48 protein-coding genes (1 of these 48 cut by a window edge) are annotated in these 57409 nt (G+C 57.1%); 20 read left to right on the forward strand and 28 right to left on the reverse strand.

All coding sequences use genetic code 11. From position 1 onward, the window contains the following. Nucleotides 1-165 precede the first annotated feature (165 nt). A complete protein-coding gene (locus Q9R35_RS00005; protein ID WP_086061174.1) occupies nucleotides 166-1026 on the reverse strand; it encodes a DMT family transporter in 861 nt (286 codons plus the stop codon). 674 nt (nucleotides 1027-1700) lie between these two features. Between Q9R35_RS00005 and Q9R35_RS00010 the strand changes: the two genes are divergently transcribed. From Q9R35_RS00010 to Q9R35_RS00025, 4 genes are all read left to right on the forward strand, one after another. After that, a complete protein-coding gene (locus tag Q9R35_RS00010) occupies nucleotides 1701-2183 on the forward strand; it encodes an AmiS/UreI family transporter (protein WP_086061173.1) in 483 nt (160 codons plus the stop codon). Nucleotides 2184-2294: 111 nt separating this feature from the next. Continuing rightward, on the forward strand, nucleotides 2295-3470 hold the full coding sequence (locus Q9R35_RS00015) for a transporter substrate-binding domain-containing protein (RefSeq protein ID WP_045930344.1): 1176 nt from the start codon (nucleotides 2295-2297) through the stop codon (nucleotides 3468-3470). A gap of 3 nt (nucleotides 3471-3473) precedes the next feature. Then, nucleotides 3474-4163, forward strand: coding sequence for an ANTAR domain-containing response regulator (locus Q9R35_RS00020; protein ID WP_081251454.1), 690 nt, complete (start codon nucleotides 3474-3476; stop codon nucleotides 4161-4163). Between the two features lie 180 nt (nucleotides 4164-4343). After that, a complete protein-coding gene (locus Q9R35_RS00025; protein WP_311219138.1) occupies nucleotides 4344-4763 on the forward strand; it encodes a hypothetical protein in 420 nt (139 codons plus the stop codon). 2 nt (nucleotides 4764-4765) lie between these two features. On the opposite strand, the gene Q9R35_RS00030 is transcribed toward Q9R35_RS00025, so the two are convergent. Genes Q9R35_RS00030 through Q9R35_RS00040 form a run of 3 tightly spaced genes read right to left on the reverse strand, consistent with a single transcriptional unit; the run spans nucleotide 4766 to nucleotide 10382 of the window. After that, on the reverse strand, nucleotides 4766-6199 hold the full coding sequence (locus Q9R35_RS00030) for a TolC family protein (RefSeq protein WP_311219139.1): 1434 nt from the start codon (nucleotides 6197-6199) through the stop codon (nucleotides 4766-4768). After that, nucleotides 6196-9312, reverse strand: a complete 3117-nt coding sequence (locus tag Q9R35_RS00035) for a MexW/MexI family multidrug efflux RND transporter permease subunit (RefSeq protein ID WP_311219140.1) — start codon at nucleotides 9310-9312, stop codon at nucleotides 6196-6198. Before Q9R35_RS00035 ends, Q9R35_RS00030 begins: the two co-directional genes overlap by 4 nt. Further along, nucleotides 9309-10382, reverse strand: a complete 1074-nt coding sequence (locus Q9R35_RS00040) for an efflux RND transporter periplasmic adaptor subunit (RefSeq protein ID WP_063691129.1) — start codon at nucleotides 10380-10382, stop codon at nucleotides 9309-9311. Before Q9R35_RS00040 ends, Q9R35_RS00035 begins: the two co-directional genes overlap by 4 nt. Before the next feature lie 281 nt (nucleotides 10383-10663). Between Q9R35_RS00040 and soxR the strand changes: the two genes are divergently transcribed. Then, the gene (soxR, locus tag Q9R35_RS00045) at nucleotides 10664-11140 is read left to right on the forward strand and encodes a redox-sensitive transcriptional activator SoxR (RefSeq protein WP_026484650.1); all 477 of its coding nucleotides are present in this window, start codon (nucleotides 10664-10666) and stop codon (nucleotides 11138-11140) included. Here the strand turns inward: soxR and Q9R35_RS00050 are convergent. The 5 genes from Q9R35_RS00050 to Q9R35_RS00070 all read right to left on the reverse strand — a co-directional run bounded on the left by Q9R35_RS00050 (nucleotide 11137) and on the right by Q9R35_RS00070 (nucleotide 16834). Further along, nucleotides 11137-13128 (reverse strand): choline BCCT transporter BetT, encoded by a 1992-nt coding sequence (locus Q9R35_RS00050; RefSeq protein ID WP_063691134.1) that lies wholly within the window; start codon nucleotides 13126-13128, stop codon nucleotides 11137-11139. The two genes, soxR and Q9R35_RS00050, sit on opposite strands and share 4 nt — an antisense overlap. Nucleotides 13129-13213: 85 nt before the next feature. Beyond that, on the reverse strand, nucleotides 13214-14080 hold the full coding sequence (gene pdxK / locus Q9R35_RS00055) for a pyridoxine/pyridoxal/pyridoxamine kinase (RefSeq protein ID WP_311219141.1): 867 nt from the start codon (nucleotides 14078-14080) through the stop codon (nucleotides 13214-13216). After that, nucleotides 14077-14799, reverse strand: coding sequence for a glutamine amidotransferase (locus Q9R35_RS00060; RefSeq protein ID WP_026484647.1), 723 nt, complete (start codon nucleotides 14797-14799; stop codon nucleotides 14077-14079). The genes pdxK and Q9R35_RS00060 overlap by 4 nt, the downstream gene beginning before the upstream one ends. Before the next feature lie 32 nt (nucleotides 14800-14831). Further along, complete coding sequence (locus Q9R35_RS00065) at nucleotides 14832-15884, reverse strand: 2Fe-2S iron-sulfur cluster-binding protein (RefSeq protein ID WP_042487151.1); 1053 nt, start codon at nucleotides 15882-15884, stop codon at nucleotides 14832-14834. Then, nucleotides 15881-16834, reverse strand: a complete 954-nt coding sequence (locus tag Q9R35_RS00070; protein ID WP_042487153.1) for a diiron oxygenase — start codon at nucleotides 16832-16834, stop codon at nucleotides 15881-15883. Before Q9R35_RS00070 ends, Q9R35_RS00065 begins: the two co-directional genes overlap by 4 nt. A 666-nt stretch (nucleotides 16835-17500) precedes the next feature. On the opposite strand from Q9R35_RS00070, the gene glyA (Q9R35_RS00075) reads away from it, so the two are divergent. Beyond that, on the forward strand, nucleotides 17501-18796 hold the full coding sequence (gene glyA, locus Q9R35_RS00075) for a serine hydroxymethyltransferase (protein WP_311219142.1): 1296 nt from the start codon (nucleotides 17501-17503) through the stop codon (nucleotides 18794-18796). Between the two features lie 11 nt (nucleotides 18797-18807). Here glyA (Q9R35_RS00075) and Q9R35_RS00080 read toward each other — a convergent pair whose 3' ends face one another. Further along, entirely contained in the window at nucleotides 18808-20313 is a 1506-nt protein-coding gene (locus tag Q9R35_RS00080; protein WP_042487158.1) for a PLP-dependent aminotransferase family protein, read from the reverse strand. Nucleotides 20314-20438: 125 nt separating this feature from the next. On the opposite strand from Q9R35_RS00080, the gene serC reads away from it, so the two are divergent. Together serC and glyA (Q9R35_RS00090) are read left to right on the forward strand one after the other, a co-directional pair. Then, nucleotides 20439-21521: a 3-phosphoserine/phosphohydroxythreonine transaminase gene (gene serC, locus Q9R35_RS00085; protein ID WP_042487159.1), complete on the forward strand. Its 1083-nt coding sequence runs from the start codon at nucleotides 20439-20441 to the stop codon at nucleotides 21519-21521. A 73-nt stretch (nucleotides 21522-21594) separates the two neighbouring features. Further along, nucleotides 21595-22884 (forward strand): serine hydroxymethyltransferase, encoded by a 1290-nt coding sequence (gene glyA, locus Q9R35_RS00090; protein WP_042487161.1) that lies wholly within the window; start codon nucleotides 21595-21597, stop codon nucleotides 22882-22884. Nucleotides 22885-22973: 89 nt separating this feature from the next. Here glyA (Q9R35_RS00090) and queC read toward each other — a convergent pair whose 3' ends face one another. The 3 genes from queC to Q9R35_RS00105 all read right to left on the reverse strand — a co-directional run bounded on the left by queC (nucleotide 22974) and on the right by Q9R35_RS00105 (nucleotide 25292). After that, the gene (queC, locus tag Q9R35_RS00095) at nucleotides 22974-23705 is read right to left on the reverse strand and encodes a 7-cyano-7-deazaguanine synthase QueC (protein ID WP_311219143.1); all 732 of its coding nucleotides are present in this window, start codon (nucleotides 23703-23705) and stop codon (nucleotides 22974-22976) included. Then, the gene (locus Q9R35_RS00100) at nucleotides 23702-24376 is read right to left on the reverse strand and encodes a 7-cyano-7-deazaguanine/7-aminomethyl-7-deazaguanine transporter (RefSeq protein ID WP_042487166.1); all 675 of its coding nucleotides are present in this window, start codon (nucleotides 24374-24376) and stop codon (nucleotides 23702-23704) included. The genes queC and Q9R35_RS00100 overlap by 4 nt, the downstream gene beginning before the upstream one ends. A gap of 250 nt (nucleotides 24377-24626) precedes the next feature. Beyond that, nucleotides 24627-25292, reverse strand: coding sequence for a TetR/AcrR family transcriptional regulator (locus tag Q9R35_RS00105; RefSeq protein WP_311219144.1), 666 nt, complete (start codon nucleotides 25290-25292; stop codon nucleotides 24627-24629). Nucleotides 25293-25760: 468 nt separating this feature from the next. On the opposite strand from Q9R35_RS00105, the gene Q9R35_RS00110 reads away from it, so the two are divergent. The 11 genes from Q9R35_RS00110 to Q9R35_RS00160 all read left to right on the forward strand — a co-directional run bounded on the left by Q9R35_RS00110 (nucleotide 25761) and on the right by Q9R35_RS00160 (nucleotide 40988). Then, nucleotides 25761-27515 (forward strand): alpha/beta fold hydrolase, encoded by a 1755-nt coding sequence (locus Q9R35_RS00110; RefSeq protein ID WP_311219145.1) that lies wholly within the window; start codon nucleotides 25761-25763, stop codon nucleotides 27513-27515. A gap of 136 nt (nucleotides 27516-27651) precedes the next feature. Further along, nucleotides 27652-29157 carry an efflux transporter outer membrane subunit gene (locus Q9R35_RS00115; protein WP_311219146.1) on the forward strand — a complete coding sequence of 502 codons (1506 nt, stop codon included), beginning with the start codon at nucleotides 27652-27654 and terminating at the stop codon, nucleotides 29155-29157. Further along, entirely contained in the window at nucleotides 29154-30233 is a 1080-nt protein-coding gene (locus Q9R35_RS00120) for an HlyD family secretion protein (protein ID WP_026484635.1), read from the forward strand. The genes Q9R35_RS00115 and Q9R35_RS00120 overlap by 4 nt, the downstream gene beginning before the upstream one ends. Before the next feature lie 3 nt (nucleotides 30234-30236). Next, the gene (gene rbbA, locus Q9R35_RS00125) at nucleotides 30237-32978 is read left to right on the forward strand and encodes a ribosome-associated ATPase/putative transporter RbbA (protein ID WP_109088164.1); all 2742 of its coding nucleotides are present in this window, start codon (nucleotides 30237-30239) and stop codon (nucleotides 32976-32978) included. A gap of 1 nt (nucleotide 32979) precedes the next feature. Beyond that, on the forward strand, nucleotides 32980-34104 hold the full coding sequence (locus Q9R35_RS00130; RefSeq protein ID WP_045930331.1) for an ABC transporter permease: 1125 nt from the start codon (nucleotides 32980-32982) through the stop codon (nucleotides 34102-34104). A 54-nt stretch (nucleotides 34105-34158) separates the two neighbouring features. Continuing rightward, nucleotides 34159-34599, forward strand: a complete 441-nt coding sequence (locus Q9R35_RS00135; RefSeq protein WP_404977930.1) for a phasin family protein — start codon at nucleotides 34159-34161, stop codon at nucleotides 34597-34599. Between the two features lie 5 nt (nucleotides 34600-34604). After that, nucleotides 34605-35351: an acetoacetyl-CoA reductase gene (gene phbB, locus Q9R35_RS00140; RefSeq protein ID WP_311219147.1), complete on the forward strand. Its 747-nt coding sequence runs from the start codon at nucleotides 34605-34607 to the stop codon at nucleotides 35349-35351. Nucleotides 35352-35421: 70 nt separating this feature from the next. Beyond that, nucleotides 35422-36606, forward strand: coding sequence for an acetyl-CoA C-acetyltransferase (locus Q9R35_RS00145; protein WP_199264895.1), 1185 nt, complete (start codon nucleotides 35422-35424; stop codon nucleotides 36604-36606). 25 nt (nucleotides 36607-36631) lie between these two features. Then, a complete protein-coding gene (locus tag Q9R35_RS00150) occupies nucleotides 36632-39334 on the forward strand; it encodes a DUF3141 domain-containing protein (protein ID WP_404977931.1) in 2703 nt (900 codons plus the stop codon). Between the two features lie 37 nt (nucleotides 39335-39371). Next, complete coding sequence (locus Q9R35_RS00155) at nucleotides 39372-40124, forward strand: SDR family NAD(P)-dependent oxidoreductase (protein WP_042487196.1); 753 nt, start codon at nucleotides 39372-39374, stop codon at nucleotides 40122-40124. 111 nt (nucleotides 40125-40235) lie between these two features. Further along, nucleotides 40236-40988, forward strand: coding sequence for an SDR family NAD(P)-dependent oxidoreductase (locus Q9R35_RS00160; protein WP_109088167.1), 753 nt, complete (start codon nucleotides 40236-40238; stop codon nucleotides 40986-40988). Nucleotides 40989-41139: 151 nt separating this feature from the next. On the opposite strand, the gene Q9R35_RS00165 is transcribed toward Q9R35_RS00160, so the two are convergent. Continuing rightward, on the reverse strand, nucleotides 41140-42336 hold the full coding sequence (locus Q9R35_RS00165; protein ID WP_311219148.1) for an MFS transporter: 1197 nt from the start codon (nucleotides 42334-42336) through the stop codon (nucleotides 41140-41142). 201 nt (nucleotides 42337-42537) lie between these two features. Between Q9R35_RS00165 and Q9R35_RS00170 the strand changes: the two genes are divergently transcribed. Next, a complete protein-coding gene (locus tag Q9R35_RS00170) occupies nucleotides 42538-43875 on the forward strand; it encodes a PLP-dependent aminotransferase family protein (protein ID WP_063691155.1) in 1338 nt (445 codons plus the stop codon). A 719-nt stretch (nucleotides 43876-44594) separates the two neighbouring features. Here the strand turns inward: Q9R35_RS00170 and Q9R35_RS00175 are convergent. The 14 genes from Q9R35_RS00175 to hcaE all read right to left on the reverse strand — a co-directional run. After that, on the reverse strand, nucleotides 44595-46007 hold the full coding sequence (locus Q9R35_RS00175; protein WP_222653557.1) for an amidase: 1413 nt from the start codon (nucleotides 46005-46007) through the stop codon (nucleotides 44595-44597). Beyond that, on the reverse strand, nucleotides 46000-46182 hold the full coding sequence (locus Q9R35_RS00180; protein ID WP_042487209.1) for a hypothetical protein: 183 nt from the start codon (nucleotides 46180-46182) through the stop codon (nucleotides 46000-46002). The genes Q9R35_RS00175 and Q9R35_RS00180 overlap by 8 nt, the downstream gene beginning before the upstream one ends. Before the next feature lie 505 nt (nucleotides 46183-46687). Further along, nucleotides 46688-47305: a hypothetical protein gene (locus Q9R35_RS00185; protein WP_311219149.1), complete on the reverse strand. Its 618-nt coding sequence runs from the start codon at nucleotides 47303-47305 to the stop codon at nucleotides 46688-46690. A 331-nt stretch (nucleotides 47306-47636) separates the two neighbouring features. Further along, nucleotides 47637-48881: a 3-(3-hydroxy-phenyl)propionate transporter MhpT gene (gene mhpT, locus Q9R35_RS00190; RefSeq protein ID WP_063691164.1), complete on the reverse strand. Its 1245-nt coding sequence runs from the start codon at nucleotides 48879-48881 to the stop codon at nucleotides 47637-47639. 140 nt (nucleotides 48882-49021) lie between these two features. Further along, on the reverse strand, nucleotides 49022-50056 hold the full coding sequence (gene dmpG, locus Q9R35_RS00195; RefSeq protein WP_311219150.1) for a 4-hydroxy-2-oxovalerate aldolase: 1035 nt from the start codon (nucleotides 50054-50056) through the stop codon (nucleotides 49022-49024). A gap of 17 nt (nucleotides 50057-50073) precedes the next feature. Then, nucleotides 50074-51021 (reverse strand): acetaldehyde dehydrogenase (acetylating), encoded by a 948-nt coding sequence (locus tag Q9R35_RS00200; RefSeq protein WP_311219151.1) that lies wholly within the window; start codon nucleotides 51019-51021, stop codon nucleotides 50074-50076. 25 nt (nucleotides 51022-51046) lie between these two features. After that, entirely contained in the window at nucleotides 51047-51844 is a 798-nt protein-coding gene (gene mhpD, locus Q9R35_RS00205; RefSeq protein WP_042487224.1) for a 2-keto-4-pentenoate hydratase, read from the reverse strand. 1 nt (nucleotide 51845) lies between these two features. Further along, nucleotides 51846-52700, reverse strand: coding sequence for an alpha/beta fold hydrolase (locus Q9R35_RS00210; RefSeq protein WP_063691170.1), 855 nt, complete (start codon nucleotides 52698-52700; stop codon nucleotides 51846-51848). A 32-nt stretch (nucleotides 52701-52732) separates the two neighbouring features. Beyond that, nucleotides 52733-53680, reverse strand: coding sequence for a 3-carboxyethylcatechol 2,3-dioxygenase (locus Q9R35_RS00215; RefSeq protein WP_063691172.1), 948 nt, complete (start codon nucleotides 53678-53680; stop codon nucleotides 52733-52735). Nucleotides 53681-53699: 19 nt separating this feature from the next. Then, a complete protein-coding gene (gene hcaD / locus Q9R35_RS00220) occupies nucleotides 53700-54989 on the reverse strand; it encodes a 3-phenylpropionate/cinnamic acid dioxygenase ferredoxin--NAD(+) reductase subunit (protein WP_311219152.1) in 1290 nt (429 codons plus the stop codon). Beyond that, the gene (gene hcaB, locus Q9R35_RS00225) at nucleotides 54989-55804 is read right to left on the reverse strand and encodes a 3-phenylpropionate-dihydrodiol/cinnamic acid-dihydrodiol dehydrogenase (protein WP_311219153.1); all 816 of its coding nucleotides are present in this window, start codon (nucleotides 55802-55804) and stop codon (nucleotides 54989-54991) included. Before hcaB ends, hcaD begins: the two co-directional genes overlap by 1 nt. Next, a complete protein-coding gene (gene hcaC / locus Q9R35_RS00230) occupies nucleotides 55801-56121 on the reverse strand; it encodes a 3-phenylpropionate/cinnamic acid dioxygenase ferredoxin subunit (protein ID WP_311219154.1) in 321 nt (106 codons plus the stop codon). Before hcaC ends, hcaB begins: the two co-directional genes overlap by 4 nt. 28 nt (nucleotides 56122-56149) lie before the next feature. Further along, entirely contained in the window at nucleotides 56150-56698 is a 549-nt protein-coding gene (hcaF, locus tag Q9R35_RS00235; RefSeq protein WP_042487236.1) for a 3-phenylpropionate/cinnamic acid dioxygenase subunit beta, read from the reverse strand. Continuing rightward, on the reverse strand, nucleotides 56695-57409 hold the 3' portion of the coding sequence (gene hcaE, locus Q9R35_RS00240) for a 3-phenylpropionate/cinnamic acid dioxygenase subunit alpha (protein WP_311219155.1). Its footprint extends 644 nt past the window's final position; the window shows 715 of its 1359 coding nt (coding positions 645-1359); its start codon lies beyond the right edge, outside the window; the stop codon is at nucleotides 56695-56697. Before hcaE ends, hcaF begins: the two co-directional genes overlap by 4 nt.

Genomic DNA, 57409 nt, shown 5'->3' on the forward strand with positions numbered 1-57409 from the left:
GGGTGCGCCCGTAGCTATCTCCTGACAAGGGCACCGGTGCGCAGCACCGGCAAGTTCTCAGCCCAATCCCTGCAGAGGGACCCAAGTGGTGGCTTCACGGAGACCGATCTCATCATTCAACGACCGATTTCACTCTCTATGAAACCCCACTTATAAAAAGCAGACTTACGCCGCCTTCTTCCGTAATGTCAGCCACAGACCCGCCAAGATAGCCACCAGTCCCAGCCCTGCGCGAGCTGCCAAGGTATTCCCCAGAATCAGGAAATCCAATCCCGCCGTCACCACAGGAACCAGATAAAACAGGCTAGTGACATTGACCAGATTCCCGCTGCGAATCATGCGATACAGCAGCAACTGGGCCAGCACGGAAATCACCAGGCCAAGCCATACCACCGGCCCCCAAAAGCCCAGCGTGTTCTCCCAGCGGATTTCCTGTCCCAAACCCAGGGACACCAGAATAAACAAGACCAGAGACAAGGAGTATTGCAAGGGCATGCCCTGCAACGCCCCCACAGGCTGACGCTTTTGAACAATCGTCCCGACGGTAATGCTTAACAAAGCAGCAATCGCAAACACCAGACCCATTACGGACAAGCGGCTGACGATCAGGCTTTGATACACCACCAGAATCAGTCCTGTCAGCGATAGTGCCAAACCGGCCACACGGGTTAGGGAAAAACGCCGCTCGGTCAAAGCCAAAGTCAGAATTGGCTGTACCCCCAGAATCGTGGCCAGCAGACCAGGCGTGATCCCTTGGGCCAGAGTTTCAAAATAGAAAAACGAATACAGCCCGATCATCAGCAAACCGCTGATAGCCGGCAGCAGACGTTGCCCTTTGGGCGGTAGCCAGCCGCCATTGAAGTGCCCCAGCATAATCACCATAGGCAGGGCAATGGCAAAACGCAGAATCAGCATGGCCATAACCGAGCCATGATCCAAACCGATACGAGTGAAAATACCCGCGCTGCCCCAAAGCAGCACGAACAGGGCAATAGCACCCCCTTGGGCGCGAGAAGAAGAAATCATGATGTTCTTTATCTGTCTAAATAAATTAGATTTGTCTGCAAAGACATTCCAGGCGCATCAATGGCGCAGGAGAAAAAGAGGTCTTAGGAGCAGACGCTGTAGACGCGTGTGTCGACGACGACGTCGGACACGACTGCGGCTTGATTGACGACGCCCGGGGCGACGACAGTCAACAGCAAGACAGATGGAGGGGAGCCCGCCCGCAGCGACGCGGCCCGCGACAGGGGCAGAGTGCTTAGCAAAGAGGATGCGGGGCGGTTCATGAAATAAGAATCAGATCGTTAAATCGATGGAGTACTGTAGCACAAAATATATTTAGGACACCAATAGTCAGCCGCTAGGGTAATCGCTAGTACAGACGATAGAGCAGGCTATGTAAGAATTGCACCGATCGCGATTTCAGATCGCTGCGACATTTCCAAATAGATACGACATCCGCTGCCAATGCTGCCAGCGCCGATGCCGGGCAAAAAGGCCCAGACCGGTTCAATGCTTGAACCGGTCTGGGCCTTTTTGTTTGCCTGAAAGGAATCCGACCTCGTAATTAGGTCGCGAACTATTCGGACCATGCCTCCCGGCAATACGCCATCGCGATACACAGAGCTCACGCAGCGCCAGGAGGGTTCTGACGCCAGCCAGGCCGAAATCGTCACCTTGTTTTGGAGGCTTATGCCATGTTGGGTGTTGCGCTTTTCTTTATTGGGGCTGTGCTGATTGTGAATGGCGTGGGTTTGACAGGACGTATTGAAAGTCGAGACCTGGCCCCCTTTAACTTGCTGGTGGGGCTGTTGGCCCTGTTCATCAATTTGCTGGGCTTGCAGCGCGGCGAGCAAATGGCGGATTACTTTGCCGTTGCTGGCGGGCTGCTGTTTGCCTTCACCTATCTGTACCTGGCTGTGGTGCAGTGGTATGGGCTGAAAGGAGTGGGCTTTGGCTGGTATTGCCTGTTTGTTGCCATCAGCGCACTGGCCTTTGCCGGGTCTGCCAGCGATCCGCGTTTGATCACCATGTGGCTCTTGTGGTCCAGCCTGTGGTTTCTGTTTTTCCTGGCCTTGGGACTGGGGCGGTCCTTGCGTATCTTGCCTGCGTATACCGTCTTGATCGGGGCCTTGACCTGCTGGTTGCCCGGCACCCTGATCATGATGGATGCCTGGTAGTTTTCATAGGAGTGCAAGCATGGTGGGGAGCCAGAGTAATGCCGTTTTTTGGAGTAACCTGATGCTCGCTCGTAGTGTTTACCGGCAGGTCTGTCGACCTGCGCCCCTACCATGCTAGACAGGAGATGGACTTTGGCTCACAACGAACCCGTACGCGTCGGCGTTCTTTATTCCGCAACCGGCATGACCTCTACCATTGGTCAGTCGCAATGGCAGGGCACCAAACTGGCGATTGAGGAAATCAACGAGGCCGGTGGCCTGCTCGGGCGCGAGCTGGTGGCGGTGTGCTATGACCCGGCTTCCAGGCCCGCTTGCTACGCTGAACAGGCCGAGCGGCTGATTGTGCAGGACCGCGTCAATGTAATCTTTGGCTGCTATATGTCCAGTAGCCGCAAGGCCGTGATCCCGATTGTGGAGAAGTGGAACAAGCTGTTGTTCTACCCCACCTTGTACGAGGGCTTCGAGTTTTCGGGCAATGTGATCTATACCGGCGCTGCACCCAATCAGAACAGTGTGCAGCTGGCCCATTTCATGACCAGCAATTTTGGCGCGCGGGTCTATATGATTGGCTCGGACTATATCTACCCCTACGAGTCCAACCGCATCATGCGCGAGCTGGTCATGCAGCATCCTGATAGCCAAGTGCTGGGCGAGCACTATCTGCCTCTGGATGCCAGCGAGAGCGATTACAGCCTGATCATGGAAGATATACGCCAGAAGCAGCCGGACTTTATCTTCTCCACCGTAGTGGGCGATTCCACCGCCAATCTGTATCGAGCCTATGCCAATGCGGGCTTTAATCCGCAGACCATGCCCATTGCCAGCCTGACGACCTCCGAGGCCGAGATCGCGCAGATGGGGGCCGATATTGCCTGTGGGCACTTCACCGCTGCACCGTATTTTCAATCCATCGAGTCGGAGGTCAATGCGCGTTGCCTGGCCAGTTTGCGCAAGCGTTTTGGGGCCGACTGCCACCCTAATCTGTGTTGGGAAGCGGCCTATTCACAGATGCATTTGTTCGCCAATGCGTATCGGCAGTCCGCCAGTGATGCGATCGGGGATTTGCTGCCCTACCTGCTAGGCAGTGAACTGGATGCGCCTCAGGGGCGGATCAAGATCGATCCCAATAATCACCACACTTGGCTTTATCCACGGATTGGCCGCATCAATGCCGACGGCGAATTTGCGATTGTGCGCCAGGCAACGCGTCCGGTCTCGCCCGACCCGTATCTGGTCACCCATTCCTTGGGTGACTGGACTGCCAAGCTGGATACTTTGGAGACATAAAGCGTGGCCAACTCCTCTTCCTACGGTGATGAGCCGGCAAACAAGCCCTTGCGAGCGCGGAATCGTTTTCCGCATGCCACCTCGCCGCAGCTCAAGGAACTGCGGCAATTGACGATGGTGGTCATGCATCCGGACGATAGCGATGGCCGCTTGCTGACCCAGCAACTGCAGCGTATCGGGTGTTCGGTCCAGACTATCTGGCCGCCCACGCAAAACCTGCCTTCAGGAACGGATCTGGTGTTTCTGGCTGTGCAGCCTGATCTTTTGCACCTGCGCCTGGATTGGGTCTGCGAGGAGGATGCCCCCACAGTGATTGCCGTGGTCAATTATGAAAACCCCACGATAGTTTCCGCTGTGCTGGATTTGAATATTCAGGCGATCCTGCCTGCACCGATTCGTTCTTTTGGTTTGTTGTCCACGGTGGTACTGGCACGCAAATACCATAAGGAACTACGCCAGCAGCGTCGCCTGATCAGCAAGCTGCAGACCAAGCTGATGGGGCAGCGGCATGTGGCTCAGGCCAAGACGATCTTGATGCGTGCCCATCAGGTGTCGGAGGATCAGGCCTATGATCTGATCCGCGAGCAGGCCATGAACAAACGCAGCACAATTGAAGATATTTCGATTGCCATTGTGAACGCCAGTGAGGTGCTGTCCCTGGGGCAGAAAGGTTCGTCCTTGCTGGGGAACTAGCCACGTTTTCTGGCTATTCTGATGGGCGGTGGGTAGCGAGAGCAGGCGTGGCATGGCGTGATGTGCTTGAAGTGATAGACAGAGGCTGGCTTGGTAAAGAAAAAGACAGGAATACTCCCCGTTTTCATTCCTCCTACAATAGCGTTTTTGTAGAGCACTCCGCTGTCAGGCGTAGAGATAATGAGCAATCAGGAATATGAACCAGGCAGGCCGGTGACACAGGAGCAGCGCGCCGCCTGGGCGCAGTTGAAAAAAGACCGTGATCAACTGAGCGAGCAAGTAGAGACTCTGGAGCGTGGTCACCAGGACTTGAGTAAATTTCTGCTCAAAGCCAAGCGCAATAACTGGATTGCCTGCACCTTGGTGGTGATTTTTACCGCTGCAGGCTGGCTGCTGGATGCTTCGGTCTGGCTGCGCTGGTATGTATTGCCGATTACGCTTTTTTGCTGCGCCTTGTTGTGGTTTGGCGGGAAGCTGCTGGAGCGGCTGATGCAAAGCAAGATTGCGAATCTATCCGAGTTTCTGCAACAGACGGACGCCCAAATAGAAAAGGGGCGGCCTATCTTTGAGACAGGCCACCCCCAATCCCATCAAGCCTGAAATTACTCAGGGCTGCTTGGCGTCGCTATTCCCCAACCCAAGGCCTGATACAAGGCAATCACATTCAGGTACGAGCCGGTTTCGGCAATAGCCAGCTCTTGTCGGGTCTGGTTCAGGCTGCGCTGATTTTCCAGCACTTGCTGATAGGCTCCGGCCCCTACTTCATAACGCGTCAAGGCACGCTCATGGGCATTTTCCAGGTGTGACGCCGCTCGAGTCAGGCTAAGCAGGCTCTCCTGATGTTGAGTCAGCCTTTGCAAAGAGCCCTGAATTTCTTCCTGAGCTTGCAGCAGCACTTGTTGATAGTGCAGGCGTGATTCATCAGCCACGGCTTCCATGCCACGCAAGCGGGCTCTGGCATGACCCAGGCGCAGGGCAGGCCATTGCATGGCGGGTGATACATCGAAGGCGCGGGCAGCATGGCCCAGGTCGCTACCCCGCAGAGCAAAGAAGCCGATAAAGCCAGCCAGATCCAGACGGGGGTACAGCTCGGCGGTGGCGGCGGCCACTTCGTGCGAACTGGCCAGGATGTCCTGTCGAGCAGCACGTACGTCAGGCCGGTTGAACAGCATGGCGTTGACGTCCCCCAAAGGCAGGGACGCAGCTAAAGGTGCTTTGGCGCTAGGCAGCGGTGTATCAATGCTCCTGGCTTGTCCGCCGCTGAGCACCTGGATGCGCAAACGAGCCAGTTCCAGATCGCTGCGCAGTTGAGGCACCAGGGTTTTGGCTCGTTCCAGACCAGCCTGGGCATTGTCCAGATTCTCCGGCAGTTCCCGGCCCAGCGACACACCAGCCTGCACCAGCTTGATCGTATGTTCCCAACTGCGTACGTCGTCCTCAGCCAGCGCCAGTCGCCGTTGCAAACCTTGGGCTTGTACGTACTGACGTGCCAGTTCAGCCGCGATCGCCTGGCGAGTCAGATCCAGTTGGTCTGCACTGGCTTCGCTGCGAGCCTGGGCAGAGCGGGCCAACTGTTCCAGACGACCGAACAGATCAATCTCCCACGTGGCCTGCATGCCCAGGCGCCAGTTTTCGCTGATGCCATGGTCAATGGAGCCATCGGGCGCGGCAAACTGTGAACCGCTACGGTTGTAGCTGGCGTGGGCCGTGACGGCCGGCAGGCGGTCGTGCTGGCGCTCGTCGATCAGGGCACGGGAGGCCCGCCAGCGGGCCTGTGCCTGGGCAATATCCAGGTTGTGATCCAGGGCCTTGGCAATCAGGGCGTCCAGTTGCGGGTCTTGCAGCAAGGTCCACCAGTTTTCGCGTTGCTCGGTGGTTTGAGCGAACTGACTGTTCCAGTTGGTGTCGGCCAAGCTTGGGGCGGTGGGAATGGAGGTGTTCAGACCCACCGCACAACCGCTCAGGATCAGGCTGGGGATCACCAGTCGCAGAGCACGCGCCACAGGCGCTAGCCTGTTTGATAGTTGTGGCGTCATGATGAGTGTTCTCCAGTCGAAGGGCGCAGGGCCTGAGCCAAATCGCGCGCCCGCGGGGTGTCTGCTTGATGGGCGTGATCACGCGCCAGCAAGGTATACAAAGTCGGCAAGATAAACAGGGTGAATATTGTGCCGATCAACATGCCCGAGACCAGCACCACACCCAGGCCAAAGCGGCTGTTAGCACCCGCACCGGAGGCAAACAGAAGAGGCACCAGACCAAAGACCATGGCTCCGGTTGTCATCAGCACAGGGCGCAAACGAATGCGGGCGGCTTGCAAGATGGCTTCGGGTTTCTTCAGGCCCTCTTTGAATTGCAGCTCATTGGCAAACTCCACCATCAGAATGCCGTGCTTGCTGATCAGCCCGACCAGCGTTAACAGACCTATCTGGGTGTAGATGTTGAGTGTGCCAAACCCCAGTGCCAAAGGCAGCAGGGCGCCGCACAGGGACAAGGGCACCGTCACCAGAATGATGATGGGGTCCACCAGGCTTTCGTACTGCGCGGCCAGTACCAGATAAATCACCACCAGCGCGGCCAGGAAGGCCCACACCAGAGACTGACTTTCCTGGGTGAATTGGCGCGACTCGGATTGCCAGTCATGCGTAAAGCCTGCGGGCAATTGACGTGCGATGTCGTCCAGATAGCCAACGGCTTGCCCCAGCGTTACGCCCGGAGCGGGAATGGCTTGCAACGTGGCCGAGTTTTGCTGGTTGAATTGGCGCAGGCTGTTCGGTTCCACTTCGCTGTGGATCTGAACCATGGTCGACAAGGGCACCAGCTCGCCATTGGCACTGCGTACAAACTGGCGTGTCAGGGCTTGAGCCGTCAGGCGCAGTTCACGCTGGCTTTGCGGAATGACGTCGTACGAGCGGCCATCCAGCGAGAAGCGGTTCAGGTAGTTCTCGCCCACCAGTACGGCCAAAGAGTCGGCAATATCACGCAGGCTGATGCCCATGCTGGCGGCTTTGCTGCGGTCAATTTCCACACGGGAAACCGGCTTGTTGTAGTCCAGGTCGCTATCCACTACGACGAACAAGCCACTTTCACGGGCTTGCTGCTTCACCCATTCCATCGTGTCGTACACCGTGCGGTAGTCGCCGGGACTGCGCAGTACCAGTTGCACCGGCAGACCGCCGCTGGAACCGGGCAAGGGGGCAAGCTGGAAAGCAAAGATGCTGCTGCCGGGAATCGCGCTGACGCGTCCCTGCAGTTCACCTTGTACGGCGCTGGCATCGCGCTCGCGCTTGCTCCAGTCCTTCAGGTTGATCCCGCCAAAGCTGGCGGCCGGGCCGTCTGTCCCCACAATCAACCAGGTGCTTTCGGTTTCGGCCACTTCACGATACGTGGCATCCAGCAGCTTGCCGTCGCGCTCGGCATAGGCCAGGTTGGCATTCTGCGGAGCTTTCACGGCTGTCAGCACGCTGGCCTGATCCTCAATGGGAGCCAGTTCGCTGTGCGTCATTTGGTAGAGCACGGGCAGGCTGATAAAGACCAGCAAGGCGACTGCGCCGGTAATCCAGCGATGACGCAGGGAGCGGGCCAGCAAGTGGCCATAGCGGGCCGACAGACCACCAAAGAAGCTCTCTGCCAGATGGGCCATGCGGCCTTCATCTTGCTGCGAGGGCAGCAGCAAGGAACTCATCACCGGGGACAAGGTCAGGGCCACCACACCGGACACCAGGACGGCACCGGCCAGAGTCAGGGCAAACTCTTTGAACAGTGCTCCAGTCAGGCCGCCCATCAGACCAATCGGGGCATAGACGGCAGCCAGCGTCAGCGTCATGGCGATCACAGGACCGGCCACTTCTCGGGCACCTAGCAACGCTGCCACCACGGGCGAACGCCCGGCAGCAATATGACGGTGCACGTTTTCAACCACCACAATCGCGTCGTCCACGACCAGACCAATAGCCAGCACCATGGCCAGCAAGGTCAGCAAGTTGATGCTGAAGCCAAAGGCCAGCATCAAGGCCGCGGCTCCCAGCATGGACAAGGGAATGGTGGCCAGGGGAATCAGCACGCTGCGGAACGAACCCAGGCACAGGTAAATCACCAGCACCACGATAATCATGGCTTCGGTCAGGGTCTTCAGTACCTCATCAATCGAGGCTTGAATAAAGCGGGCGGTTTCAAAAGCCAGGGCCACTTCTACGCCGGGTGGCAAGGTCGCCTCAATAGCGGGCAGGCGGTCACGAATGCCTTCCACAATGCGCAAGGGATTGCCGCCGGGAGTGGGGAACAGGCCCAGGTGAATCGCGGGCAGACCATCCATCAAGGCGCTGGTTTCAGTTGCCGCTGCCCCCAGTTCTACCTTGCCTATGTCGCGCAGTCGTACCAACGAGGTGCCATCCTCACGCACGATCAGGTCCTGAAATTCGGCCACGCTGGTCAGGTCCGAGTTGAGCTGAATATTGCTCAAGACATGCTGGCCTTTGACCATGCCGGGAGCGGCCTGATAGTTGTTGGCGCGTACAGCCTGGGCAATATCGGCAGCCGTCAGGCCATAGCCAGCCATGCGGTCCGAATCCAGCCACAGTCGCATGGCCAGTTTTTGACCACCAAAGGTCTGGATTTTCGCCACACCGTCAATGGTGGAGAACATGGGTTCCACCACGCGGGACAGATAGTCGTTCAGTTCCGGGATGGAGATCGACGTTGTGGAAAAGCCTACATAGGCCACGGCGGTGGAGTCCCCGGAGGAACGTTCCACAACCGGGTCATAGGCGCCTTCAGGCAGGCGATAGCGCACCTGACTGACCTTGCTCATGACTTCGGTCAGTGCCTGGGTGGAGTCGCGGTTCAGTTCCATGCGCAAGGTCACGACACTGCGGCTTTGCACGGAGTTGGAGGACAGATAATCCACCCCTTCCACCGAGGCCAGTGCCTGGGCGATGGGTTGGGTGACAAAGCCTTGCATCAGTTGTGCAGAGGCGCCGGGGTACTCGGTGGTAATCGTGATGGTGGAGTTCTCCAGCAGGGGATACTGCCGGATGGGCAGCTTGTCCAGGGAGAACAGACCCAACATCAGGAGCAAGGCGCTGACCACCAGGGCAAGTACCGGCCGACGAACGAACAAGTCGGTAAAGCCGGGACGGGAGGTGGTGTTCATACGGGCTCCTTGTCCTTGGCGGCCTGTACCGTGGAGCCGTCCTGAATCTTGATCTGACCTGCGCTGACAACCTGGTCGCCTTCTTTCAGGCCATCAATGATCTCGACACGCTCATCCCATTGCTCGCCGGTTTGTACCGCCACACGTTTGACCTGCCACAGACCCTGATCCGTGGGGGAGGCCACAAACACGGTCTGGCCGTAGGCGGTGTAGGTCAGTGCCGTCTCCGGTACGGTCAGCACAGGCGCCTCAGCCGGGCGCTTCAATTGAGCGCGGGCGTACATCCCCGCTTTCAGACGATTGTCCGGGTTGGGCAGCAGCGCTTGCAGGCGTATGGTGCGCGAATCACCAATCAAGGGATCGATAGCGCTGATTTCAGCCTGGAAGTTCTCGCCCGGCCAGGCGTCCACCTGTACTTGCAGTGTCTGGCCGACCTTCAGATCCGACAGGCTTTGCTCTGGCACGGTCAGGTTTACGCGCAATTGGCTGTCATCGACCAGGCTGGCAATGGGCTGGCCGGGTTGCAAGTAGTGGCCCTGGTGCAGGCTGGTGATACCGATGCGGCCCGAGAAGGGGGCGGCAATCTGTTTCAAGGCCAGTTCAGCACGTTGATATTGCAGCTGAGCCTGGGCGACGGCGTGATCGGCCTGGGCTTGATCCAACTGTTCCTGGGTAGCGGCCTGCTGCTCTTTGAGCTTGCGCACCCGCGTGAGCTGAATGGCGGCCTGTTTGACCTGTGCCTGCTCGCGGCGCACGCTGGCTTGCTCCAGTTCGTCATTGAGCAAAACCAGTGGCTGGCCTGCTTTGACGTGCTGTCCGGAGGTGAAATCAATCTTGCGAATACGGCCACTGGTCTCTGCGCTCAGCAACACTTGCTGCCAGGCTTCCAGTGCACCGACAGCATGCAAAAGACGAGGAGCGGTCTGGGACTCCACGCTGGCCAGTTCGACAACGGCAGGAGGATAGCCTCCCCCTGCCTGCGCTTCTTGCGAGGCTGGCAGCAAACGCCAGCCTATGGCCAATACGCCGGCCAAAACGGGAATCATGATCCAAGTACGACGCGAGCTCATGCTGCTTGTCCTCTGCTTACCGAGGAGGGCCAAAGGGGCTGCTTGTTTGGCAGAGTCCACCCGAATCGCTGATCGCTTTGAGACCAGTCTTCAGGTTTGAAGTAGGTGGCTGACACAAGCAAGGCTTGCCGCAGCCATGACAGCGGTCCGGCAAACAGAATCCAAATGAGGGGAGGCATGGCAGGTTCCTGTGACAACAAAGAGGCAGCCAACATGGCTTGCCTTAATTAGGTACCTGGACTATAAAACCTCAAGTTAACTTGAGGTCAAGGGGTGTCGAGATGGCAAAAACAGTGGATTTCAGTCGTGCTTTGACGGTGGGGGAGGTGGCCAAACGCAGTGGTGTGCCGGTCTCGACCGTGCATTTTTATGAAGCCAAGGGTTTGATTGCCAGTACCCGTAATAGCGGGAACCAGCGTCGTTTTGATTCGGTGGTTTTACGCTACATTGCGATCATCAAAGTGGCGCAGCGTACCGGGATTCCTCTGGAGGAAATCCACGAGGCCTTGCGTGGTTTGCCACCGGGCAGCAAGCCATCCAGCAAGCAATGGCGAGCCATGTCCAGCCGTTGGCAAGCCAGTTTGAATGATCGAATTGAGCAGTTGACTCGACTGCGCGATGAGCTAACCCACTGTATTGGCTGTGGGTGCTTGTCCATGAGTGAATGTCCCTTGCGTAATCCGGCCGATATCCTGGGCCAGCAAGGGCCCGGCCCCCAGATTCTGGAAAGAAAGCTGGAGGCCGGATCAGAGGTTTAGGTCGGGTCAGGCGACTGCGCGTACAGGGCCGTCGCCTCGGAGGTGACCAACGACTGATAGCGCTCGAAGTGGTTCAGGATGTCGTTGATGACCTGGCTGGAGGACAAGCCCATCAGGTCGTAACCCCGACTGCCATCGGCAAAGACGGTGCGCACCTGCCATTCCTGAGGTCGAGCCTGCTCGTTGCGAGCAGCCGCAGCCGTAAAGCTGGCAACCCGACGTGCACGCAATTCCACGCCATAGACAAAGTTGCGCTGGTTGTCGGCCTGAATGGTCAGTTGCGCCGTATCCGGCTCGCCCGTTTCCAGGCTGACATTCAGGTTGCGTTTACCCAGTTCGTCTGCCACAGCCTGCAAGGCGGGAACCACGGTCTCACCCATGAAGCGACGGGCATCACGCTGGTTGGGCGTGTGCAGAATGGTCGAGAGGCGGCGACGCCAGGACACTTCCGAACCCGGTGCCGGGCCGGACATGGGACCTTGACGACGCAATCGTGACATATCTGCCTTCATGCCTTTGAACAGCCCCAGAATCAACAAGAACATGATGATGGCAAAGGGCAGGGCGCTGACCAGCGTGACGGTTTGCAACGCTGTCAGACCACCGGCCAGCAAGAGCAGGGCGGCGGCAGTGCCTTCCAGCGCGCACCAGTAAATGCGTTGCCAGACTGGAGCGTCTTCCACCCCGCCGGCGGCCAAGGTATCGATAACCAAAGAGCCCGAGTCGGCCGAGGTCACAAAGAAAATGGAGACCAGAAGAATGGCCAGCGTCGAGGTCACATTGGACCAGGGCAGGTATTCCAGGAATTCGAACAGCGCCACGGATGCATTGGCGGCAGCGTCCTGAGCCAGTTGACCCGCGGCCACGCCCATATCCAGGAAGATGGCGGTGTTGCCAAAAACGGTCATCCAGAAGAAGGTGAAGACGGTGGGCACCAGCAATACGCCCAGTACGAATTCACGTACGGTGCGGCCACGCGAGATGCGGGCGATGAACATGCCGACAAAAGGCGACCATGCGATCCACCAGGCCCAGTAAAACAAGGTCCAGGCTTTCATCCAGCTTTGCCCGCGGAATGCTTGTGTACTAAATGAGCGTGCAAAGAAGTTATCGAGATAACCACCGATATTCTGTACAAAAGCATTCATCAAAAAGGCTGTGGGGCCCACGGCGAGCACAAACAGCATCAAGGCAATGGCAACCAGCAAATTCAGTTCGGACAGGCGGCGAATGCCAACATCCAGTCCACTGACAACAGATAAGGTAGCCAGTGAAGTAACCACCACAATCAGGACAATTTGCAGCCAGGTTTCCTGTGGCCAGCCAAATAAATGCTCCAGACCGGCATTGATTTGAAGTACGCCCAAACCCATGGAGGTAGCAATACCAAATAGCGTGCCGCACACGGCGAAAATATCTACGCTATCGCCAATCCAACCTTCGATACGCTTGCCAAACAAGGGATACAGGCCCGAGCGAATGGTTAAAGGCAGGTTGTAGCGAAAGCAGAAGTAAGCCAGCGACAAGCCAACGACCGCATAGACGGCCCAGGCGTGAACGCCCCAGTGAAAGAAGGTGATGATCTGCGCCTGATGGGCGGCTTCCACTGTGCTGGCCAGGCCCGAGGGCGGGGCCGAGAAGTGTTGCAGTGGTTCGGCCACGGCAAAAAACATCAAACCAATACCCATACCGGCGGCAAATAGCATTGCCATCCAGGTGAGATACGGGTAGTCAGGTTCCGAGTCGTCCGGCCCTAGTTTCAAGTTGCCGTAGCGGCTTAATGCCAGATAAACGACGGCAAAGAAAAACAAGGCCACAGACAGGATATAGAACCAGCCGAAACTTTTGATGACCCAGTTTTGTAACTGCTCAAAAATAAGTGCGGCGTCTTTAGGGAAAATAATCCCGATCAGCAAAAAGACCAGGACGATAAAGGTAGATCCCCAGAACACCCGTGGATGTAGCGTGCTTTTAAAAGGCAGCCCCATGTCATGCTCCGTTTGTAACTAAGAGGACACAGCTTAACGAGAACGACTGCCTGTTGAAAGGTTTGTTAGATTAAGAAATATTTGCTCAGGCTCGGAAAGGATCTATCGGCAAAATTAATTCCTGATGTCCGGCCTGTCGGGTCAACTCCAATTGATGCAGCACACTGGCACTGGCTGTATGCACCGCCGAATGCAGGTCTGCTCCCAAAATCAGGTGGGCCAGCAAGGTGGAGGCGAACAGGTCGCCGGTGCCTTTGGCGGCACAATCGACGCGTGGATGGCTAAGCAGGGTGTCGGCGCGAGGTTCTTTGCGCGACATTAATAATTTGATCTGGCCATCCTGCCAGGAGTCGGGAGCGGCGCTGGTAGCAATGACCCATTCAGTCCGGCCATTTAGCAAGGCGTGCGCGGCACTTGAGCTGCCCTGGATGGTGTCGCAAGGTTGCTGGGACAGCAAGGACAGCTCGTAGTTATTGGGAGTCAGGCCCGTGGCTAGCGGCAGCAAGGTTTCGTGATAGGCGGGAATCAGCGCCGGGTCTACGTAGACTCCTACATCCAGATCGCCTATGACCGGGTCCACGATGACCAGAATGTCCGGATGGTCCTGCAGCAAGGCCTTCAGCCAGTTCGCAATGATGACGGCCTGATTGGCGCTGCCCAGATAACCGATCAGGACAGCGCGCACCTTATCCAGCGCACCACGCAGCACCAGGTCATCCAGAAAGCCTTTCAGCCAGTCATCGGGGACGGCACCGCCGTGCACCGTGGGGTATTGCGGGTTGTTGCTGAGCAACACGGAGGGAACGGCGGCGACTTTAAAGCCGTGCCTACGTAAAGTCGGGCCGGCAACATTGTTGCCCACCCGACCGTAGACCACTTGAGACTGAATCGAAACGACATCCACATGGTAGGGATGTCGTTCGCGATCAACAAACGTTACAGCAGTGTTCATGCAGCACAATCAGCGGAACTGGCTTGTTTAAGTTGGCTGAGCCAGTTGGTCAGGACCGTAGCAGCAGCGGCGTGCAGGCGTTTTTGTACCGCCATGGCTTCCAGACGCAGCATCTGCGGGTCGATATCAGCTTGTCCCAGTTCGTTGGCATGACCAACCAGCCAGCGCTCCAGCTTGCTGGTGTCGGCTTCCAGGTGAAATTGCAGCCCCAATACCTGGCTTCCAAAGGAGAAGGCCTGGTTGGGGCCTACGTCCGTGCTGGCCAAGTGAATGGCTCCATCGGGAATGTCGAACTGATCCCCGTGCCAGTGCAGGACGGGAATGCCGCTTACGGCGGCCAGGGGCGATTCTTTGCCCGCTTCGCTCAGTTTCAGGGGAGAGAAGCCGATTTCTTTCACACCCAGCGGGTACACATTGGCTCCCAGAGCGCGAGCAATCAGTTGCGCACCCAGGCAAATGCCCAGCAGGGGTTTTCCTGCCAGCAAGAACTTGTTGATCAGTTCCAGCTCATCGGACAGGAAGGGGTAAATCTTTTCGTCGTAGGCGCCGATCGGCCCGCCCAATACAACCAGCAGGTCAGCGTCCTGTTCACCCACATGGCGTAGTGACTCGACGGAAGGATCAATATATTGAACTTGGTAGCCCTGTTCGATCAGAACAGGCTCCAGTGTGCCCAAGTCTTCAAAATGGATATGACGCAGTGCGATGACTTTCTTCATAAGAGTTTCTTTCAATCCAGATGGTAAGGATGTCAGCTCGTGGTACCGATGTCTACATTAATGGCACCCGACAGGGGGAAGGTGCAACATGCCAGCGCATGGCCCTGGGCCTTGTCCTGATCGCTCAGGCAAAAGTCCGGTTCGGAGCGGTATTCGCCCTCCGAGATCTGTACCCGGCAAGCGCCGCAAATGCCCGAACGGCATTGGCTGCGAATAGGCACATCGCCTGCTTCCAGCATTTCCAGCAGGCTGCTGCCCGGCTCAGGGTTGAGCGTTTGTCCGGTGCTGCGTACATTGATTTGCAAGGGGGCACTGCCTGCTTCAGGCAGGATTTCCACACCCGCTTTGGCCGGTGGGGAGAAGGCTTCAATCAACATGTGCGAGATGGGGTGCGCCTGAATGGTGTATTCGCGCAAGGCCTGGGCAAACCCATGGCTGCCGCAAATCACCACGGCCTGCGGGTCTTTCAATTGCTCCATATTCTCAAAAGAGGGGCGTCCCACTTTGAAATGAGCGCTTTCGCGGATTTTTTCCTGCGTGACAAACACCGTCAGTGTGAACCAGCTGGTGCCCAGGTCCAGCTGCAGCAGCTCGTGCAGGAAAGGAATGTCGGCAATACGGGCAATACTGAGCAACAAATGTACTTGTGGTACAGGCAAGCCGTCCTGGGCTCGCGCCGCCAATTCACGTAGCAAGGCAATGGGCAGGGTAATGCCAATGCCGCCGGCGATCATGGCGATACGCTGGTAACCCACAATAGAGTCCACCGAGATCTCACCCGCCACATATTGCAGAGGCACACTCATGCCCTCGCGCAAGGTGGCGTGCAGATGATCGGAGACGCTATTGCGGCCCGACCCTTTCACGGCAATTTCAATCAGGTCTGGATCGGCCACACGGGTGATCGAATACATACGCTGTTGAATGGTGCCGCCGGTATCGGGGTAGCTCAGGGCGACATGCTTGCCTGCCCGCAAGGCGCTCAGAAAATCAAAGTGGCCACTTTGCACTCGCAAGGTAAACACTTTGACGTTCCCGGCCTCGGGGCGAACGGTCTCGCAGCGCGCCTGAATCATGGCTGTCATTGCAGCGCCTCCTGCTGTTCGGCCTCGGGCTGGGCCTTGCCGGATTTGCTGTTCAAGCCAATGCGCTCGATCAGGCTTTCTACCGAGCCGGTGTACACACCAATTTCGTTGGAGTCGCCGGTGTCGTGCAAGATGTCGCGAGCGTTGGGGAAGTTCACCATGGAGAAGACCTTTTCCCAGGCACCCATTTCATTGTTGGCGAACATTTCCACGGTGCGCAAAATCACGGCACGCATGTGCTCGCGCTCTTTCTGGCTCAGGCCGTGAATGATGTCGGAGGCCACAAAGCTGAACACGCTGGAATGGCTCCACTCGTCCATGGCGTGAGTGCGGGTGACTTCATGGCACACGGTCTGGATGCTCTTGTCCTCGGCCATGGTCTTCAGATAGTCGGTAATCAGGGTCTCGGAGGCGCAAGCAATGGCAAAGCGGGTCAGGCGACGCTCGGATTCGGAGCTGCACTGGCTCAGGATGTCATTGCGCCACTGCACCAGGTTGAAATTGGTGAAATCCAGGGGCGTCAAACCACGCATGGAATAGATGTAGTTGCAGGCCATGATCGACATGCGCGTGTGCAGGGCCTCGTCCAGCAAAGCCTGGGACATCACATCTTGCAGCAGATTGCGGTTGGCGCTTGGGGGCGGAGTCTTGATGATGTCTTCGCAAGAAGGCGTGACCACGTTGCACTCAACATAAATGGTCTTGAGGTTGTAAATGCCCCAAGCGTAGGACAAGCACTGCGATTTCAATTCTTCAGGAGCTTCCAGCCAGGCCTGGTGCTCACGGAAAGGCAGCAGGCATTCGCTGAAATCGGCCTTGTTGGGATCGAAAGCCAGATTGTTGTAGTCCGGCAGCTCCTGATTCACGGCAGCCCGGTTTTTCCAAAGTACAGACAGCTTTTGCAGCATATTACGTACGGCGTCATCAGTTTCGTAGCTTTTGATTGTCATTTCAAACTTCCTTGCTGTTGATTGCGATCTGTTCGAAATGAACAGGTCGTTTCTTTATTCCACCCATCTTTATTTCCAAATGGAAATTCGCAGGCTTAAAAGGATTTGCCGATTCTTATGGACAAGGCCCAAAAAAAATCCCGTTGTCGGGTTTCTCAAACCGTGGGGATCAGCGTGGTTGAATTGCCGTTAAAGCAATGGCGTTTCCTGTAGTCGTGGGAAAACTGAGGATGTTTTTATCGTGCGCAGATAGAGAAAGGTGATAATCTGCTTGAGCGTTTAGAAGTATGGGTCTTGAGTATTCGTTGGCTGCATTCTAATGATCCTATGACAATAAATGACAGACCATTTTTCGGCTATTTAACAGACCACTTAATAATAAAAATTTGAATCTTGTTTTAATTGTTGACAAGAATAATCGGGATTGGCTTTATAGCTTGGTTTCAGGCGATTTTTAATTCTTTATGCTTTGAATATTTATTCAAATAACAATAATTAAAAGTGGTCTGGTGGATTTATTTTTAATGGACTGTTTGATAGGTCGATAAACAGAATAGGATGTTTATCTTTCGCCCTTGGAATCGTCATGCCAGGGCTGCACTTTTGCCTTGTGTTTGAAAAATCGGCACGGTGGCAACAGTAGCCAATTTCTAAACAGGAACTCCCATGAAGAGTCTTGCCGGTGGCGACACCCCCCACCTGCCTCTGGTGGGTTCGCAATTTCTACAGCAAAGCGATCGCAATCTTTGGGACATCATCGAAGCCGAACGGCGTCGCCAACAACACACCATTGAGCTGATCGCTTCCGAGAATTACCTGAGCCGCTCCGTTCTGGACGTGCAGGGCTCCTTGCTCAGCAACAAGCAGGCGCAAGGCTATCCTGGGCAACGGATTTACGGCGGGTGCGAACAAGCCGATCAAACCGAAGAGCTGGCCATCGAGCGGGCCAAGGCGGTTTTTGGGGCCTCCTATGCCAATGTGCAGGCGCACTCGGGCAGTCAGGCCAATCTGGCGGTGTATCTGGCCTTGCTCTCACCGGGCGACACGATTCTGGCGCTGGACCAAAGTGTGGGTGGGCACCTTAGCCATGGCTCGCATTTCAATGTGTCCGGACGCTGGTTTCAGACCTGCTCGTATGGGGTGGATCGTCAGACGCAATGGGTGGACATGGATGAAGTTCGAGCCCTGGCTCACAAGGAGCGGCCACGGCTGATCATTGCCGGGGGATCGTCTTATTCACGGACCCCGAATTTTGCCGAGTTCAGAAATATCGCCAACGAGGTCAATGCCTATCTGATGGTGGATTTGGCGCACAGTGCGGGACTGGTCGCCGCGGGGCTGATGGAGTCGCCCGTCAAGCATGCGCACGTTACGACTTTCTCCACGCATGGCACCTTGCGCGGTCCGCGTGGCGGGATCATCCTGAGCAATGAACCCAAGCTGGCCGAGCGCTTGAGCCAGGCGGTGTATCCAGGGCTGCAAGGCGGGCCTTTGCTGAACATTCTGGCGGCCAAGGCCGTGGCTTTGGGTGAGGCGATGAGTCCGTCCTATAAGGCCTATGCCCAGTCCGTCATCATCAATGCGCGCAGCTTGTGTCGTCGTTTGGCCGAAGGTGGGCTGACAGTGGTATCAGGCGGTACAGACTGTCATTTTGGTGTGGTGGATTTGCGCCCTTGGGACTTGTCTGGGCCTTTGGTGGAGCGGGTTCTGGCTCAGTTAGGCATTAGCTTGAGCAAGCACCGGGTGCCTTATGAGCAGGTCACTGGTGCGTACTCGGGGGTGCGTGTGGGCAGCGCCGCCTGTACCACGCGCGGTTTGGGCGAGGACGATTTCAAGGAAATCGGCGACATGATTCTGGCCTTGCTGGGCGGGGTGCGCAGTGGTTCGCGCAATCCCCGCACCGAGAATGCCATTCTGGAAGGGGTTGCCGACTTGAACCGGCGATTCCCCTTGATGTACTGATTTTTCCTGACCTAGCCTTTGCCCTGGCGGAGTGCGTTGGCCAGACGCAACATGGCGGATTCGATCTCGTAGGCGGTCAGGGACGCATAGCCCAATAACCAGCCCTGTTGTTTTTCCTCACCAATGTACAGACGGCTCAAACCTGGCAGTTGAACGCCCGCACTCAAAGCGCGGCGCAGCGTGTGCTCTTCTGACCAGCCCGGCTCCAGAAAGCAGGGAATCTGCAAACCACCTTCAGGTCGAGCTGCACGGACTATGCCTTGCAAGTGCTGCTCGATGGCTTCCAGCATGATCTCCCGCCGCCCGGCATACAGTTTGCGCATGGCGCGAATATGGGAGTTGTAATGCCCGTCTTCCATAAAGCGCGCCAGCGTCAGTTGCAGGATTTGCGGCGTATGACCATCCATGATGCTGCGGGCTTGGGTAAAGGGTTTGACCAGTTCGGGCGGCAAGGCCATATAGCCCATGCGCAGGCCCGGATACAGGGTTTTGCTGAAGGTGCCCAGGTAGATGGTGCGCTGGTATTTATCCAGACCCTGTACACATGCCGTGGGTAGCCCGTCGTAATGAAACTCGCTGTCGTAGTCGTCTTCCATAATCCAGCGGCCATTTTCTGCCGCCCAGTGTATGAGTTCCAGACGACGTTCCAGGGACATGGTGGCCCCGGTAGGGTACTGGTGCGAGGGCGTCACATAAATGCAGTTTGCACCGCTGCGATCTTCATTCAGCAAATCGGTGCGCAAACCTTGTTCGTCTACACCAATCGGTACCACACGGGCCTCGGCCGCTTCAAAGGCTTTGCGGGCGCCGAAGTAGCCGGGGTTCTCGACCAGAATGGGTTTGCCAGCATCGACCAGCAATTGCGCACACAGGAACAGGGCTTGGCGCGTGCTGCTCAGAATCAAAATTTGATCGGCAGAGACTTTCGCACCACGCTCCAGATTCAGGTACACGGCAATCGCTTTACGCAGGGACTCGGTGCCTTGCGGGTCGCCATGCAGCAGGATGTTGGCCCGGTAGTCTTTCATGGCCTGACGTTGCAGGCGCTCCCACACATCGGTGGGGAAGTTGCGGGTTTCTGGCAAACCCGTGGCAAAGGCCTTGATGGTCTGTTGATCGGCAATGCCGCCACTTTCAAACACGGCGCGACCCCGGCGGCTTAAACCCGTGCCGGGTTCCATCACGCTGCGTTTCAGATCCTGGGCTTTGATGCGACGGTAGGCACTGCCGCGCAGCTCCGTGCCGACCGATTCAGAAACATAGCTGCCTGAGCCTTCACGTCGCACGATAAAGCCGTCGCGATGCAGCTGAACATAGGCGTTTTCAACCGTATCGCGGGCCATGCTCAGAGATTTTGCCAGGGAGCGTGTGGCAGGCAGCTTGACCCCGGGACCCAGGGCGCCATCCAGAATCAATGCCCGCAAGGCACGCTGAATGCGCTGGTGAAGATCCAGGGATTGAAGTTCGTCATCGTTAAGACGCATCTTCAAGGTGTCCAGTTCAAACGAACGCGTCATGCGGTCTGCTCCAGAGAATATTAATGGTCTGACTAATCAGACCATTGTGCTCGTAGACTTGATTGTCATTGCCGAAATAGGGGGGCCTGTTCCGGCGTTCAGGTTTGTACAGGATCTCAGCAAGTATGTCCCGACCCTTTAATTTCAGCGCAGGGCCCAGCGCCTTGCCGATGGATGTTCTATTGCAAATACGCGATGAACTGCTTGATTTCGCCGGCACAGGGGTATCTGTGATGGAAATCAGCCATCGCTCTCAGCCTTTCATGGATTTTGCCCATCGTACTGACGCCGCTGTGCGTCGTGTCCTGGCTGTTCCATCGGATTATCACGTCTTGCTCCTGCAAGGGGGTTCGTACCTGCAGTTTTCTCAAATACCGATGAACTTGTTTCATCGAACAAACACAGCGGACTATATACATACGGGTTTATGGTCGGAACAAGCAGCTAATGCTGCCAGGCAATATGGGAATGCCAGAATCATAGCCAGCTCTTATGAAACTGGATTTGATCGTATTCCCGAGATTAATGAATCTAATATTAATCGGGATGCGGCTTATTTGCATTACACGGAAAATGAAACCGCACAGGGCTTGCAATTTTCAAAACCGCCCAAGTCGCCTATTCCATTAGTCTGTGATGCCTGCTCCAGCCTGATGTCAAAACCGCTTGATATCTCGTCTCACGCTTTGGTTTACGCCTCAGCCCAGAAGAATATGGGAATTGCCGGTGTCACGCTGGTATTGCTTGATCCCGCTATTTTAGACAAGCCTTTGGCTAGTACGCCACAAGCTTTGGATTTTTCCATTCAGGCAAAAAAACAATCACTATTAAATACGCCATCTACCTTTTCCTGGTATGTGCTGGGTTTGATGCTGGAATGGATTGAGCGCGTTGGTGGAATAGAAGTATTGCACAAAATAAATAAGAAAAAATCGCAAGTGCTCTATGAGCTTATTGATGGTAGTGATGGTTTTTATATCAATAATGTTTTACCTGATTATCGATCCATCAATAATGTTCCGTTTCATATTGCTGAAACTAATTTAGATAATTTATTTGCCGAAGAAGCGCAAAAGAATGGCTTTCACGGCTTGAAGGGCCATCAATCAACGGGGGGCTTGCGCGCCAGCATCTACAACGCCGTCACCTTGGATGCGGTACAGGCGCTGGCAGAGTTCATGCGCGAGTTCAAGCGCACGCACGGTTAGGGCGTGCGCCTGCTTTGCAACGCGGCCAAGCAGGTAGCCGCGACGTGGATAGAAATTTTTTTAAGGAAAAGCGATGTACGACAACACACTCAGCCTGGCTGAATTCGACAAGGAATTGGCTCAGGCCATTCAGGGCGAAGAAAGCCGTCAGGAAGATCACGTAGAACTGATTGCATCAGAAAACTACGCCAGCCCTTTGGTTATGCAGGTTCAGAACTCCGTGTTTACCAACAAATACGCCGAGGGTTACCCGGACAAGCGTTACTACGCCGGTTGCGAGTTTGTGGACGTGGCCGAACGTCTGGCTATCGAGCGCCTGAAAGCCGTGTTCGATTGCGACTACGCCAACGTGCAGCCTCACGCCGGAGCGCAGGCCAATACTGCTGTGTTCCTGGCTTTGCTTAAACCGGGCGATACGGTGATGGGGATGAACCTCGCTCAGGGCGGGCACCTGACACACGGCAACCCCATCAATATTTCCGGGCGTCTCTACAATATTGTTCCTTACGGGGTGGATATCCAAACCGGGCTGATCGATTACGACGAGATGGAACGTATCGCTGTCGAGACCAAGCCCAAAATGTTGATTGGTGGCTTCTCCGCCTATTCGCGTGTGAAGGATTGGGCGCGCATGCGTCAGATTGCCGACAAAGTGGGTGCCTGGTTCTGGGTTGATATGGCCCACGTGGCGGGCCTGGTGGCGGCGGGTGAGTACCCCAGCCCCTTGCCATACGCGCATGTGGTCACCAGCACGACACACAAAACCCTGCGCGGTCCACGCGGTGGCGTGATCATGGCTAAAGGGCAAAGCGACGATTTCTACAAGCGCCTTAACTCCGCGGTTTTCCCTGGCGTGCAAGGTGGCCCCCTGATGCACTTGATTGCGGCCAAAGCCATTGCTTTCAAAGAGGCTCTGCAGCCGGAATTCCGTACCTATCAGCAAAACGTGGTCCGTAATGCCCGCGCCATGGCGGCGGTATTGATGCAGCGTGGCCATAACATCGTCTCAGGCGGGACCGATAACCACATGATGCTGATCAACTTGTCGGCCAAACCCTACACCGGGCAAGAGGCCAGTGATGCCTTGGCAGATGCCTACATCACCGTCAACAAGAACTCGGTGCCCAACGATCCGCGCTCGCCCATGGTGACCTCGGGTATCCGTATCGGAACGCCCGCCGTGACGACACGCGGCTTTACGGTGGCGGACTGCGAGCAGCTGGCGCATTACTTGTGTGATGTGCTCGATGCCTATGAGGCTGGCACCCTGGATACGATCAAGCACGAGATCCGTGAAAAAATCGTGACCTTGTGTCGAAGCTATCCCGTGTATCAAGTGCAGACGGAGCCAGCACAGCTGTAATTCAAAGAAAAAGCCCAGGTGTTTTAACGTTTGGGCTTTTCTGTATTCATTCTGCTTGAAACGCAGGGCTGCCTTATTGAATATAGGCGTTATGGGTGGCGTGTTGCCTCGCCTTGCGCTTGCCAGTCTGTATATCCCCGGGCCCGCAGTTCACAAGCAGGGCATTGCCCACAGCCATATCCCCAGTCATGCAGGGTTTCCCGCTCGTTCTGGTAGCAGGTATGGCTGTCTTCCTGGATCAGCTTCACTAAAGCATCCGAGCCCAACTGGTGGGCCAGTTCCCAGGTATCTGCTTTATCCAGCCACATCAGTGGGGTTTCCACGGTCAGTGGACGCTCGATCCCCAGGCTCAATGCCACTTGCAGTGCTTTGAGCGTGTTGTCACGGCAATCCGGGTAGCCGGAATAGTCGGTTTCAGACATGCCGCCAACCAGCGTATCCAGTCCCCGACGGTAGGCCAGGGCGCCAGCCAGAGTAAAGAACAGCAGGTTTCGACCCGGCACAAAGGTATTGGGCAGACCGTCCTCTTGCATGGCGATCGTCATGGACTCGGTCATGGCGCTGCCGCCTATCTGAGCCAGGACGCTGGCATCGAGCACATGGTCTTGCCCCAGGCGTTCAGCCCAATGCGGGAATTGCTGGCAGAGTTTTTCTCGGAGCGTCTGGCGACACTGCAATTCCGCATGGTTGCGCTGGCCGTAGTCAAAGCCCACGGTTTCCACAAAGGCAAAGCGGTCCAAGGCCCAGGCCAGGCAAGTGGCTGAATCCTGTCCGCCCGAAAATAAAACCAGTGCCCGGCGGCGGGGAGTGTGCGGTTTCATGCTTTGGCCTGTGCAGTGCTCAGGGCGCGGCGCTTCATGGTGCTGATCAGGGAGTTGAGCAGCACGCCGTACATGGGCACAAACAGCAGCAGGCTGACGCCCAGTTTGATGACGTAATCGACAACGGCGATCTCGCCCCAGTGCTCGGCCATGAAGGGGTTGCTGCTGCGCCAGAAGGCGATGCCGAAAAAGGCCAGCGTATCCAGCGCCTGGCCAAAGACGGAAGCAGCGGCCGGAGCAATCCACCATTGCTTGTAGTCGCGACGGATACGATCAAACACCTGCACGTCCAGCAACTGCCCCAGGACGTAGGCGGCAAAACTGGCCAAGGCAATACGGAATACAAAACTGTTGAATTCACCCAGTGCCTGCAAGCCATTGAATTGGCCTTCATTAAAGAGCACAGAGACTACATAAGAGGCGATCAGGGCCGGGAACATGGCGCGGGTAATCACGCGCCGCGCTTCGGACTTGCCCATCAAGCGCACGGTCAGGTCGGTAGCCAGAAAAACAAAGGGAAAGCTGAAGGCTCCCCAGGTGCTATGGAAGCCGAACAGTTCAATGGGAAGTTGAACCAGGTAATTGCTGGCAATCACAATGAAAATGTGAAAGGCAATCAGAAGTCGCAAATAGAACGACAGCCGTGAAGACGGCACGGTAGGCAGAGTCATGTCTGGACCTTTTTGGTGGATGGGGTGAGGGAACCCATTGAAAATGGACTGCAACCGACTATTGTACGGGCAGTTGCGGTTCGATGGAATGGTTGTTGCCTGCAAGTGTAGCGTGCGCATCAAACGTGCTTATACGTCTGCCTTGATGAGGCTTATGGCACAACAAAGGGGGAGGGGGGCCTGTAGAGGCTCAAACAAGCTCGCTTGCCAAAGCAAACGAACTTGTTGGTTCGATCTCAATGAGCTGCGCTTAGGTCGAGACAGGTTGCAGACACTCTACCAGCAAGCGTTTGTGCAACTGGTGCACTTCTTCAAAGGGCACGGGCGAATTCTGTGGACCCAGAACCAGCAAGACCATCAACCACATCAGGGAAGGGGAGGCGGCCAGGATGTAGTCGGACGAGCTGACGTCGGGGCGGATGAGACCGCGCTGTATGCCCAGTTCAAAAAACGCCTGATTGGCCGTGTAGTTCTGGCTCAGGAGCTGTTTGCCCCAATAATGGGCCAGATCCGGCACGCGGCCGCTTTCTGTCATCAAGAGCCTGAACATGGCTTGTACGTCCGGGTTGGACAGGCGTTCATACAACTGGTGCAGGTACTCATCCACGATACAGGACAGGGTGTCTGCCTCGGAGGTATCGGACAGCTCAAAGGTATTGCCATCGGGTGGCAGCAGTGTGCTGTGGAGCATGTCCTCGAACACTTCATCTTTGCTGCTGTAGTGCGCGTAAATTCCGGACTTGGAGATACCGGCGCGTGCGGCGATGCGCTCCAGCGAGGTTCCCAGGAACCCCCGGTGTGAAAACTCTTCAAAAGCGGCTTTCAGAATTTCACGTTTTCGCTCGGCCGAGGGCAAGTAACGTCGTTTGTTTGTGCTTTCGTTTTTTGGAGGTTTATTTTGGTGCTTGTCTGTCATGTCATCCTATGTGGATGGGCAAGATATGGGGCTTGCAGTATATCAGGCCGCTTGTCCGGGGCCGATGGCAAGCCATGTTGGCTGCGGCTTGAGAGCTTGACGCGGCGCTGTGCTTGTTTTGTCACATGACTGGAGAAATAATAGTTCTGCTATGTGTTTGAGTTACCTCTTGTTTCACTGAATTGCAGCGTCTTTTTTTTTTAAAAGCCTTCCCCTTTCAAGGAAGTTTTATTTGTTTTTTGGCTGTTTTTCATTTCCCTATTTCATATCAAGCACGGTATAACAACAAATGCGACTTGGGCTGGCAGTTTTTTATCTGTCATGAACTTGATCTACCGCAAAGGTTTTTTATCGCTCTTTGTTAAAAGGCCTGCATGCAAAAAGTTTAGATGTAAACTGGTGTATTATTAAAAAGACTAAGCAGTCGTATCTGCTTTTTTCTTGATATGTACTTTTTGCGGAGTGGCAATGGTTAGCAGGCAGTCCCTTGATCAGACTGAGCAGTTAGACGCATCCGCACGAGCCGCCTGGGCTCGTATCTGGAGTTCCATCTCCCCCGAATCGCAGTTTCTTGCCTGGATGGACTGGATACGCCATCTGGCCCTTAGTCCCGGCAAACAAGAACAGCTACGACAGTTGGCCCAAAATCAGTGGGAACAGCTGTTTCGCGAATGGAGCGAAGAGCTGGCTGCATCAGCACAGCTGTCCTCGCAACGCTTAGAACAAGCCCCCACCCCTGCCTATACCGACCGTCGTTTTTCCGATCCCGCCTGGGATCGTTGGCCTTTTAATTTGCTGCGCCAAACCTATCAGGCACAGCAACAGTGGTGGCAAAGCGCCACGGAAGGAGTGGCCGGTGTTGAACCCCATCATCAAAAGCTGATTGCCTTCGGTGCCGAGCAATGGCTGAACATGCTCAGCCCCAGCAACTTCGCCTGGACCAACCCTCTGGTGTGGGATAAAACACTTGCAGAACAGGGGGATAATTTCAGCCGTGGTCTGGAAAACTGGCAGCAGGATATGCAGGCCCAGTTTGCGGGCGAACCGCCCGTAGGCACAGAGGATTTCGTGGTAGGTAAAGATGTTGCCGTCACGCCGGGCAAGGTGGTACTGCGCAACGAGCTGGTTGAACTGATTCAGTACACACCCGCCACCAAGCAGGTTCATCCCGAGCCTGTCCTGATCGTGCCGGCCTGGATCATGAAGTACTACATTCTGGATCTGTCCGAGCAAAACTCCCTGATCAAATACCTGGTGGATCAAGGCCATACGGTGTTTTGCCTGTCCTGGAAAAACCCGCTAGCCGAAGACCATGCCTTCGGCATGGACGACTACATTCGTCTGGGCTGGAAGGCCAGCCTGAATGCGGTCAACGCCATTGTCCCCGGCCAGAAAATCCACGCGACCGGCTATTGTCTGGGCGGTACATTGCTGGCCATTGCGGCTGCCGCGATGGCACGTGATGGTGACGACAGGCTTGCTTCCCTGACTTTCTTTGCGGCTCAAACCGACTTTTCCGAGCCGGGCGATTTGTCCCTGTTCATTGACGAAAGCCAGGTCAGCCTGCTGGAAGCCCAGATGGCCGACGAGGGGTATTTGCGCGCCAATCAGATGGAAGTGGCTTTTCAAATGTTGCGCTCCGCTGATTTATTGTGGGCGCCCATGGTTAATAAATATTTATTAGGCGAACGTCGTCCTTTAAATGATTTGATGGCATGGAATGCCGATGCCACGCGTATGCCCGCCACCATGCATTCGCAATATTTGCGTCGCATGTATTTGAATAATGATTTAAGTCAAAACCGTTATCCGGTTGAAGGCCGTATCGTTTCTCTGGCGCAAGTTAATTTGCCTGTTTTTTGCGTTGGCACGGTTTCCGATCACGTTGCTCCTTGGCGTTCTGTTTACAAGCTGCATTATCTGGTGCCTTCCGAGATCACCTTTGTATTGACCACCGGCGGGCATAACGCCGGCATTGTCAGCACGCCGGGTCATCCGCGTCGCAAATACCAGATACATACCCGTGCAGCCGGTACCGCCCCTGTGCTGGTGGACGACTGGCAAGCGCAAGCGGCCTCGCATCAGGGTTCCTGGTGGCCCGCGTGGACTGAGTGGTTGAAAGCGCGCTCGGGTGCGGAGGTCAAACCACCGCAAATGGGTGCGGCCAAACAGGGCTACGCCCCCGTTTGCCCGGCACCCGGTCAATACGTATTAGTGAAATAAGCGGTCAGCTTGTACAGGCCCGCCAAGCAGTGGGCTTGCCACTCTGTTTTATGTCGGCAACAGGCGCAAAGCCTGTCGCTGACGTGCTGTTTTGCCTTGACGGCAGTTCTCCTTTTTCTCATTAGGCATTTTTCCAATGGCCCCACAGACCTACGATTTGAGTATCAAGCACCGAAGCGCTGCGCGTCGCCCTCATTTCGCGCTGGCTGCCTTGCTGCTTGCCCTGGCGGGTTGTGCCTCGATGGCACCCGATTACGAACAGCCCGCTTCCCCCGTTCCACAAGCCTACCCGGACCTGTCCGCGGGTCAGGCCAATGCGGTGCGAGCGCGTGATCTGGGCTGGCGTGAATACTTTAAAGATCCGGTTCTGAGCAAGCTCATTGAGACTGCGCTGGAAAATAACCGCGATATGCGGGTGGCGGTGTTACGGGTGGACGAAGCCCGTGCCATGTTGAATTTGCAGCGCAGCGAACGCTTTCCTGAGTTCACTGTGAATGGTCAGACTGCACGTTCGCGTGTGCCCGGTGATATGAACCCCAGCGGCCAGGCCGTGACGGGTGGCAATTACCGTGCCCAGGTCGGCCTGACCAGTTGGGAGCTGGATTTGTGGGGCCGTGTACGTAGCCTGGAAGATGCCGCCTTGCAAGGTTGGCTGGCTACCGAGGCAGGCCGACAAGCCGTGCATGTGGCTTTGGTCTCGCAAGTGGCCAATAACTATATTGTGGTGCGCGAGCTGGACGAGCGTGTGCGGATTGCCCGCAAAAGCGTAGAGACTCGCCAGGAGTCCTACCGCATTTTCTCCCGTCGCTATGAAGTAGGCGCAACGTCCAAGCTGGATGTGACGCAAGTGCAAACCTTGCTGACGCAGGCCCAGTCCATGCTGGCCCAGCTGGAACAGCAACGTGCGGTGCAACTGCATGCTCTACAACAGCTGCTGGGCGCCGATCCGGGTGTGTCCCCAACAGGCGCGCCTTTGAATGAAAACATCATGCTGGCCGAGCTGGCGCCCGGCTTGCCGTCGGATTTGATGGTCTGGCGTCCTGACATTATTGCGGCTGAACACAAGCTGCGTGCTGCCAACGCCAACATCGGTGCAGCCCGTGCCGCCTTCTTCCCCCGCATTGCCTTGACCGGCAATTTTGGTACCGCCAGCGCCGAGCTGGATGGTCTGTTTGACTCCGGCAGCAAAGCCTGGATGTTCGCTCCTACGATTTCCCTGCCTATCTTTGATGGTGGCCGTCGCAGCGCCAATCTGGATGTCTCTTACGTGCGTCGTGACATGCGTATCGCGGAGTACGAGAAAGCCATTCAAACCGCCTTCCGTGAAGTGTCGGATGCCTTGTCGACTCGCCATTGGTTAAGCCAGCAGCTGGAAGTTCAACTGGTGGCCCGTGGCGCCCAGACCGAGCGCGCCCGGCTGGCGCAGATGCGTTACGACAACGGTTCGGCTGCCTATCTGGAAGTGCTGGATGCGCAGCGTGACTTGCTGGATGTGGAGCAGCAGGTGGTGCAAACGCGCCGTGCGCTCCTGGCCAGCCAGATTGCCATGTACAGCGCCTTGGGCGGTGGGCTGGACCCCGCCGAGCCCCTGAGCAACACCCATACCTCCTCTAATTCGGATCCATCCTCGAGCCAGCTATGAGCAAACAATCTTCTTTGAAAAAAAATCTTGTTCCTGTCCTAATCGTTGCCGGGGTTCTGGGCCTGGGCTGGTGGGCATGGCAGAAAATGTCCAACACCGGCCCTGGCGATGGCTTTGTCAGCGGCAATGGCCGTATCGAAGCGACCGAGATTGATATCTCCACCAAATTTGCCGGACGTATCCAGAGTATTGCCGCTCACGAGGGCGACTTTGTGAAAGAAGGCGAAGTGCTGGCCATCATGCAGCAGGACAGCCTGGAAGCGGCTCGTGACGAAGCGGTGGCCGGTTTGCGTCAGGCTGAAAACAATGTGGCGGCCTCTCAGGCTCAAGTGGCTTTGCGCGAAAGCGATGCCATCGCTGCCAAAGCCTTGATTGGTCAGCGTGAGTCTGAATTGGATGCGGCTCAACGTCGTCTGGCCCGTTCCACCACCTTGTCCAAAGAAGGTGCGGCTTCGGCTCAGGAACTGGATGATGACCGCGCCCGTGTGCGGGGTGCTCAGGCTGCCGTCGCCGCCACCAAGGCTCAGGCCAATGCCGCAGAAGCCGCCATTAATGCTGCCAAGGCTCAGTTGATTGGTGCCCAATCTGCCGTGGAAGCCGCCAAGGCGGCTGTGGCTCGTATCGAAGCCGACTTGCGCGACAGTGAATTGGTCAGCCCCCGCGATGGCCGTGTGCAATTCCGTGTTGCCCAACCCGGTGAAGTATTGGGTGCCGGTGGCCGTGTGCTGAACGTGCTGGACCTGTCCGATGTGTACATGACTTTCTTCCTGCCTAGCGAAGTGGCCGGCAAGGTGGCCTTGGGTACGGAGGTGCGACTGGTTCTGGATGCCATTCCTGATATCCCGGTTCCAGCGACTGTGTCTTTCGTGGCCAGCTCCGCCCAGTTCACCCCCAAGAGTGTGGAAACGGCTTCGGAGCGTCAAAAACTGATGTTCCGCGTCAAGGCCCAGATTGCCCCCGAGCTGCTGAAAAAGCACCTGGAGCAAGTCAAGACCGGTTTGCCCGGTGTGGCCTGGGTCAAGCTGGACCCCAATGCCAGCTGGCCTGAGTCGCTGACTTCTACCTTGACGGAGTAAAGCATGCCCAAGCAGCAAGCGGCGGCCGTTGCTCGCGTTGTTGAGCTGAGTCAGCGTTATGGCGACACGCTCGCACTGGATCGTTTAAGCCTGGATGTTCCTGCCGCTTGCATGGTCGGACTGATTGGTCCTGACGGCGTGGGCAAGTCCAGCTTGCTGTCCCTGCTGGCCGGTGCTCGCGTGATTCAGGAAGGCCGTATTGAAGTGCTGGGTGGCGATATGGCGGAAAAAAGCCATCGCGACCAGATTTGTCCGCGCATTGCCTATATGCCTCAAGGCTTGGGCAAGAACTTGTACCCCACCTTGTCGGTGGAAGAAAACCTGCAGTTTTTTGGCCGTCTGTTCGGGCATGATGCTGCCGAGCGCCGTCGTCGAATTGACGATCTGACGCGTAGCACGGGTCTGCATCCTTTTCTGACACGGCCCGCAGGCAAGTTATCAGGCGGTATGAAGCAAAAGCTGGGTCTGTGCTGCGCATTGATTCACGATCCGGATTTTTTGCTGCTGGATGAACCGACGACAGGCGTAGACCCCTTGGCCCGTAAGCAGTTCTGGGACTTGATCGAGCGCATTCGTATCGAACGCCCCAGCATGAGCGTGATCGTGGCCACCGCCTATATGGACGAAGCCCAACGCTTTGATTGGCTGGTCGCCATGGATGACGGCAAGATTCTGGCAACGGGTTCGCCTAAAGAGTTGTTGGAACGCACGGAGAGCAAGAGTCTGGAGCAGGCTTTTATCCGCCTTTTGCCCGAGGACAAGCGCCAAGGCCATAAGGCCGTAGAAATCCCTCCGCTGGACGTGGATGCAGACGATATCGCCATTGAAGCCGAAGGACTGACGATTCGCTTTGGCGACTTTACCGCCGTGGACAATGTGTCCTTCCGTATTCGTCGTGGCGAGATTTTTGGCTTTCTGGGATCAAATGGTTGCGGCAAGTCCACCACCATGAAGATGCTGACCGGCTTGCTGCCCGCATCCGAGGGTCAGGCCTGGCTGTTCGGCCACGAGGTGAATCCCAAAGATATTGATACCCGCCGTCGCGTGGGCTATATGTCGCAGGCTTTCTCCCTGTACAGCGAGCTGACGGTTCGACAAAACCTGGTACTGCACGCCCAGTTGTTCCACGTCCCCGAGGACGAGGTGGAAGGCCGGGTAGCTGAGATGGTGGAACGCTTTGAGCTGGGCCAGATTCTGGACCGCCTGCCCGATGCCATTCCTCTGGGCATGCGTCAGCGTTTGTCCTTGGCCGTGGCCATGGTGCACAAGCCAGAGCTGCTGATTCTGGACGAGCCGACCTCCGGGGTGGACCCGGTGGCGCGCGATAACTTCTGGCGTTTGCTGATCGAGCTGTCCCGCCGCGACAAGGTCACGATTTTCATTTCCACCCACTTCATGAACGAGGCGGAGCGTTGTGACCGCATGTCCATGATGCACGCCGGCAAGGTGCTCGATAGCGACACGCCTGCCAATCTGGTGAAAAAGCGGGGTGCCGCGAATCTGGAAGAAGCCTTTATCGGCTACTTGCTGGAAGCCAGCGGTCCGGAACCTGAAGTGGAGCCCGCTACAGAACAAGTCGTCGCAGCCCAAGGGCAGGAGCATAGCGACAAGCGCGATCGCTTTAGCCTGCAACGTTTGTTGAGCTACACCTGGCGCGAAGCGCTGGAACTGCGCCGCGATCCGGTGCGTGCCACCTTGGCCTTGGCCGGCTCTTTGATTCTGCTGTTCGTGATGGGCTTTGGTATTACGCTGGACGTAGAGGATTTGCGCTACGCCGTGCTGGACCGTGACCAAACCAGCATCAGCCAGAACTACGCCTTGAACCTGTCCGGTTCACGCTATTTTCTGGAGCAGCCTCCGTTGACGGACTATCAGGATCTGGATAACAGGATGCGACGCGGCAAGATCGCGCTGGCCATTGAGATTCCCCCCGGTTTCGGGCGCGATGTTCTGCGTGGCAGCAATCCTGAAATTGCCGCCTGGGTAGATGGCTCCATGCCTACCCGTGCCGAGACTATCCAGGGTTATGTGAAAGCCATGCACCAGCAATGGCTGGTGACACAGGCCAAGGAACGTCTGGGAGCGGGGGCCTTGGTGGTACCGGCCAGTATCCAGGACCGTTACCGCTACAACCCGGACGTCAAGAGCTTGCCGGCCATGGTTCCCGCCGTGATTCCGGTGCTCTTGCTGATGCTGCCGGCCATGCTGACAGCGCTATCGGTGGTGCGCGAGAAAGAACTGGGTTCCATCATCAATCTGTACGTCACGCCGGTGACGCGTGTGGAGTTCTTGCTGGGCAAGCAGATTCCCTACATTGGCCTGGCGATGATCAACTTTCTATGCATGTGTTTGCTGGCGATCACAGTTTTTGATGTTCCGATCAAGGGTAGCTTCCTGACCCTTAGCCTGGCCACCTTGATGTTCTGTGTGATTTCAACCGGCATGGGCCTGGTTGCGTCTACCGTCACCAAGAGTCAGATCGCTGCCATGTTCTTTGCCATGATCGGCACCATGCTGCCTGCCACGCAACTATCCGGTTTGTTGAACCCGGTGTCCTCCATGGAAGGGATCAGCCGCTGGGCGGGCGAGATCTACCCGGCCACGCATATGTTCAACATCAGCCGCGGTGTGTTCAACAAGGCCTTGGCTTTTTCGGACTTGCATGGTGCCTTGTTCGCTTTGTTGTTGGCGATTCCGGTGGTCCTGGGCGCGGCAGTCATGCTGCTGAAAAAGCAGGAGAAGTGAGATGAGAAAACTCAAGAATGTACTGTTGTTGGGGCGCAAGGAACTATGGAGTCTGGCCCGCGACCCCATGATGCTGCTGCTCATCGTGTATGTGTTTTCGGTCTCGATCTACACCTCGGCAACGGCTCAGCCCGAAACCCTGAACAATGCGCCTATTGCGATTGTGGATCAGGATCAAAGCCCTTTGTCGGCCCGAATCAGCTCGGCCTTTTATCCGCCGGAATTCATCCACCCGCGCATGATCGAGTACGGAGAAATGGACTCGGGCATGGATACCGGAGAGTTCACGTTTGTGCTGAACATTCCGCCTGGTTTCCAGCGTGATGTGCTGGCTGGACGTAGTCCCGAAGTGCAGTTGAACATTGATGCCACCCGCATGAGTCAGGCCTTTACCGGCAATAACTACATCCAGCAGGTGGTCATGGGCGAGGTCAACGAGTTCGTGCGGCGTTACCGCAGTGTGGACACCTTGCCGGTGGATCTGGCCTTGCGCGTGCGCTTTAACCCCACGCTGGAAAAAGCCTGGTTTGGCAGTATTGCCGAGGTCATCAACTCGGTGGCGATGCTGTCCATCATCCTGACCGGTGCCGCCCTGATTCGGGAGCGCGAGCATGGCACGATCGAACACTTGCTGGTGATGCCTGTCACGCCAGGCGAGATCATGGCGTCCAAGGTAACGGCCATGGGGCTGGTCGTGCTGGTGGCGACGGCGGCTTCGCTGAACTTTGTGGTGCGGGGCCTGTTGGGCGTACCGATTGAAGGCTCCATCCCGCTGTTCTTGTGCGGCGCGGTGTTGTGCTTGTTTGCCATGACTTCCATGGGGATTTATCTGGCCACCTTGTCGCGCAGCATGCCGCAATTCGGTTTGCTTCTGATGCTGACCTTGCTGCCCATGAACTTGCTCTCGGGTGGACGCACCCCCCGCGAAAGCATGCCTGAAATTGTTCAGAACCTGATGCAGCTGGCTCCCACCACGCACTTTGTGTCCTTGGGTCAGGCCATTTTGTTCCGTGGCGCAGGGATTGAAACCGTATGGCAACCCTTTTTAGCCCTGCTGGTGATCGGGACAGCGTTGTTCCTTCTGTCACTGCGGCGTTTTCGTAACACCATCTCTCAGATGGCTTGATGGACTGGGCCCCGTCAGGGGGCACTTTCTTCCTTTAAGGAGATTTCGATGAGCATGGAAACACTTCCCCTGGATCTGTACAAGGCCAATGTCGAGTTGCAATTGCGTATCACCCGCCTGTTGCAGGAAGGTGGTCATCGCTGGCTGGAATCCGTACAGAAAAGCAATTTGCGCAGCATGGAGCAGACCACGGCTGAAATCGAGGGCTTGCTGCAAACCGGCAACTGGCAATCCTTGGCCACCTTGCCCGCCGACACGTTCTGGCGCTTGTTCCAGCATGGGGTCAACGACAGCCAGACCATCAATCAATTGGCGATTCAGAACCAGACCGAGTTCACCTCCGGTTTGCAGCAAGCGCTGGAAGCCTGGCAAAAGTCGGTGTTGGCGGTCGTCAGTGACACCAGTGCCGCCGTGCCTGTGATGGATATTTTCAAGCAGTGGGGCGCACCTTGGGCAAATGCTGCCAGCGCCTCTGACTCTAAAAAGGGAGCATGAGCGGTATGTCTACGGTTAAACGCACGGCGTTGGTGACAGGTGGGATGGGCGGTCTGGGTCAAGAGATTGCCCGTGTCCTGCATGATGCGGGCCACCAAGTTCTGGTGACTCACTCGCGCAGTGAGGCCGATGCCCAGGTCTGGCTAAAAGAGCAGGCCGATGCAGGATACGTGTTCCAGGGCTATCACGTTGACGTGGCCGATTTCGAGTCGTGCCAGCAGATGGCGCAAGCCATCGAGAAGGATGGCCTGCAGGTCGACATCCTGATCAATAACGCCGGTATCACACGCGACGGTACGTTCCGCAAGCTCAGCAAAGACAAGTGGGACGATGTGCTGCGCGTCAATCTGGACTCGGTGTTCAACGTGACCAAGCCCTTTATTGACGGCATGCTGGAGCGTACCTGGGGCCGGGTGATCAACATCTCGTCCATCAATGGCAGCAAGGGCCAGTTCGGTCAAACCAACTACTCGGCCGCCAAGGCAGGGATGCACGGTTTTACCAAGGCGCTGGCCCAGGAAGTGGCGCGCAAGGGGGTGACGGTGAACACGGTTTCCCCCGGTTATCTGGCCACGAAAATGGTCATGGCCGTGCCTGAGGATGTGCGTAACAGCATTATCGCGGGCATTCCTGTTGGCCGTTTGGGCAAGCCCGAGGAAATTGCGGCGCTGGTGACCTTTATTGCCAGCGAAGCAGCCGGATTTATGACAGGTAGTAATGTCGCCATGAATGGCGGCCAGCATATGTACTAAGCCCGACCCTGTTCGGCTGCTGCCTGTATGGGCCCGCTTGTCGGGCCTGCGACTTACGAAAGGAATGGATATGCACAAAGATATCGCGATTGTTGCTGCGACTCGCACCCCCATCGGCCGCTTTCAAGGGGGGCTGTCTACGGTGCCCGCCCACGATTTGAGCGCACAACTGATCCGTGCCGTGCTCCAGAGCACGGGCGTGGCAGCCGAGCAGATTGATGAGGTCATTCTGGGCCAGATTCTGACCGCCGGAGCGGGTCAGAACCCGGCCCGTCAGGCCGCCGTGAACGCCGGCCTGCCTTATGAAGTTCCCTCCATGTCCCTGAACAAGCTGTGCGGCTCGGGTTTGAAAGCCGTGCATCTGGCGGCGCAGGCTATCGCATTGGGCGATGCCGATCTGGTGCTGGCCGGTGGTCAGGAAAGCATGAGTCTGGCTCCCTTTGTCGTGCACAAGGCACGTACCGGCCTGGGTCTGGGCCACGCCATGATGGACGACACCTTGCTGCGTGACGGCCTGACCGACGCTTTCCATAACTACCACATGGGTATCACGGCAGAAAACCTGGCCGAGCGTTACGGCATCACCCGTGAACAGCAGGATGCGTTTGCGGTGGAATCCCAGCGTAAAGCGGTCGCGGCCATGGAAGCAGGGCGCTTCAAGGACGAGATCACCCCGATCGACGTGCCCCAGCGCAAGGGCGACCCAGTCCGTGTCGAGGCCGACGAGCAGCCACGTGCACAAACCACCCTGGAATCCTTGGCCAAGCTGCGTCCTGCCTTCAAGAAAGAGGGCACGGTTACAGCGGGCAATGCATCCACCATTAACGATGGCGCTGCCGTGCTATTGCTGGCCAGTGCAGAAAAAGCCAAGGAACTGGGCCTGCCCGTTCTGGCCTGGATTCGTGGCTGGGCGAGCACGGGCGTAGACCCGGCCATCATGGGTATTGGTCCTGTCTCGGCCAGCCGCAAGGTCGTGAAAAAGGTAGGTTGGGAACTGGATCAACTGGACCTGATCGAAGCCAATGAAGCCTTTGCCGCCCAGTCTCTGGCGGTAGCCAAAGACTTGCAGTGGGATATGAACAAGGTCAACGTCAATGGCGGTGCCATTGCTTTGGGTCATCCTATTGGTGCTTCCGGGGCGCGCGTGCTGGTGACGCTGGTTCATGAAATGCGTCGCCGTGGTGCCCAGAAAGGTCTGGCCACCTTGTGCATTGGTGGTGGTCAAGGCGTCGCTATTGCCATTGAGGCCGCTTGAGCAGATAGCTGATTGAAGGGAGAAGATGATGACAGATAAGTCTCGTGACGACAGCACGGCTTGGTCCTCCTGGATGATGAATCCCTGGAACCTGGGTCAGACCGTCTCCTCGTACTTTGTGGACGCCTGGCAGCGCGCCATTCTGTATGCCGATATCGAGCGTCAGGTCGGGGATCAGTACCAGGCCCAACGCAAGGTTGAAGTGCCCAATGTGCTGAACTTCCCGGCTGAACTGGTCATGTCGGGTCTGAGTCTTCCCCGACCCGTTAACTATCTGATGGTGCGCATTCTGGCACCGGAAGATCAGCCTACCGATCCCGGCAAACGTCCTTTCCTGGTGGTGGACCCCAGGGCCGGGCATGGGCCGGGGATCGGTGGCTTCAAGTCCGACAGTGAAATCGGTGCCGCGCTGCAAGCCGGGCACCCTTGTTACTTTGTTGGCTTTTTACCGGACCCCGTCCCCGGCCAGACGGTCGAGGATGTAATGCGTGCCCATGCTGCCTTTGTCAGCAAAGCGGCTGAACTGCATCCGGAAAGTCAGAGCAAGCCAGTGGTGATCGGCAATTGTCAGGCGGGCTGGCAGGTCATGATGGCCGCCGCTGTCTGGCCGGAGCTGTTTGGCCCGCTGATTCTGGCTGGTGCACCTGTGTCTTACTGGGCTGGTCGCAACCCCATGCGTTATGCCGGTGGTTTGCTGGGCGGCAGCTGGTTGACTGCCATGACCAGCGACCTGGGCAATGGCCGTTTTGACGGCGCGTGGCTGGTCAAGAATTTCGAGAATCTGGACCCGGCCAATACCTTGTGGACCAAGCAGTACAACGTGTATGCCAAGGCGGACACCGAGGCCGAACGCTATATCGGCTTCGAGAAGTACTGGGGTGGTTATGTATTCCTGAACGATGTGGAAATGCAGTACATCGTGGACAATCTGTTTATCGGCAACAAGTTGTCTACGGCTCAGTTGATGACTTCGGACGGTATCCGCATCGACCTGCGCAATATCCGCTCGCCCATTGTGGTGTTCAGCTCCTTTGGCGACAACATCACGCCGCCTGCACAGGCTTTGGGCTGGATCACCGATCTGTATCTGGACGACGATGATGTACGCAGTCACGACCAGACCATTGTGTTCACAACCCATGACCGTATCGGGCACTTGGGTATTTTTGTGTCCGGCAGTGTGGGTAGCAAAGAGCACCGTAAGTTTGCCAGCACCATTGATCAAATTGATCTGCTGCCTGCTGGCATTTATCGGGCCACGGTTGAAGAAACACCTGATGACGACACCTTGTTGAATGACCCGTATTTGATGTCGGTGCGTCAAAGCAGCCTGGCTGAAATTACGGAGATTGTGCAGCCTGATCCCGAGTCTGATCGCCGCTTTGCTGCTGCTGCCCGCCTGTCGGAGATCAATCTGGCTTTTTACAAGAGCACCTTGCAGCCTTGGGTCAAAGCTTTGTCCACGCCTTATACCGCCGCGCTGCTGGAAGCATTGCATCCCATGCGCTTGTCGTACGAGTCCTGGACCAGCGCCCACCCCTGGGCCGCCACGATTCACCAATGGGCCGAGAATGTCGCGCAGCAGCGCCAGACCGTGGACGAAGATAATCTGTTCCTGGAAGCGCAGGAGAATTTCTCCCAGGCCATGGAACGGGCCTTGAATAATTACCGTGACCGTCGCGACAGCATCTACCAGATCTGGTTTGACACGGTATACGGCTCGCCCTTGCTGATGGCCCTGGCGGGCCATGCTCCGGGGGATTCTGCGCCGGCACGCCCGCATCCTGGCAGCTCGCCCGAGCATCTGGCGTTTGTGCGTCAGCAAATGCACAGACTGGACGGTTTGTTGAACGAAGGCGGTTTGCTGGAGGCAGCACTGCGCGGTTTGTTCCATATTGCCAAGCAGCGCAACAGCGTGGACGAGCGTTATCACCATGCTGCCATGCGCTTGCGCGAGCAGTACGATGCTGGCAAGTTTGATATTGAAAAAATGCGCGCCGCGATTCGTGAGCAGGCCTTGGTGCTGGCGCATCATGGTCATAAAGCCGTGGAAGCGATTCCGCACTTGTTGAGTAAGCATACGCCAGAGGAAATCCGTCTGGTGGCGTCCCTGATCAATAAGCTGATCAGCGCCATTGATGAGCAGGATGCGGCTCCCGAGGCCGTGGTCAAGGCGTCTGAAGAAGTGTTGGGCTTGTTCGAGGCGGCCGCCAAACAGCAGGAGCAGGGCGGTAAGTCGAGCAGTGCAGACACCCAGCCCGTTGCTAAAACAGCAAGCAAGGTTGCAACGAAAGCCGCTGTTAAAACGACGCCAGCAGTGGCTAGTAAGTCGACCGCTCCTGCTTCAGTAAAGCCAACGATGGCCCAGACGGTAAAGAAAACGGCTGCGAAATCGACGGGTACATCGTCAACAGATACGACCGCTAAAACAGCTGCAACAGCGCCAGTGAAACCAGCCGCCAAGCCAGCTACTAAACCGCTTGCCCAAACCACGGCAGGTATTGCAGCTCAAGCGGCAGCCAAGCCCGCAGCTGAAAAGCCTGTAACTGACAAGCCTGCTGCTCGTTCCGTGGGTGATACCAAGGTCGGTGCCGCTGCAAAAGTAGAGGCGGCCAAACCCCAGGCCAAGTCTGCAATGAGTTCGTCACCAGCATCCGGGCAGGGCAAGGCTCCCACCAAGCCTGCCAGCACAGGCGCCGCTTCCAGGACTCGTCAGCGCAAGTCTTGAGACTTGGCTTCAGTGAATTTTTGAAGGAGTTTTCAGCATGAAGTATTCATTTTCCGGCCACTCTGTTTTGGTAACGGGCGCTGCCTCGGGTATCGGTGCCGCAACGGCTCGCCTGCTGGCGGCCAATGGCCTGTCGGTTGTTGTGTCGGACGTACAGGCCGACGCAGTTCAAGCCGTGGTCAAGGAAATTGAGCAGGCCGGTGGCAAGGCCGTGGCGAACGTGGCCGACGTTACTCAGCCCGATCAGCTGAAAGCCGCTGTCGATTGCGCCATCGAGCATTTCGGTGCCTTGCACTTTGCCGTCAATAACGCGGGTGTGGGCGGGGATTCCGGCCCGGCTGGCGAGATGGATCTGGACGGCTGGCGTCGTCTGATCGACATCAACCTGAACGGTGTGGCTTATGGCCTGCGTTATCAGATTCCCGCCATTCTGGCCGCAGGTGGGGGCGCGATTGTGAATATGTCGTCCATCATGGGCCTGGTGGCCAACCCCACTTTGCCCGGCTACAACGCCGCCAAACACGGGGTGATTGGCCTGAGCCGTTCTGCTGCGCTGGAATATTCCGCTAAAGGCATACGCATCAACACCATCCATCCCGGTTATGTGGATACCCCGATTCTGTCGGGCTTTGATGATGCTGCCCGTGCAGCGTTGGTAGCCCAACACCCGATTGGGCGTTTGGGCCATGCCGATGAAATTGCCCACGCTATTGCCTTCCTGCTCTCGGAGGGCGCCAGCTTCATGACGGGCGCCTGCATGGTGGCCGATGGGGGTTACACCTCTCGTTAAGTTGGGGGATTACATCGCTGCAAGAACAAAATCAGTATTTTCATTCAAGACTAGCCAGCGAAAATCCGGGCCCCCACTTTGAGCGGGGCCTATTTTTTAAGGGGTTCCACGATGAAGTATTCATTCTCTGGTCACTCTGCGCTGGTTACCGGCGCTACCTCGGGTATTGGTGCTGCAACAGCCCGCTTGCTGGCTGCGAATGGCTTGTCTGTGGTGGTATCGGGTCGAAATCGAAGTGCGCTGGACGAGGTGGTCAAGGATATTGAAAAAGCCGGTGGCAAGGCCGTTGCGAAAGTAACGGACGTGACTAAGCCGGATCAGGTGAAGGAACTGGTTGATTGCGCCATCGAGAACTTCGGTGCCCTGCATTTTGCGGTGAATAATGCAGGCATTCTGGGTGGTTCCAAGCCCGTTGGCGAGCTGGATCTGGACGATTGGCACAGCCTGATTGATACCAATCTGAATGGTGTGGCTTACGGTTTGCGCTATCAGATTCCGGCGATTTTGGCGGCCGGTGGTGGGGCGGTTGTGAATATGTCGTCCATCATGGGGCTGGTCTCCAATGCGCGCTTGCCCGGTTACAACGCAGCCAAGCATGGAGTGGTCGGTTTGAGTCGTGCGGCGGCGCTGGAGTATTCCTCCAAGGGCCTACGCATCAATACGATTCACCCCGGCTATGTGGATACGCCCATCCTGTCCGACTACGACGAGGCTGCGCGTGCTGATCTGGTGACTCAGCATCCGATTGGTCGTCTGGGGCATTCTGACGAGATTGCTCATACCATCGCCTTTCTGCTCTCGGAAGGGGCCAGCTTCATGACAGGTGCGTGCCTGGTAGCCGATGGGGGCTATACCGCCAAGTAAGCGATTGTGGAGGTGGCTTTGTTGATTTGATGGTTGAAGCCACCCCCGCAGGTTTGTGCTTAAAGAAGTTCTGATGCCTGTGCTCGATTTTTATGCGAATACCGGCATCTTCTTATTTCACGCCAATGGTTTTGATCGTACGAGTCCAGCTCTAGGCTTCATTAACTTTCTGGGGCTGGATATACAGCACGGCCATGATCAACAGTGCCAGGCAGATAATAGCGGACAGAATATTGGTACCGCTCCAGCCTGCAAAGCTGAACAGAAAGGCCGGTGCGAACGCCCCCAGTGTGGCGCAGATGGATACACCCAGATCATTCAAGCCCTGTACCTCCAAAAATTGCGGTTTGCCTTCGAGGGATTCCGTCAGCAAGGCGCTGCCACCCACATAGGTGAAGTTCCAGCCTAAGCCCAGAATCAATAGCGAAAGGGTGAGCATCGTGTAGCTGTGACCAACAATATTGACCAAGCTGCTCACGAGCAAAAGCAGGATGCCGGTGATGGCAATGGTTTTCAGGCCAAATTTCTGGATCAGAATGCCGGTAAAGAAAGAAGGGGCGAACATGGCCAGCACATGCCATTGAATCGCGGTGCTGATGTCTGAAAAATGCACATGAAGATGAGACATGTGCATGGACGCCTGAATCATCAGCAAGTTCATGATGCCGTAGCCAATCGCGGCGATGCAGATGGCAATAGCCAGCGTCTTGTTATGCAGCACCAGGCCCAAGGTCTGGCCACGATTGGTTTTCTGGCGCGCCGCAGGCCGAGCTGGCCGCACTTCCTTGATGCACAGATTCAGGATGAACGAGACCAGTGCTAACAAGGTGAAGGCGGCGTAGCAGGCGGCGAACTCGGGCCCGAAACTGCTGGTTTTCAAACTCCGTATCAGCAAGGGGCCTGTTACGGCGGCAATTACCCCTCCGGCTACCACCAGGGAGATAGCACGCGGTTTGAGCGTGCTGCCAAGTCCGTCGGTAGCGGCAAAGCGGTTGAAGTTGGCAAAGGCAATGTAAATGCCCAGCAAGGCATGCGATGCCACCAGCCAGGAAAACTGTTTCAGTTCGATTGCCCAGTAACCGACCACACCCGAGGCGGCCAAGGGCAGGCTGGCCAGCAAAAAGGATTTTTTCCGGCCTATGGCGGCCATCAGCCTGGAGGCCGGCAGTGTGAACAGCATCACAAACAGGAACTGAAAACCGTAGGGCACGGTGGATAGCCACGGTTCGGGAGCTAGACTGCCACCGACCAGGGCCGCCATGGTGACGGACATGACGGCGGTGGTCAGGTTGATGGATTGGGCCAGGAAATAAAGGTAGGTTCGAAACGGCAGGCGGGTGGCTGTCATGGTGCTACACGGTGATGAAGCTTGGGTGGAAGGTTGCGCGAATACAAGCCTTGTTGTTGAGAGCAGGGCAATGCAAACACAGCAAATGAAAAGCAGTCGGGACGATTTTGGAGTGTCACGACGCCCTTGTCTCGAACAGTCGGTGTACTATCCTGAAAACTGTTAGTTAATTTTTTCTAACAGTGACTGGAGGCGGGCAGCATGGATTTTTACGAACGTCTGAAGAAAGCCATTCTTCAGGCTGAATGGGCGGTGGGGCAGCAACTGCCTTCCATTCGCAAGATGATGGCGACAGAGAACTTGAGCCATCACACCGTGGTCAGTGCTTACACCCGTCTGGTTGGCGAGGGGATGCTGGAGGCTTTGCAAGGTCGCGGTTATTTTGTGGCGCGCTGGTCGGGTTTGGGGGAGCATTTGCCCTTGTCCCCGTCCGAGGTGACGACGGACCCCTTGCTCAAAATCTTGCAGGCCAAGCCCGAGCAGTGCAAGTTGGGCTGCGGTTGGTTGCCTGTTCCTTGGCGGGACACGGATGCCTTGGCCAAGGCCATACGCAAGACGGCGCGTTCGGGGCGCAGTGGTCTGGTGGAGTATGGCGATATTCAGGGCTATCTGCCCTTGCGCAAGCAACTGTCCATGTTGCTGCGGCAATCGACCTTGATCGAGGTCTCTCCTCAGCAGATTGTGACGACTCTGGGGGCGACCCAAGCGCTGGATCTGATTGCGCGGACTGTGATTGTTCCGGGCGACCATGTTTTGGTGGATGAACCCTGTAATGGCAATTTGATCAAGTTGATTCGCTTGTGTGGGGGCGTGCCGATCGGGGTGCCGCGTCTGGCGGATGGGCCGGATGTAGGGGCTTTGGCGCAGATTTTGGGCAGGCACAAGGTGCGGGCTTTTTTCTGCAATAGCACCTTTCATAATCCGACCGGGGCGGGTTTGAGTCCCAAGGTGGCCTTTGCCGTGGTCAAGCTGGCGGTGGAGCACGATTTCCTGATTGTTGAGGATGATGTGTACGGGGATTTTTTCCCTGGCGTGCGGCAGACGTTTGCGGGGCTGGGGGATTTGGAGCATGTGGTTTATATAGGCAGTTTTTCCAAGTCCTTGTCGGCCTCCTTGCGGATTGGCTATATCGCCTGTGGGATGCAGTTGCTGGAGCCCTTGATTCGGCTAAAGCTCTTGACCAGTGTGGCCGTGCCGGGATTTTGCGAGCGTTTCGTCAATACGATTCTGGCGGATGGCACGTATGCGAAACATACGCAGGCGATTCAGCGGCAATTGATGACGCATCAGCAAATTGCGCAGAAAGCGCTGATGGAATACGGTTGGGTATTTGATGTGCCGGCGCAGGGCGGGATGTTCTTGTGGGTCGGGCATCCGGATATGCCGGATTTGACGGCTTATATAGAGAGGCTGGAGCAGCAGGGGATCTTGCTGATGCCGGGATCGTCGTTTGCGGTAGACAAGGATTTCAAGGACAGGATGCGCTTGAATGTGGCGCATTTGACTCAGGAGGTGATGCCTTGTTTGGGGTGGGTGTAAAAGGTTGCGCTGATTGACTTGGCTTCGTTTTGCTTTGCTCGGTTTAGATTGCTTTCTTGTCTGATACGCCTCGGGCGGGTAGCAGGGGGCTCGTTCTGAAAGACGCCATTCGGGTTCGCCCCAGGGCTGAGCGGCTGAGTCCTTGCCGACGCTGCGCGTCGGTCCCCTTGGCAATGGCAGGATACGGGCGCGCCCTTAACTTGCCCGGTGATGTGTCCCCCGGACACATCACAAGCGTCGGGCGCGAACAGAAGGGCGCTTGCACCCCGTATCCCGCAATCGCCCGCGGCAAGAACTCTGACTCGCCGCTCAGCCCTGGGGCGAACCCGAATGGCTTATTGAAAGAACATAGAGTCCCTCTGTGTTTACGATTTTGATGGCTTTGGCTTTGGCTTTGGCTTTGGCTTTGGCCTGGTTGGGGATTGCTTGTCTTGGTCTTTGTCTTTGCTTGGTTTGGTCGGGTGTGGGGTATCGGGCCAGTTCGTGTGGGGTCAAACTGTCTGAGTCCACTTAAGTGACTGAGCAGGCAAGGAGTCGCCTGACGTGTTTGGCGTTCAGCGTGGGATGCTGAAAGATGACGATAGATCAGAGCTGTATTTTTGTTGTTTTCGGTAGCGGGGTCCGAGCTGTAGAGATTGCTTCTTTTCTCCGCTTTTCTAAAGAAAGCCCCTGTCCGCTAACAGCAGACAGGGGCTTGTTCCTGTGGGGCTTAGTTTAGCTTACGGTTTCAGGACGGGGTGGTGTCCTGCCAGTGGTTTCATGTTTTCCACGGCGTAGGCTACGTTCAGAATGCGAGCTTCTTCAAAGGCGGGGCCGATGATTTGCAGGCCTACGGGCATGCCTTCGGAGATGCCGGCTGGCACGGTGACGGCGGGCAGGCCGGTCAGGTTGCTGGGGCCGGTAAAGCGGATGCCTTCGTCGATGAAGTCCAGGGTTTTGCCGTTGATGTTGACGGTATCGGTGCCGATATTGGGTACCTGGCAAGGCAGGGTGGGGGCGATGATGACGTCTACGTCGTTGAAGGTGGCGGTAAATTGCTGTTTCAGTGCACGGCGTACTTGCTGGGCTTGCAGGTAGTCGATGCCGCTGAACAGTTCTCCCAGCTCAAACAGGAAGCGGATGTCGCCGCCGAAGTCGTCGGGGCGTTTGATCAGGTCCTGGTGGTGGATGGTGGCAGCTTCGGTCAAGCTGACGGCCAGCTCGGCCCATTCGGAGTAGCGCAGGGCGGGGACTTTCAGCGGGATGATTTTGGCGCCCTGTTTTTCCAGGTCGGCCAGGCGGTCGCGGATTACTTTTTCGATTCCGGCGTCCACGTTCTTGAAGAAGTAGTCTTCGATGATGCCGATGCGCAGTCCTTTAACGTTGCCATTCAGTGCGCTCAGGTAGGAACCGACGGGAACGTTGGCGCATGTGGGGTCGCGGCCATCAAAGCCGGCGATCACTTCCAGCATGGCGGCGGCGTCAGCGACGGTCTTGGACATGGGGCCTACGTGGTCCAGGGTCCAGGCCAGGGGGTAGACGCCGAATTTGCTGACGCGGCCATGGGTGGGTTTCAGGCCGACGATGCCGCATGCGGCCGATGGGATACGGATGGAACCGGCCGTGTCGGTGCCCAGGGTGTTGTAGGAGCTGTGGGAGGCCACCGCTGCACCCGATCCACCGCTGGAGCCACCGGGGACGCGGTCGGCATTCCAGGGATTATGGACGGCGCCAAAGTGTGGGTTGTTGTTGTCGATACCCCAGGCGTATTCGTGCATGTTCAGCTTGCCGGTGAAGATCACCCCGGCATCGCGCAGCTTGGTAGCCACGGTGGCGTCATCTTTGGAGACAAAGTCCTTGTGGATTTTGGAGGCCATGGTGGTGACCTCGTTCGCAAAGTAAATATTGTCTTTCAGGGCCAGCGGAACACCGTGGAAAACGCCTTTGTACTTTCCGGCCATGATGTCCTGTTCCGCTTGTTTGGCGCTTTTGCGGGCCTGCTCAGCGGTAACAGAAATGTAGGCGTTGGTTTGCTTGTTGGATTGCTCGATGTAGCTCAGCAGGTTGTCGGTCACTTCAACGGGGGAGACGGCTTTGCTGCGCAGCTTGTCGGCCAGATCGATGACGCTCAGTTCAAGCAGGTCTTTATTCATGGTGGTCGCCTCCGGCCAGGTGTTTGATTGCTACGTCGGCATCGTCAATGGCGATGCCTTCCAGATTGCCTTTCATGGCCTGGATTTCGCGCCATTTGACTTCCAGGTTCTCCAGGTGCTCGGGGCTGGGATGTATCCCTTTCGCCGCCAAGGCGTCTTTCACACTTACCGTCATTTGTCTTCTCCTTGTGGTGGTCATAAAACAGGCATGCATAAATCGCGCGCACAAAAAAAGCCCCACCCCTGGTGACAGGGAGTGAGGCTTTATTGCCTGCATGTCGCTGGCAACTTTGGCAGCGCATGCATCTGTTTTGGCAGACAAAGTTGTCTGCCTAATTAATCTACAAAATATGCCTTCTGAAAAATACTAGGGTTTTCCAGCGCTTGGGATGACGGCAGTGCACACAGGCTTGGCGGGCCTTTGGCCGCGGACCGAGCCTCCATGTTTACCCTGCATGGATGGTTTGCCAGCAGGTTTTTCGGATTATTCCTAGACCTGCACGGCGCCCGGAATCTTACGATTTGAAACATCGTTTACCGGCTTCACCGCCCAGTACGTACGTCTTCCTAATAAAATCGAGGCAGACATCAGGCCAGGAACTTTGGAGGCCGCTGCCACTTTTGTCATCCTGTACCCCTGATTCCAGGGAATAAAAAAGGAGCCAGTCTGGCTCCTTTTTTTACTGGTTGGCTGGACTTTCCTGCCAGCGCAAATAGGCATTGCGGGTCTGGGCAGAAACGGACTCCAGTACCTTTTGATGCGCCACTTTATGACGCGCCAGCAAACGCGCATCCGCCACGGTGCGGGACTTGCAGAACCAATGGCAGCTGTGTTGAAACAGGTACAGCTCTGCGGACAGATGAAAGGCCCGGCTCTTGGGGTCCAGTTGCTGCGGGTTGTCCACCATATGGCGTAGCCCGCCGGCATGAATTTGCAAGAGCTGGCGGAAATCCCGTGTCATTGACGGGATGATACGTTCTGCGTAGGGCACACAGAAGGGCAGCATGCCCACTCGGGTGCTTTCAGCCGGTTCCTTTTGCAGCAGATCGGCCAGGGATTGAATCTGCGTGGCGACTGCGTTTTCGGTCTGGGCAAACATCTCCAGCACCTGCAGTTGGCGTGACGGGTCCTGCTCGCCAATCGCGCGGGTATAGCCTTCTGTCAGCGTTTCCATATGGCGCTCCAGCTGGAAGCTGCTCAAGTGGCGACCCAGCAAGATAATGCGCCCGCGCTGATACCGTGCTCGCACAAAGTGCAAGGCAATGGCGGCGGCCAGAAGAAGTAGTACTGTGTCCATCGTCCGTGTTTCCGTACAGGGCCAGGCATTTTATTGTTTTCCGCTGCAGCGTCATGCCTGACCATAAAAAATCGGCTGCGAAATAGCAGCCGGCCATTGTATCTCGTCATTCCTTATTCTTGTTTTCATTCTCATTGAGGATTGCTAGCGTAATGGATGAGATACGCAGGATTGGGCTTGCTGAAAACAGCAGATGACAACAGACAAGCACAGACGCGCCGAGAGGCGCGTCTGTGCTTATGCACTTGCTCTTGGCGTATTAGTGAGCAAGCAGGGCAAGGGGCATCGTGTGTGAGCGGACTGGAAGGCCGATCCGCACAATGGCTTGCGTTCAGGCCTTCGTCGCAACTGGCAAGCCTGGGCGGTCTGATGATTGTGTTTGTCCTTGATGGATCTGACGCACCACCAGCAGCATGCACAAGGCCGAAACAACGATGCAGGGAATAGCCGAACTGATGACGCCCGCGGCACCGTATCCCTGGCTGAGCAACATACCTGCAATGGTTGGGCCCAGAGTCGCGCCAATGCGGCCAACGGCTGCGGCTGTGCCAACGCCAGTGGCGCGTACGGCCGTGGGGTAAACAATACCGCCAAAGGCATACAACACACCCTGGCAACCGATCACAAATGCACCCGTCAGGGCTGCGGCCCAATACATCTGCTCCAGGCCCGCCGCGCCGTTCAGGCTTAACAAGCCAGCCAGAATACCGCCGTACATCAGCGCAATGACCAGGGCCTTCTTCCAGCGGTCTGTCAGATAGCCCAGCAAGACGGTGCCCACGGTTGCGCTGACCATGAACCAGAATTGCGCAGTGCTGCCTTGCTTGCGGCTAAAGCCCAGTTCCTGGAACAGGGAAGGCAACCAGCTCAGCATCAGATACACCACCATCAGCGTGAAGAAGTAGCTGACCCACAAGAGCAGGGTACGGGTGGCCAATCCATTTCTGAACAGATCCTGGAAGCGTCCCTGGACGATGTCCTGGCTCTGGCGTGCCTGCAGAAACTCGCGTGATTCGGGCAAGAACCACACCATGACAGGAATGACGAGCAGGGGCAGCAAGCCGCCCAGGTAGAAGATGTTTTTCCAGTTCTCGCCAAAGTTGGAGGCGGCCACCAGTGACAGGATGGCTGCACCTACAGGCATGCCCGCATACATCATGCCTACAGCGCGGGCACGATGTTCTGGCTTGACCGACTCGGCGGCCAGAGTGATCAGGTTGGGCATGGCTGCGCCCAGCCCAGCACCAGCCAGAAAGCGCACCATCAACAGAATGGCCAGGCTGTTGACCCAGGCGGTGAACAAGGTAAACAGGGCAAAGATGGCAACCGAGGCAATCAGCACGGCCTTGCGACCGTATTTATCTGCCCAGCGCCCGCCCATCAGTGAACCGGGCAGCAGACCCAGAATGCCTGCACTTAGAAAATAGCCCTGATAGGTTTTATCCAGACCAAACTCCGCTGCCACGCCTTTAACGGCAATGCCAGCAGCCTGAATATCCATGCCTTCGATAACAGCGATCAGAAAGCAGATCGCCACGGTAATGACCGCGTGTCTGCGGCCGTGGGTTTGTGTCATTGCAATGTCTCCTCGGTTGACCGGGACGTTTTTTTATTGCTTCTGCGACCTGCCCGCCCCGAATTCAGGGCGCAGAGATTCGCTCACCGCGCGCTAAAGCGGCGGTGAGTCGGGGTAGAGCTTTTTTTGAATTTTTGGAATCAGGCCGTCGCGGCTTGTCGTTGCAGCAAGTCCAGAGCCACGTCCACGATCATGTCTTCCTGGCCGCCCACCATGCGGCGCTTGCCCAGTTCGACCAGAATGTCCACGGTTTTCAGACCGTATTTCTGGGCGGCCACTTCGCTGTGACGCAAGAAGCTGCTGTAGACGCCTGCGTAGCCCAGGGCCAGGGTTTCGCGGTCTACGCGCACCGGGCGATCCTGCAAGGGGCGCACAATATCGTCCGCTGCATCCATCAGGGTGTACAGATCCGTGCCATGGTTCCAGCCCATGCGTGCGGCGGCAGCAATAAACACTTCCAGCGGAGCATTGCCGGCTCCAGCACCCATGCCCGCCAGGCTGGCATCGATGCGGTCGCAGCCTTCTTCCACGGCCACAATGCTGTTGGCCACACCCAGGGATAGGTTGTGGTGGGCGTGAATGCCGGTTTCGGTTTCGGGCTTGAGCACATCCTTGAAGGCGCGGAAACGGTCGCGCACATCATTCATGTTCAAGGCCCCGCCCGAGTCGACCACATAGCAGCAGGTCGCCCCGTAGCTTTCCATCAGCTTGGCTTGTTCAGCCAAATGTTGAGGCGTGGTCATGTGGCTCATCATCAGAAAGCCCACCGTATCCATGCCCAGATTGCGGGCATATTCGATGTACTGCTTGCTGACGTCGGCCTCGGTACAGTGCGTGGCCACCCGCACAATGCGGGCACCGGCGTCATAAGCGGCTTTCAGATCGTGGATGGTGCCAATGCCTGGCAGCAGCAAGGTGGCAATCCTGGCATGAGTAATGACCGAGGCCACGGCCTCAATCCATTCCAGGTCGGTGTGTGCGCCAAAACCGTAGTTGAAGCTGGAGCCACACAGCCCGTCGCCGTGGGCCACCTCGATGGAATCGACCTTGGCCTGATCCAGGGCACGGGCAATATCCATGGCGTTTTGCAGGCTGTATTGATGTCGTACCGCGTGGCTGCCGTCGCGCAGGGTCACGTCGGAAATAAAGAGCGTCTTGTTGGGATCGTGTGCCATTGTGATGTCCTTGCGTGTCATGCGGTTTGCGTCAGCAGGCGGGTTTGGGCCAGACGCTCGGCGCAGGCCAGCGCGGCACTGGTCATGATGTCCAGGTTGCCAGCATAGGCAGGCAGATAGTGTGCGGCGCCTTCCACCTCGATAAACACCGAGGTTTTCAGGCCGGAGCGCCATCCCAGACCGGGCACATTGATGGGCTTGTCCTCGGGGACCACATCGAACTGCACTTTTTGCTTGAGGCGATAGCCGGGCACGTAGGCCTGCACCTTGTCGGCCATGCGCTGGATGGACTGCTCGATTTCCGCTTCCTGGCCCGGATCGCTGAGGGTGTAGACGGTATCGCGCATCAGCAAAGGCGGCTCGGCCGGGTTGAGCACAATGATGGCCTTGCCCACGGTGGCACCGCCCACGACTTGCATGGCTTTGCTGGTGGTCTCAGTAAACTCGTCAATATTGGCGCGGGTGCCCGGACCGGCGGATTTGGACGAGATCGAGGCAATGATCTCGGCGTAGTGCACGGGGGTGACCTGCGAGACCGCCGCAATGATAGGGACGGTGGCCTGTCCGCCGCAGGTGACCATATTGATGTTGGGTGCGTCCAGATTGTCGTCCAGGTTCACGACCGGGATGGTGTAGGGGCCGATAGCCGCAGGAGTCAGGTCAATGACCTGGATGCCATGCTCTTGCAGGACGGCATTGTGACGGGCGTGGGCTCCGGCGCTGGTCGCATCAAACACAATGCGAATGTCCTTGAAGTTGGGCAGCTTCAACAGCCCATCCAGTCCTTCATGGGTGGTGGGCACGCCAAGGCGGGCCGCACGGGCCAGACCATCGGAGGCCGGGTCGATGCCGACCATCGCGCCCATTTTCAGGTGTTTGCTTTGGCGCATCACCTTGATCATCAGGTCGGTGCCGATATTGCCCGAGCCTATGATGGCGACGGCAATGCCGTTGGGGTTTGTCATGTGTGTTACTCCGTACAAAGAGGACTTAGCCTGCGCTGAAGGTGACGGATACCGAGCCTATGCCTTCGATCACGGCTTCACAGTGATCACCGGGAGCAACGGGTGCCATCGGGCCTAGTGCACCGGTCAGAATCAGATCGCCGGCCCGTAGCGGTTCGCCCAGTTTGGCCATGGTGCGGGCCAGCCAGGCGGCGGCATTAAAGGGGTGGCCCAGGCATTCGGCACCGCTGCCACTGGAGGCCAGTTCCCCATTGCGATGCAGGCTCATGCGGGCATTGCGCAGGTCCAGGCCGTCCAGGCGACGAGCAGGGCCGCCCAGCACGTACAGGCCGCTGGAGGCGTTGTCGGCCACGGTATCCACAAAGCGGATATCCCAGTTGGCAATGCGGCTGCCCACGATCTCCAAAGAGGGCATGACCCAGCCCACTGCTGCGGCGACATCGCCAAAGCTGGTGTCGGCATGGGGCAGGTCGCGCTCCAGCACCAGGGCAATTTCGGCTTCAATCTTGGGTTGCAGGACACGCTCGACAGGGACGGTTTCGCCATCGCCATAGGCCATGTCGGCAAACAGCGCGCCAAAGTCGGGTTGCGACACGCCCAGTTGCTGCTGGACCTTTGGGTTGGTCAGGCCAATCTTGCGGCCTGTCAGGCGACGGCCTTGGGCAAGCCCACGGGCAATATTGATGCGCTGGATGGTGTAGGCCGCCTCGGCATTGTCTTCACCAATCAGGCTGCGAATCGGGTCTATGGCCTGATTGCTGCTCTCGGCCTGGCGCAGACGGCTGGCCAGGGTATCGAGCAGATCGCTGGATGCCTTGTTCATCTCAACGCTCCAGGAAGTCTAGAACCAGCTGGTTGAATTTCTCGGCATGTTCCCACTGCGCCCAGTGACCGCACTGGTTGTAGACATGCAGCTCGGAGTTGGGAATGCCAGCCAGCAGACGCAGGCCGGTATCGAAAGGCACAACCCGGTCCTGACGGCCCCAGATGATCAGGGTAGGGGCGGTAATGCCGGGCAGACGTGGGCTGAAATCGGGGAACTGGCGGGGATTGGCTTCCAGGGACGTCAGGAAGTTTTCCAGGTGGTCCTTGCGGCTGAGCATATTGTTCAGACGGGCTTGCAGCAGCTCTTCGGTCAGCACGCTGGCGTCGAATACGAACACATTGTTAAAGCGCTTCAGGTTTTCCAGCGTGGGTTCGCGGTACAGACCGTTCAGCAGCTTGATGCCTTCGCTGGGCATGGGGGTAAACAGGCTCATGCCACCTGTGCCGCCACCCATCAGAACCAGCTTGGCCACGCGCTCGGGCCAGGTCAGGGCAAAGGCAACCGAGCTATGGCCGCCCATGGAATTGCCCAGCATGTGGATTTTTTCTATGCCCAGCTGGTCAATAATGCTTTTCACCACACGGGCGTTCAGGTCGGAGCGTGAACCGCTGTTGACGATGGAATCGCTCTTGCCCCAGCCAGGACAGTCGATCAGCAGGACGCGGTAACCGGCCTGGGTCAGCGGTTCAATATTGCGATTGAAGTTGGCCCAACCGGTGGCACCGGGGCCGGAGCCGTGCAGCATGACAACCGTCTGTTCGCCCTGACCCAGATCGTTGTAGTGGATGCGTAGTTCCTTGCCTTCCTCGACCACGGTCGCGAAACGGCTGTAATCAGATTCATTCAGACTCATGACAATCTCCTGATGTTTTGTTGTGGTGGATTTCAGTTCTTGCTGGGATGGGCGGACAAGCCACCAAAACCGGCAATCCACTCGGGAATTTCGCGGTAGTAGCGATGGCCTGCTTCGTACGGGCCATAGGCCGACAGCCCGGCAAAGGCGGCTACCCAGGTTTTGACTTCGTGGGCGCTGCGGCCTGCCAGGGCGGACACGTCGTCGTTGGCGACCTCATCGAGCTGGGCATAGCCCTGCGTTTGCAGCAGATCCAGAAAGTTCTGGTCCCATTCGGGGTTGAGCGGATGCAGAACAGAAGGGTCCTGGGTGAAAGCTTTGCCAGCATCAATCGTGCGTTGTGTGCGGGCGGCACGGGCTTCGGGCGACAGTGTGTAGCCTTCGCCGTCCAGCGAGCGTCGTACGGCATCGGGGGCTTCGGCGTAGACGGGGACAGGAGGTTGATGCGACAAGCCGCCCGAACCGATCCAGAGCACGCGCTTGCCAGTGGAGCGGGCCCATTGGCCGATGGCCTCGCCCAGCAAACGGGCACGCTTGAAGGTTGGCAAGGGGGCGGCAACCGAGTTGATGAAAACTGGAATAACCGGGTACTGGTCCAGACTGCCCACCAGGTGCTCCAGCGGATAGGCAGCACCATGATCCAGCTGCATATCGTGTGAAATGGCGACGTCCACACCGCTATTGATCACATGGGTAGCACATTGCGTGGCCAGCTCGAAGGGCACGTCCAGGCGTCCGGCCAGGCTGTCAAAATCGCCAATGGCATGCGCGCCGGTGCCGATGCAAAAGCTGGGCATGACGTTGTAGAAAAAGCCGTTGAAGTGATCGGGGGTGAACAGCACGATCAGGTCAGGTTTGAATGCCGCAATGCGTTCGCGGGCGGCTTTCTGTACTGCAAAGACCTCGTCCAGTACGTTTTGTGCCGGATCGTGATGCCCCAGCAAAGGCGTGTGTGAAAGACACTCCAGGTGTGCCAGCATGTCAGTCTCCTGATTCTGATTATGGGTGTACGGGTGCCGCTGCTTCGCCAGCCAAGGCAGCGGTTTGGCTGTTTGTTGTCTGCGCGACTTGTTTGGCCAGATTGCGCAGGTTCTGGGCAGTGTCGTTCCATACCTCCAGCGGCAGGACGGCCCGGTGTTCAATCAGCTCTTTAAGCGGGCGCATATCGCGGCCCTGATTGACGGTGATGGCACCGCAAATGGCCCCTTCAGGGTCCAGACCAATCAGGACAAAGGGAGGCGTGTCCAGCTTGCCGCGCAAGATCCAATGGGCAGCGGTCATGTCTGCGGCGAATTGAATGTTCAGATCGCATTGGTCTGTCCAGAACCAGGCCGGGCAGGCTTGGACAGGTTCCTGATTCAGCATGTGGCAAACAGCCATGCAGGCCTGACGGTTGGCGTTCTCCCAGGTTTCCTGTCGTTGCCAGCGGCCATCCAGACCAATTTGCACGGTGGTATCACCGGCGGCATAAATGGCAGGCTGGGAACTGCGGCCGTGCTCATCAATCACAATCGCACCCTGTTCGGTGTGCAGTCCGGCGCTATCGGCCAAACGGGTATCAATGGTCACACCGACACCGTAAATCAGCAGATCACCTTGCAGTTGCTGGCCATTGCTCAGTGTCAGCGCCACTTTCTGTTCTTCGTCCAGGCGGGCCTTGCTGACCTGTGTACCCAGGTGAAAGCGCACGCCGCGAGCTTCATGCACGGTTTGCAGATACTGGCTGAGGATTTCCGGCGCGTTGCGCCACATAATGCGGCTGGCCGGATCGATCAGTTCCACTGTGGCACCCAAAGCGACCAGGCTGGATGCCAGTTCCAGGCCGATGACACCGGCACCGACCACCAGCACATGACTGCCGGGTTTGAGCTGGGCGCGGATGCGGTTGGCATCGTCCAGGGTACGCAGCACATGCGATACCGAGCCCAGCGCGTCCAGTTCGGGCAAGCGTCGCGCTTGCGCGCCCGTTGCCAGCAAGAGGCTGTCGTATCGCAGGGTTTCGCCGTTGGACAGCGTGACGCAGCCTTGTTGAGCGTCAATCGCTTCGGCACGGATACCCAATTTCAGGCTGATGTTCTGCTCGTTGTAAAAGCTGGCTGGATGCAGGTTCAGCTGCACATTGTCGGGGTCCAGCAAGGCGTCTTTGGACAGGGGCGGACGTTCGTAAGGCAGGTGGGGTTCCTCTCCGACCAGGGTAATCTGTCCGGCAAAGTCACGGCGGCGCAGTTCAGCGGCAGCCGTGGCACCGGCCTGTCCCCCACCAATAATCACGATATGAGGTGTCTGCATCACAGCTCCAGTCCACCGGCCACATTGCGTATGCCGCGTATTCCCAGACCTGCGTCGGCATTGATCATGACGCCGGTCAGAGTCTGGTTGTTCTGGCGCGAGGCCAGCAGCACAAAGGGGCCGGTAAATTCTTCAGGTTCGGGAAAGAATTGCAGGGGCAGGATCGCTTTGATGGCATCTGGTGAACGCGAATCCATGATGCGCGTATCTTGCTGCCCCAAGGCTTGCGGGCCTCGCAAATCGGTTTTCATGCCGCAAGGCCCCACGCCGTTGACACGGACTTTAGGCGCCAGCTCAAAAGCCAGTTCGCGAATCAGACCGACCGCGGCATGTTTGCTGGCGGTATAAAGCGGGCCACCGCCTTCGGCGTAAAAGGCCGAATTGCTCAAGGTGAAAATCATGCTGCCGCAGGATTTGACCAGTTCGGCGGCGGCGGCCTTGGCACCGAGCAGATAGCCTTTGACATTGATGGCAAACAGCTCGTCAAAGCCTTTGTCCAACTGCTCCATGCTGGTGTTGATCAGCCGTGCACCATGGTCCCAGACCGCAGCATTGCCAATAAAGCAGTCCAGCTTGCCAAAGCGGGCCACCGTGGCCGCCACGGCGTTCTGGTTGTCGGCTGCGCTGCACACATCACCCTGGATGGCCAGCACCTGGCCGTCGAATTTCTGTTCCAGATCGGTACATTTTTCTGCCGAGCGTTCCAGCACAGCTACGGATGCGCCTTCCTTTAGAAAGCGCTCTACCAATGCCAGACCCAGGCCTGAACCGCCGCCGGTAATCAGGGCGACTTCGTTTTGCAGCCAGCCATTCATGCCTGGGCCTCCAGATCGATATAGACCATGCCTTCGCTGATGATCACCGGATAGGTGCGTAGTGCCTCGGTCGCGGGCTGGCACAGGGCAGCGCCCGTTTTCAGACAGAAACGGGCAGCGTGCAGCGGGCACTCCACGGTGCCGTCGTCCTCGATATAGCCTTCGGACATGGACGCGTTGCCATGAGTGCAACGGTCGTCAGTCGCATAGAAGGTGCCATCAATATTGAACAGGGCAATCTGGCGGTCGGGAGTGTCTATCTTCAGTGCCTCGCCATCGGCCAGGGCACTGGTTTCACATGCGGTAATGCGTGTCATATCAATCAACATCGGAAAGTGAGCAGGGTCAGAACAGAACGCTCAGGTTGTGGGATGTAATGACGACTTGATCCAGAACGATCTCGCGTTCATACAGTTCCCAACCAAAGCGGTTGTCTGCGCGGCGTACATAATCCAGGCGCTTGCCGGCGTACCAGGTCTCGTCCTTTTCTTTCTGGGCGCGGTACAGGATGTAGTTGCTGCGTATCTCGTAACCCTGGCCGTCGGCGGAGGGGCGGATACGCAAGTTGCTGACAAAGTGGCGGGTGCGCGAAGGGGGTTCCTCCGCCCAGGCCATGCCGGTTTCCAGACGAGCAACGCGGCGTTCCAGCTGGAACTTGTTGTCGTTGAAAATCCAGGTGGTCGGCGGTTGTACGCTGCGGCGGCGATCACGTGTTTGCGCATTGCTGGTGCTGCGCATGTGGTAGTGGATGTCCTCGGACAGCAGATCCAGCCAATCGCGAAATTGCCAGTCGTCCAGCAGTTCGGCTTCCATGTAAAGGAAGTCGGCAATTTCATGATGCAGTTGCATGTCGACGATAGCTGTTTGGGTTGGTTCTTCAATGACGGCGCTCATTTCACCAGCTCCTTTTCGTAGACGCGGCTGCGCTCCAGCACTTCATCCCAGGTCTCGGACACCATCAGGTCGGCCCAGTACTTGTACAGACCGCGAGCGGCTGTTTCGGAGAAAATGTAGTTGGTCACGCCCGGTACGCCGTCGCTGCGCAGACCTTCATTACCCAAGCCCATTTCCATGCACAACTGAGTGCCACGGGCGCGTTTGCCACGCAGGATTTTCTGAATTTCAGCCCAGTTCTCGGAGTCGTCCTGTTCCAGGAAACCGGCGGGGCCAAAGGCGCGGGTGGCGCTGCGTTCAAACGCGGCCTTCACATCGTCGGGTGCGGCGGCATCGGCAATACAAAATGCCCAGACTTCCACCTGGTTCGGGCCGCGTGGATGCCAGACGCGCAGTGTCGCCGTGCCGTTCAGCCAGCTCAGTGTGGGGAACATATTGTTGTGACCGGCCAGACGCAGGGCACGTACTTCGCCCAGGCGCTCGTGGGCTTCGGCATAGGTGTCGCGAAAGTATTGTGAAACTTCGCCATCTACCCACACGTTGGCATCGGGCTGCTCGGTAAAGAAGAAGCCACTGCCATGGCCGCGTTGGCCATATTGAACGGCGTCCTTGGCGGTTTCCCAGACCGGGCGTGCAGTTTGGCCGGCACCCAGTGCCTTGTCCTCGTCACCGGGCTTCTGGCCCAACACTTGCACGGCAGACGCGTGCGAA

The organism is Alcaligenes sp. AB3, from assembly GCF_031844565.1.
Lineage (GTDB): Bacteria > Pseudomonadota > Gammaproteobacteria > Burkholderiales > Burkholderiaceae_B > Alcaligenes > Alcaligenes faecalis.

What these genes read in the sequence shown, in the direction of transcription:
- mhpT (WP_063691164.1), bottom strand. Translation starts at nt 48,881, where the DNA reads ATGACACAAACCCACGGCCGCAGACACGCGGTCATTACCGTGGCGATC.
- phbB (WP_311219147.1), top strand. Translation starts at nt 34,605, where the DNA reads ATGTCTACGGTTAAACGCACGGCGTTGGTGACAGGTGGGATGGGCGGT.
- Q9R35_RS00210 (WP_063691170.1), bottom strand. Translation starts at nt 52,700, where the DNA reads ATGAGTCTGAATGAATCTGATTACAGCCGTTTCGCGACCGTGGTCGAG.
- hcaF (WP_042487236.1), bottom strand. Translation starts at nt 56,698, where the DNA reads ATGAGCGCCGTCATTGAAGAACCAACCCAAACAGCTATCGTCGACATG.
- serC (WP_042487159.1), top strand. Translation starts at nt 20,439, where the DNA reads ATGTCCCGACCCTTTAATTTCAGCGCAGGGCCCAGCGCCTTGCCGATG.
- Q9R35_RS00035 (WP_311219140.1), bottom strand. Translation starts at nt 9,312, where the DNA reads ATGAACACCACCTCCCGTCCCGGCTTTACCGACTTGTTCGTTCGTCGG.
- Q9R35_RS00145 (WP_199264895.1), top strand. Translation starts at nt 35,422, where the DNA reads ATGCACAAAGATATCGCGATTGTTGCTGCGACTCGCACCCCCATCGGC.
- Q9R35_RS00070 (WP_042487153.1), bottom strand. Translation starts at nt 16,834, where the DNA reads ATGACAATCAAAAGCTACGAAACTGATGACGCCGTACGTAATATGCTG.
- Q9R35_RS00115 (WP_311219146.1), top strand. Translation starts at nt 27,652, where the DNA reads ATGGCCCCACAGACCTACGATTTGAGTATCAAGCACCGAAGCGCTGCG.
- Q9R35_RS00180 (WP_042487209.1), bottom strand. Translation starts at nt 46,182, where the DNA reads ATGACGGTAAGTGTGAAAGACGCCTTGGCGGCGAAAGGGATACATCCC.
- Q9R35_RS00175 (WP_222653557.1), bottom strand. Translation starts at nt 46,007, where the DNA reads ATGAATAAAGACCTGCTTGAACTGAGCGTCATCGATCTGGCCGACAAG.
- Q9R35_RS00200 (WP_311219151.1), bottom strand. Translation starts at nt 51,021, where the DNA reads ATGACAAACCCCAACGGCATTGCCGTCGCCATCATAGGCTCGGGCAAT.
- glyA (WP_042487161.1), top strand. Translation starts at nt 21,595, where the DNA reads ATGTACGACAACACACTCAGCCTGGCTGAATTCGACAAGGAATTGGCT.
- Q9R35_RS00215 (WP_063691172.1), bottom strand. Translation starts at nt 53,680, where the DNA reads ATGCTGGCACACCTGGAGTGTCTTTCACACACGCCTTTGCTGGGGCAT.
- glyA (WP_311219142.1), top strand. Translation starts at nt 17,501, where the DNA reads ATGAAGAGTCTTGCCGGTGGCGACACCCCCCACCTGCCTCTGGTGGGT.
- Q9R35_RS00150 (WP_404977931.1), top strand. Translation starts at nt 36,632, where the DNA reads ATGATGACAGATAAGTCTCGTGACGACAGCACGGCTTGGTCCTCCTGG.
- Q9R35_RS00130 (WP_045930331.1), top strand. Translation starts at nt 32,980, where the DNA reads ATGAGAAAACTCAAGAATGTACTGTTGTTGGGGCGCAAGGAACTATGG.
- Q9R35_RS00005 (WP_086061174.1), bottom strand. Translation starts at nt 1,026, where the DNA reads ATGATTTCTTCTTCTCGCGCCCAAGGGGGTGCTATTGCCCTGTTCGTG.
- Q9R35_RS00080 (WP_042487158.1), bottom strand. Translation starts at nt 20,313, where the DNA reads ATGACGCGTTCGTTTGAACTGGACACCTTGAAGATGCGTCTTAACGAT.
- hcaD (WP_311219152.1), bottom strand. Translation starts at nt 54,989, where the DNA reads ATGCAGACACCTCATATCGTGATTATTGGTGGGGGACAGGCCGGTGCC.
- queC (WP_311219143.1), bottom strand. Translation starts at nt 23,705, where the DNA reads ATGAAACCGCACACTCCCCGCCGCCGGGCACTGGTTTTATTTTCGGGC.
- rbbA (WP_109088164.1), top strand. Translation starts at nt 30,237, where the DNA reads ATGCCCAAGCAGCAAGCGGCGGCCGTTGCTCGCGTTGTTGAGCTGAGT.
- Q9R35_RS00025 (WP_311219138.1), top strand. Translation starts at nt 4,344, where the DNA reads ATGAGCAATCAGGAATATGAACCAGGCAGGCCGGTGACACAGGAGCAG.
- Q9R35_RS00010 (WP_086061173.1), top strand. Translation starts at nt 1,701, where the DNA reads ATGTTGGGTGTTGCGCTTTTCTTTATTGGGGCTGTGCTGATTGTGAAT.
- Q9R35_RS00100 (WP_042487166.1), bottom strand. Translation starts at nt 24,376, where the DNA reads ATGACTCTGCCTACCGTGCCGTCTTCACGGCTGTCGTTCTATTTGCGA.
- Q9R35_RS00015 (WP_045930344.1), top strand. Translation starts at nt 2,295, where the DNA reads ATGCTAGACAGGAGATGGACTTTGGCTCACAACGAACCCGTACGCGTC.
- Q9R35_RS00120 (WP_026484635.1), top strand. Translation starts at nt 29,154, where the DNA reads ATGAGCAAACAATCTTCTTTGAAAAAAAATCTTGTTCCTGTCCTAATC.
- Q9R35_RS00030 (WP_311219139.1), bottom strand. Translation starts at nt 6,199, where the DNA reads ATGACGCCACAACTATCAAACAGGCTAGCGCCTGTGGCGCGTGCTCTG.
- pdxK (WP_311219141.1), bottom strand. Translation starts at nt 14,080, where the DNA reads ATGAACACTGCTGTAACGTTTGTTGATCGCGAACGACATCCCTACCAT.
- Q9R35_RS00135 (WP_404977930.1), top strand. Translation starts at nt 34,159, where the DNA reads ATGGAAACACTTCCCCTGGATCTGTACAAGGCCAATGTCGAGTTGCAA.
- Q9R35_RS00185 (WP_311219149.1), bottom strand. Translation starts at nt 47,305, where the DNA reads ATGGACACAGTACTACTTCTTCTGGCCGCCGCCATTGCCTTGCACTTT.
- Q9R35_RS00105 (WP_311219144.1), bottom strand. Translation starts at nt 25,292, where the DNA reads ATGACAGACAAGCACCAAAATAAACCTCCAAAAAACGAAAGCACAAAC.
- hcaB (WP_311219153.1), bottom strand. Translation starts at nt 55,804, where the DNA reads ATGAATGGCTGGCTGCAAAACGAAGTCGCCCTGATTACCGGCGGCGGT.
- Q9R35_RS00160 (WP_109088167.1), top strand. Translation starts at nt 40,236, where the DNA reads ATGAAGTATTCATTCTCTGGTCACTCTGCGCTGGTTACCGGCGCTACC.
- Q9R35_RS00165 (WP_311219148.1), bottom strand. Translation starts at nt 42,336, where the DNA reads ATGACAGCCACCCGCCTGCCGTTTCGAACCTACCTTTATTTCCTGGCC.
- Q9R35_RS00060 (WP_026484647.1), bottom strand. Translation starts at nt 14,799, where the DNA reads ATGAAGAAAGTCATCGCACTGCGTCATATCCATTTTGAAGACTTGGGC.
- Q9R35_RS00050 (WP_063691134.1), bottom strand. Translation starts at nt 13,128, where the DNA reads ATGGGGCTGCCTTTTAAAAGCACGCTACATCCACGGGTGTTCTGGGGA.
- soxR (WP_026484650.1), top strand. Translation starts at nt 10,664, where the DNA reads ATGGCAAAAACAGTGGATTTCAGTCGTGCTTTGACGGTGGGGGAGGTG.
- Q9R35_RS00110 (WP_311219145.1), top strand. Translation starts at nt 25,761, where the DNA reads ATGGTTAGCAGGCAGTCCCTTGATCAGACTGAGCAGTTAGACGCATCC.
- Q9R35_RS00155 (WP_042487196.1), top strand. Translation starts at nt 39,372, where the DNA reads ATGAAGTATTCATTTTCCGGCCACTCTGTTTTGGTAACGGGCGCTGCC.
- Q9R35_RS00170 (WP_063691155.1), top strand. Translation starts at nt 42,538, where the DNA reads ATGGATTTTTACGAACGTCTGAAGAAAGCCATTCTTCAGGCTGAATGG.
- hcaC (WP_311219154.1), bottom strand. Translation starts at nt 56,121, where the DNA reads ATGACACGCATTACCGCATGTGAAACCAGTGCCCTGGCCGATGGCGAG.
- Q9R35_RS00065 (WP_042487151.1), bottom strand. Translation starts at nt 15,884, where the DNA reads ATGACAGCCATGATTCAGGCGCGCTGCGAGACCGTTCGCCCCGAGGCC.
- Q9R35_RS00040 (WP_063691129.1), bottom strand. Translation starts at nt 10,382, where the DNA reads ATGAGCTCGCGTCGTACTTGGATCATGATTCCCGTTTTGGCCGGCGTA.
- mhpD (WP_042487224.1), bottom strand. Translation starts at nt 51,844, where the DNA reads ATGAACAAGGCATCCAGCGATCTGCTCGATACCCTGGCCAGCCGTCTG.
- dmpG (WP_311219150.1), bottom strand. Translation starts at nt 50,056, where the DNA reads ATGGCACACGATCCCAACAAGACGCTCTTTATTTCCGACGTGACCCTG.